This is a genomic window from Pseudomonas sp. AP42 (assembly GCF_001728935.1).
In the GTDB taxonomy this organism is placed as follows: domain Bacteria; phylum Pseudomonadota; class Gammaproteobacteria; order Pseudomonadales; family Pseudomonadaceae; genus Aquipseudomonas; species Aquipseudomonas lactis.
In genome coordinates this window covers 1-50,369 of sequence record NZ_LYSO01000038.1, presented here as the reverse complement: position 1 = coordinate 50,369, position 50,369 = coordinate 1, and the positions used below count along the sequence as shown (strand labels likewise).

At 59.8% G+C, this 50,369-nt stretch carries 56 protein-coding genes and 2 tRNA genes; 38 read left to right on the top strand and 20 right to left on the bottom strand.

Features of this window, described 5'->3' with window-relative positions; genetic code table 11:
• Nucleotides 1-293 precede the first annotated feature (293 nt).
• Both hemH and A7K61_RS15870 read right to left on the bottom strand, forming a co-directional pair.
• The gene (hemH, locus tag A7K61_RS15875) at nucleotides 294-1,319 is read right to left on the bottom strand and encodes a ferrochelatase (RefSeq protein ID WP_069557902.1); all 1,026 of its coding nucleotides are present in this window, start codon (nucleotides 1,317-1,319) and stop codon (nucleotides 294-296) included.
• A 14-nt stretch (nucleotides 1,320-1,333) separates the two neighbouring features.
• Complete coding sequence (locus A7K61_RS15870) at nucleotides 1,334-2,233, bottom strand: TIGR01777 family oxidoreductase (RefSeq protein WP_069557901.1); 900 nt, start codon at nucleotides 2,231-2,233, stop codon at nucleotides 1,334-1,336.
• Nucleotides 2,234-2,445: 212 nt separating this feature from the next.
• Here A7K61_RS15870 and A7K61_RS15865 point away from each other — a divergent pair, with 212 nt between their 5' ends.
• From A7K61_RS15865 to A7K61_RS15810, 12 genes are all read left to right on the top strand, one after another.
• Nucleotides 2,446-3,432, top strand: a complete 987-nt coding sequence (locus A7K61_RS15865; RefSeq protein WP_044271431.1) for an NAD(P)/FAD-dependent oxidoreductase — start codon at nucleotides 2,446-2,448, stop codon at nucleotides 3,430-3,432.
• Nucleotides 3,429-3,644, top strand: a complete 216-nt coding sequence (locus A7K61_RS15860) for a TIGR02450 family Trp-rich protein (RefSeq protein WP_069557900.1) — start codon at nucleotides 3,429-3,431, stop codon at nucleotides 3,642-3,644. Before A7K61_RS15865 ends, A7K61_RS15860 begins: the two co-directional genes overlap by 4 nt.
• A 112-nt stretch (nucleotides 3,645-3,756) precedes the next feature.
• On the top strand, nucleotides 3,757-4,716 hold the full coding sequence (locus tag A7K61_RS15855; protein WP_003188379.1) for a DUF523 and DUF1722 domain-containing protein: 960 nt from the start codon (nucleotides 3,757-3,759) through the stop codon (nucleotides 4,714-4,716).
• A gap of 3 nt (nucleotides 4,717-4,719) precedes the next feature.
• Complete coding sequence (locus tag A7K61_RS15850; protein ID WP_069557899.1) at nucleotides 4,720-5,649, top strand: MerR family transcriptional regulator; 930 nt, start codon at nucleotides 4,720-4,722, stop codon at nucleotides 5,647-5,649.
• A complete protein-coding gene (gene phrB, locus A7K61_RS15845) occupies nucleotides 5,650-7,092 on the top strand; it encodes a deoxyribodipyrimidine photo-lyase (protein ID WP_069557898.1) in 1,443 nt (480 codons plus the stop codon).
• Nucleotides 7,085-7,507: a nuclear transport factor 2 family protein gene (locus A7K61_RS15840; RefSeq protein ID WP_069557897.1), complete on the top strand. Its 423-nt coding sequence runs from the start codon at nucleotides 7,085-7,087 to the stop codon at nucleotides 7,505-7,507. Before phrB ends, A7K61_RS15840 begins: the two co-directional genes overlap by 8 nt.
• Nucleotides 7,504-8,286: an SDR family oxidoreductase gene (locus tag A7K61_RS15835; RefSeq protein WP_032893651.1), complete on the top strand. Its 783-nt coding sequence runs from the start codon at nucleotides 7,504-7,506 to the stop codon at nucleotides 8,284-8,286. The genes A7K61_RS15840 and A7K61_RS15835 overlap by 4 nt, the downstream gene beginning before the upstream one ends.
• The gene (locus tag A7K61_RS15830) at nucleotides 8,283-9,530 is read left to right on the top strand and encodes an NAD(P)/FAD-dependent oxidoreductase (protein ID WP_047712550.1); all 1,248 of its coding nucleotides are present in this window, start codon (nucleotides 8,283-8,285) and stop codon (nucleotides 9,528-9,530) included. The genes A7K61_RS15835 and A7K61_RS15830 overlap by 4 nt, the downstream gene beginning before the upstream one ends.
• Nucleotides 9,527-10,336 carry a DUF1365 domain-containing protein gene (locus tag A7K61_RS15825; protein WP_047712549.1) on the top strand — a complete coding sequence of 270 codons (810 nt, stop codon included), beginning with the start codon at nucleotides 9,527-9,529 and terminating at the stop codon, nucleotides 10,334-10,336. Before A7K61_RS15830 ends, A7K61_RS15825 begins: the two co-directional genes overlap by 4 nt.
• Nucleotides 10,323-11,594, top strand: a complete 1,272-nt coding sequence (locus tag A7K61_RS15820; protein ID WP_020302482.1) for a cyclopropane-fatty-acyl-phospholipid synthase family protein — start codon at nucleotides 10,323-10,325, stop codon at nucleotides 11,592-11,594. The genes A7K61_RS15825 and A7K61_RS15820 overlap by 14 nt, the downstream gene beginning before the upstream one ends.
• On the top strand, nucleotides 11,587-12,078 hold the full coding sequence (locus tag A7K61_RS15815) for a DUF2878 domain-containing protein (protein WP_047712548.1): 492 nt from the start codon (nucleotides 11,587-11,589) through the stop codon (nucleotides 12,076-12,078). Before A7K61_RS15820 ends, A7K61_RS15815 begins: the two co-directional genes overlap by 8 nt.
• Before the next feature lie 54 nt (nucleotides 12,079-12,132).
• On the top strand, nucleotides 12,133-12,435 hold the full coding sequence (locus A7K61_RS15810; RefSeq protein ID WP_003188364.1) for a YkgJ family cysteine cluster protein: 303 nt from the start codon (nucleotides 12,133-12,135) through the stop codon (nucleotides 12,433-12,435).
• Between the two features lie 173 nt (nucleotides 12,436-12,608).
• Here A7K61_RS15810 and A7K61_RS15805 read toward each other — a convergent pair whose 3' ends face one another.
• The 6 genes from A7K61_RS15805 to hemA form a co-directional block, all read right to left on the bottom strand.
• The gene (locus A7K61_RS15805; protein ID WP_014716838.1) at nucleotides 12,609-13,127 is read right to left on the bottom strand and encodes an acyloxyacyl hydrolase; all 519 of its coding nucleotides are present in this window, start codon (nucleotides 13,125-13,127) and stop codon (nucleotides 12,609-12,611) included.
• Between the two features lie 111 nt (nucleotides 13,128-13,238).
• On the bottom strand, nucleotides 13,239-14,033 hold the full coding sequence (murI, locus tag A7K61_RS15800; protein ID WP_044271411.1) for a glutamate racemase: 795 nt from the start codon (nucleotides 14,031-14,033) through the stop codon (nucleotides 13,239-13,241).
• Nucleotides 14,026-14,781, bottom strand: coding sequence for a molybdopterin-synthase adenylyltransferase MoeB (locus A7K61_RS15795; protein ID WP_069557896.1), 756 nt, complete (start codon nucleotides 14,779-14,781; stop codon nucleotides 14,026-14,028). The genes murI and A7K61_RS15795 overlap by 8 nt, the downstream gene beginning before the upstream one ends.
• Nucleotides 14,775-15,605, bottom strand: a complete 831-nt coding sequence (gene prmC / locus A7K61_RS15790) for a peptide chain release factor N(5)-glutamine methyltransferase (protein ID WP_047712546.1) — start codon at nucleotides 15,603-15,605, stop codon at nucleotides 14,775-14,777. The genes A7K61_RS15795 and prmC overlap by 7 nt, the downstream gene beginning before the upstream one ends.
• On the bottom strand, nucleotides 15,606-16,688 hold the full coding sequence (prfA, locus tag A7K61_RS15785; RefSeq protein WP_044271404.1) for a peptide chain release factor 1: 1,083 nt from the start codon (nucleotides 16,686-16,688) through the stop codon (nucleotides 15,606-15,608). It abuts the gene before it with no gap.
• Entirely contained in the window at nucleotides 16,685-17,974 is a 1,290-nt protein-coding gene (gene hemA, locus A7K61_RS15780; protein ID WP_003188356.1) for a glutamyl-tRNA reductase, read from the bottom strand. The genes prfA and hemA overlap by 4 nt, the downstream gene beginning before the upstream one ends.
• A gap of 317 nt (nucleotides 17,975-18,291) precedes the next feature.
• Between hemA and A7K61_RS15775 the strand changes: the two genes are divergently transcribed.
• The 19 genes from A7K61_RS15775 (at nucleotide 18,292) to A7K61_RS15685 (ending at nucleotide 32,709) form a co-directional block, all read left to right on the top strand.
• The gene (locus tag A7K61_RS15775; protein WP_044271401.1) at nucleotides 18,292-20,016 is read left to right on the top strand and encodes a tetratricopeptide repeat protein; all 1,725 of its coding nucleotides are present in this window, start codon (nucleotides 18,292-18,294) and stop codon (nucleotides 20,014-20,016) included.
• Nucleotides 20,017-20,020: 4 nt separating this feature from the next.
• Nucleotides 20,021-20,638 carry a lipoprotein insertase outer membrane protein LolB gene (lolB, locus tag A7K61_RS15770; RefSeq protein ID WP_044271399.1) on the top strand — a complete coding sequence of 206 codons (618 nt, stop codon included), beginning with the start codon at nucleotides 20,021-20,023 and terminating at the stop codon, nucleotides 20,636-20,638.
• Nucleotides 20,639-20,687: 49 nt separating this feature from the next.
• Nucleotides 20,688-21,491 (top strand): 4-(cytidine 5'-diphospho)-2-C-methyl-D-erythritol kinase, encoded by an 804-nt coding sequence (ispE, locus tag A7K61_RS15765; RefSeq protein ID WP_153475606.1) that lies wholly within the window; start codon nucleotides 20,688-20,690, stop codon nucleotides 21,489-21,491.
• Nucleotides 21,492-21,528: 37 nt separating this feature from the next.
• Nucleotides 21,529-21,603: transfer RNA gene (locus A7K61_RS15760), tRNA-Gln, on the top strand.
• 46 nt (nucleotides 21,604-21,649) lie between these two features.
• Nucleotides 21,650-22,591: a ribose-phosphate pyrophosphokinase gene (locus tag A7K61_RS15755; protein ID WP_003171603.1), complete on the top strand. Its 942-nt coding sequence runs from the start codon at nucleotides 21,650-21,652 to the stop codon at nucleotides 22,589-22,591.
• A 137-nt stretch (nucleotides 22,592-22,728) separates the two neighbouring features.
• The gene (locus A7K61_RS15750; RefSeq protein WP_069557895.1) at nucleotides 22,729-23,328 is read left to right on the top strand and encodes a 50S ribosomal protein L25/general stress protein Ctc; all 600 of its coding nucleotides are present in this window, start codon (nucleotides 22,729-22,731) and stop codon (nucleotides 23,326-23,328) included.
• A gap of 167 nt (nucleotides 23,329-23,495) precedes the next feature.
• Nucleotides 23,496-24,080, top strand: coding sequence for an aminoacyl-tRNA hydrolase (pth, locus tag A7K61_RS15745; RefSeq protein ID WP_003188350.1), 585 nt, complete (start codon nucleotides 23,496-23,498; stop codon nucleotides 24,078-24,080).
• Nucleotides 24,081-24,101: 21 nt separating this feature from the next.
• The gene (ychF, locus tag A7K61_RS15740) at nucleotides 24,102-25,202 is read left to right on the top strand and encodes a redox-regulated ATPase YchF (RefSeq protein ID WP_032893664.1); all 1,101 of its coding nucleotides are present in this window, start codon (nucleotides 24,102-24,104) and stop codon (nucleotides 25,200-25,202) included.
• A gap of 319 nt (nucleotides 25,203-25,521) precedes the next feature.
• Nucleotides 25,522-26,445: a sigma 54-interacting transcriptional regulator gene (locus tag A7K61_RS15735; protein ID WP_047712543.1), complete on the top strand. Its 924-nt coding sequence runs from the start codon at nucleotides 25,522-25,524 to the stop codon at nucleotides 26,443-26,445.
• A gap of 217 nt (nucleotides 26,446-26,662) precedes the next feature.
• Nucleotides 26,663-26,866 carry a hypothetical protein gene (locus A7K61_RS15730; protein WP_044271389.1) on the top strand — a complete coding sequence of 68 codons (204 nt, stop codon included), beginning with the start codon at nucleotides 26,663-26,665 and terminating at the stop codon, nucleotides 26,864-26,866.
• 115 nt (nucleotides 26,867-26,981) lie between these two features.
• A complete protein-coding gene (locus A7K61_RS33770; RefSeq protein WP_047712541.1) occupies nucleotides 26,982-27,350 on the top strand; it encodes an EscI/YscI/HrpB family type III secretion system inner rod protein in 369 nt (122 codons plus the stop codon).
• Between the two features lie 5 nt (nucleotides 27,351-27,355).
• Nucleotides 27,356-28,156: a type III secretion system inner membrane ring lipoprotein SctJ gene (sctJ, locus tag A7K61_RS15720; protein WP_044271387.1), complete on the top strand. Its 801-nt coding sequence runs from the start codon at nucleotides 27,356-27,358 to the stop codon at nucleotides 28,154-28,156.
• A 13-nt stretch (nucleotides 28,157-28,169) separates the two neighbouring features.
• Nucleotides 28,170-28,718 carry a hypothetical protein gene (locus tag A7K61_RS15715; protein WP_047712540.1) on the top strand — a complete coding sequence of 183 codons (549 nt, stop codon included), beginning with the start codon at nucleotides 28,170-28,172 and terminating at the stop codon, nucleotides 28,716-28,718.
• A gap of 11 nt (nucleotides 28,719-28,729) precedes the next feature.
• Nucleotides 28,730-29,323, top strand: a complete 594-nt coding sequence (gene sctL, locus A7K61_RS15710; RefSeq protein ID WP_069557894.1) for a type III secretion system stator protein SctL — start codon at nucleotides 28,730-28,732, stop codon at nucleotides 29,321-29,323.
• Between the two features lie 59 nt (nucleotides 29,324-29,382).
• Entirely contained in the window at nucleotides 29,383-29,598 is a 216-nt protein-coding gene (locus tag A7K61_RS15705) for a hypothetical protein (RefSeq protein ID WP_044271382.1), read from the top strand.
• Nucleotides 29,599-29,991 (top strand): type III secretion protein, encoded by a 393-nt coding sequence (locus tag A7K61_RS15700; RefSeq protein WP_069557893.1) that lies wholly within the window; start codon nucleotides 29,599-29,601, stop codon nucleotides 29,989-29,991.
• 14 nt (nucleotides 29,992-30,005) lie between these two features.
• A complete protein-coding gene (gene sctC, locus A7K61_RS15695; protein ID WP_069557892.1) occupies nucleotides 30,006-32,147 on the top strand; it encodes a type III secretion system outer membrane ring subunit SctC in 2,142 nt (713 codons plus the stop codon).
• Nucleotides 32,144-32,347 (top strand): HrpT family type III secretion system protein, encoded by a 204-nt coding sequence (gene hrpT / locus A7K61_RS33765; RefSeq protein WP_044271377.1) that lies wholly within the window; start codon nucleotides 32,144-32,146, stop codon nucleotides 32,345-32,347. The genes sctC and hrpT overlap by 4 nt, the downstream gene beginning before the upstream one ends.
• A gap of 11 nt (nucleotides 32,348-32,358) precedes the next feature.
• The gene (locus A7K61_RS15685; protein WP_044271439.1) at nucleotides 32,359-32,709 is read left to right on the top strand and encodes a hypothetical protein; all 351 of its coding nucleotides are present in this window, start codon (nucleotides 32,359-32,361) and stop codon (nucleotides 32,707-32,709) included.
• Here the strand turns inward: A7K61_RS15685 and sctU are convergent, their stop codons facing one another.
• The 11 genes from sctU to sctW are packed head-to-tail and all read right to left on the bottom strand — an operon-like array spanning nucleotide 32,710 to nucleotide 42,850.
• A complete protein-coding gene (gene sctU / locus A7K61_RS15680; protein WP_047712537.1) occupies nucleotides 32,710-33,807 on the bottom strand; it encodes a type III secretion system export apparatus subunit SctU in 1,098 nt (365 codons plus the stop codon). It abuts the gene before it with no gap.
• Nucleotides 33,804-34,592, bottom strand: coding sequence for a type III secretion system export apparatus subunit SctT (gene sctT, locus A7K61_RS15675; RefSeq protein WP_069557891.1), 789 nt, complete (start codon nucleotides 34,590-34,592; stop codon nucleotides 33,804-33,806). The genes sctU and sctT overlap by 4 nt, the downstream gene beginning before the upstream one ends.
• 10 nt (nucleotides 34,593-34,602) lie before the next feature.
• Complete coding sequence (sctS, locus tag A7K61_RS15670) at nucleotides 34,603-34,866, bottom strand: type III secretion system export apparatus subunit SctS (RefSeq protein WP_014716816.1); 264 nt, start codon at nucleotides 34,864-34,866, stop codon at nucleotides 34,603-34,605.
• A 7-nt stretch (nucleotides 34,867-34,873) separates the two neighbouring features.
• Nucleotides 34,874-35,527: a type III secretion system export apparatus subunit SctR gene (gene sctR, locus A7K61_RS15665; protein WP_044271371.1), complete on the bottom strand. Its 654-nt coding sequence runs from the start codon at nucleotides 35,525-35,527 to the stop codon at nucleotides 34,874-34,876.
• Entirely contained in the window at nucleotides 35,524-36,540 is a 1,017-nt protein-coding gene (locus A7K61_RS15660) for a FliM/FliN family flagellar motor switch protein (RefSeq protein WP_047712536.1), read from the bottom strand. The genes sctR and A7K61_RS15660 overlap by 4 nt, the downstream gene beginning before the upstream one ends.
• Nucleotides 36,537-36,995 carry a type III secretion system HrpP C-terminal domain-containing protein gene (locus A7K61_RS15655; RefSeq protein ID WP_047712535.1) on the bottom strand — a complete coding sequence of 153 codons (459 nt, stop codon included), beginning with the start codon at nucleotides 36,993-36,995 and terminating at the stop codon, nucleotides 36,537-36,539. The genes A7K61_RS15660 and A7K61_RS15655 overlap by 4 nt, the downstream gene beginning before the upstream one ends.
• Complete coding sequence (locus A7K61_RS15650) at nucleotides 36,992-37,420, bottom strand: YscO family type III secretion system apparatus protein (RefSeq protein ID WP_047712534.1); 429 nt, start codon at nucleotides 37,418-37,420, stop codon at nucleotides 36,992-36,994. The genes A7K61_RS15655 and A7K61_RS15650 overlap by 4 nt, the downstream gene beginning before the upstream one ends.
• Nucleotides 37,407-38,765 carry a FliI/YscN family ATPase gene (locus A7K61_RS15645; RefSeq protein WP_044271367.1) on the bottom strand — a complete coding sequence of 453 codons (1,359 nt, stop codon included), beginning with the start codon at nucleotides 38,763-38,765 and terminating at the stop codon, nucleotides 37,407-37,409. Before A7K61_RS15645 ends, A7K61_RS15650 begins: the two co-directional genes overlap by 14 nt.
• Complete coding sequence (locus A7K61_RS15640; RefSeq protein ID WP_069557903.1) at nucleotides 38,762-39,661, bottom strand: FHA domain-containing protein; 900 nt, start codon at nucleotides 39,659-39,661, stop codon at nucleotides 38,762-38,764. Before A7K61_RS15640 ends, A7K61_RS15645 begins: the two co-directional genes overlap by 4 nt.
• A 37-nt stretch (nucleotides 39,662-39,698) precedes the next feature.
• Entirely contained in the window at nucleotides 39,699-41,792 is a 2,094-nt protein-coding gene (sctV, locus tag A7K61_RS15635) for a type III secretion system export apparatus subunit SctV (protein ID WP_069557890.1), read from the bottom strand.
• Entirely contained in the window at nucleotides 41,789-42,850 is a 1,062-nt protein-coding gene (gene sctW / locus A7K61_RS15630) for a type III secretion system gatekeeper subunit SctW (protein ID WP_069557889.1), read from the bottom strand. The genes sctV and sctW overlap by 4 nt, the downstream gene beginning before the upstream one ends.
• Nucleotides 42,851-43,114: 264 nt before the next feature.
• Between sctW and A7K61_RS15625 the strand changes: the two genes are divergently transcribed.
• The 5 genes from A7K61_RS15625 to A7K61_RS15605 all read left to right on the top strand — a co-directional run bounded on the left by A7K61_RS15625 (nucleotide 43,115) and on the right by A7K61_RS15605 (nucleotide 47,497).
• Nucleotides 43,115-43,666, top strand: a complete 552-nt coding sequence (locus tag A7K61_RS15625) for an RNA polymerase sigma factor (RefSeq protein ID WP_047712531.1) — start codon at nucleotides 43,115-43,117, stop codon at nucleotides 43,664-43,666.
• Between the two features lie 237 nt (nucleotides 43,667-43,903).
• A tRNA-Met gene (locus A7K61_RS15620) sits at nucleotides 43,904-43,980 on the top strand.
• 128 nt (nucleotides 43,981-44,108) lie between these two features.
• Nucleotides 44,109-44,888: a PhzF family phenazine biosynthesis protein gene (locus A7K61_RS15615; protein WP_044271358.1), complete on the top strand. Its 780-nt coding sequence runs from the start codon at nucleotides 44,109-44,111 to the stop codon at nucleotides 44,886-44,888.
• Between the two features lie 35 nt (nucleotides 44,889-44,923).
• On the top strand, nucleotides 44,924-46,753 hold the full coding sequence (gene ggt / locus A7K61_RS15610; protein WP_069557888.1) for a gamma-glutamyltransferase: 1,830 nt from the start codon (nucleotides 44,924-44,926) through the stop codon (nucleotides 46,751-46,753).
• A 27-nt stretch (nucleotides 46,754-46,780) separates the two neighbouring features.
• Entirely contained in the window at nucleotides 46,781-47,497 is a 717-nt protein-coding gene (locus A7K61_RS15605) for a polyphenol oxidase family protein (protein WP_047712529.1), read from the top strand.
• Nucleotides 47,498-47,582: 85 nt separating this feature from the next.
• Here the strand turns inward: A7K61_RS15605 and ddlA are convergent, their stop codons facing one another.
• A complete protein-coding gene (ddlA, locus tag A7K61_RS15600; RefSeq protein WP_069557887.1) occupies nucleotides 47,583-48,677 on the bottom strand; it encodes a D-alanine--D-alanine ligase in 1,095 nt (364 codons plus the stop codon).
• Nucleotides 48,678-48,839: 162 nt separating this feature from the next.
• Here ddlA and A7K61_RS15595 point away from each other — a divergent pair, with 162 nt between their 5' ends.
• Both A7K61_RS15595 and A7K61_RS15590 read left to right on the top strand, forming a co-directional pair.
• A complete protein-coding gene (locus A7K61_RS15595) occupies nucleotides 48,840-49,649 on the top strand; it encodes an AraC family transcriptional regulator (RefSeq protein WP_044271350.1) in 810 nt (269 codons plus the stop codon).
• 362 nt (nucleotides 49,650-50,011) lie between these two features.
• Nucleotides 50,012-50,221, top strand: a complete 210-nt coding sequence (locus A7K61_RS15590; RefSeq protein ID WP_069557886.1) for a DUF6124 family protein — start codon at nucleotides 50,012-50,014, stop codon at nucleotides 50,219-50,221.
• Nucleotides 50,222-50,369: the final 148 nt, after the last annotated feature.

The window sequence follows — 50,369 nt, the reverse complement described above, 5'->3', positions numbered from 1 at the left end:
GGATAACAGTGTCGCCTGCCAGGCCGCCTTCGCGAGCAAGCCCGCTCCCACAGTAGGATCGTTGTCGTGTCAGGTAGCTGGGCGTCGGCTGGCAGGCCGCCATCGCAGGCAAGCCAGCTCCCACACTAGGATCGTTGGGGTGTCAGGTAGCTGGGCGTCGGCTGGCAGGCCGCCATCGCAGGCAAGCCAGCTCCCACACTAGGATCGTTGGGGTGTCAGGTAGCTGGGCGTCGGCTGTCAGGCCGCCATCGCAGGCAAGCCAGCTCCCACAACTGGCTCACCGCAGGGCTCGATTACAATGAAACCGGCGCCCGTTCGCACAGTGTATTAAGCGCCGCCGCCCACTGCGGCTCATCATTCAGACAAGGCACCAACACCAACTCCTCGCCCCCCGCTTCACGAAATTGCTCGCGACCGCGATCACCAATTTCCTCCAACGTCTCAATGCAATCGGCGACAAACGCCGGGCACATCACCAGCAGCTTCTTCACGCCTTGCTGGGCCAATGCCTCTAGGCGCGCCTCGGTGTAGGGTTCGATCCACTTGGCCCGCCCCAGGCGGGACTGGAACGCCACCGACCACTTACCCTCCGGCAAACCCAACCGCTCGGCCACGTCCCGCGCCACGCTGAAGCACTGCGCGCGATAACAAGTGGCAAGCACCTCGGGGGATGCATTCTTGCAGCAATCGGCGTCCTTGAAGCAGTGCTGGCCCGTGGGGTCGAGCTTGGTCAGGTGACGCTCAGGCAAACCATGGAAACTGAGCAGCAAGTGATCGTAATCCTGCTCCACATAATCGCGCACACTCGCCGCCAGCGCATCCAGGTACTCAGGCTGATCGTAGAACGGTTGCAGGATCGAAAACTGCACATTCAGTTGCTTGTCGCGCACCACCCGCTTGGCTTCCTCTATCACCGTGGTCACGGTGCTGTCGGCAAACTGCGGGTACAACGGCGCCAGTGTGATTTTTTGAATACCCTGGGCGGCCAGGCGCGTCAGGACCGTTTCCAGGGACGGCTCGCCATAACGCATCGCCAGTTCCACCGGGCCCTGGGTCCACTGCGCGGTCATTTGCTGTTGCAGGCGGCGGCTTAAAACCACCAGCGGCGAACCCTCGTCCCACCAGATCGACGCATAGGCATGGGCCGATTGCTCGGGGCGCTTGATCAGGATCAGCGACACCAGCAAGCGCCGCACCGGCCACGGCAGGTCGATCACATAAGGGTCCATCAGGAACTGATTGAGGTAGCTGCGCACATCGGCCACGGAGGTGGACTTTGGCGAACCCAGGTTGACCAGTAACAACGCGTGATCGGTCATGCAACATCCTATCTTTAGAGGCGGCTGGACAAGTCGTCCAGAGCCGCACGCAACTCAGTGAACTGGAAAGTGAAACCTGCGGCCTGCAGCCGTTCAGGCAAAGCCTTTTGCCCGCCCAGCAACAAGCCGGACAACTCACCCAGGCCAACCTTCAACGCAAATGCCGGCATCGGCATGAACGCCGGGCGGTGCAGCACCCGGCCCAGGGTCTTGGCAAACTCGCGGTTACGCACCGGGTGTGGCGCGCAGGCATTATAAGGACCGTTGGCGTCTTGCTTGTGCAGAAGAAAATCAATCAGGGCGATTTGATCCTTGATATGCACCCAGGGCATCCACTGCCGCCCATTGCCAATCGGCCCGCCCAGCGCCAGTTTGAACGGCAGCAGCAGGCGCGACAAAAAGCCGCCCTCGGCAGACAGCACCAACCCCGTACGCACCAGCACCACGCGGATGCCCAAGGCTTCGGCACGCTGGGCGGTTTCCTCCCAGGCGATACACAACTGGCTGGGGAAATCATCCTGCACCGGGCCGCTGGCTTCGGTCAGTTCGCGCTCGCCGCCATCGCCGTACCAACCCACCGCAGAACCGGAGATCAGCACCGCCGGTTTCTGCTCCAGGCTTTCCATCCAGGCCAGCAAGGTTTCGGTGAGGTGAATGCGACTGCTCCACAACAACGCCTTGCGCTTGTGGGTCCAAGGCCGGTCGGCAATAGGCGCGCCTGCCAGGTTGACCACCGCGTCCACCGCGCCAATCACCTCTTGCAAACGCGCCACCCCAAGCACCTGTGCACCACACACCTGGGCGACCGTTTCCGGTTGCCGGCTCCATACGGTCAGGCGATGCCCTTGTGCGAGCCAGTGCTTGCAGAGTTGGCGACCGATCAAGCCGGTACCGCCGGTCAGCAAAATATGCATGGGACTCTCCTCATGTAACGTTCGCCGCCGCTCACTGGTCTATTTTATAAGCAGGGATCAATTTGATAATGGAGCGTGACGGGGGTTTAAGCCTTAGCTTAACCATAGGTCACGCCACACAATCAGGCACGCCAAAACTTATACCAAAAAACAATATTGTACAGCTATTGGTGTCGGCGTAGTCTGTACCCAACGGTAGAACGAGGCCTCCCATGACTGTTCCCATCGCGATCATTGGTACCGGCATCGCCGGTCTCTCCGCCGCCCGAGCGTTACAAGACGCCGGGCACGCAGTACAACTTTTCGATAAAAGCCGCGGCAGCGGTGGCCGTATGTCCAGCAAGCGCAGCGACGCCGGCGCGCTGGACATGGGCGCGCAATACTTCACCGCCCGCGACCGGCGCTTCGTCAACGAAGTGCAGCGCTGGCAGAGCAACGGCTGGGCCGAGCAGTGGAAGCCGCAGTTGTATAACTTCAAGTCCGGGCAACTGACGCCCTCTCCCGATGAGCAGATCCGCTGGGTGGGCACGCCGCGCATGAGCGCCATCACTCGCGCCCTGCTCGACGACTTGCCAGTGGAGTTCGGTTGCCGCATCACCGAAGTCTTCCAGGGCACGCAGCACTGGAACCTGCTCGACGCGGACGGCGGCAATCACGGCCCTTTCAGCCATGTGATCATTGCCACGCCGGCGCCCCAAGCCACCGCCCTGCTGGCCGCCGCGCCCAAGCTGGCGAGTGCCGCCGCCGGCGTGAAGATGGACCCGACCTGGGCCATCGCCCTGGCATTCGACAAGCCCCTGGATACGCCGATGGAGGGCTGCTTCGTGCAAGACAGCCCCCTCGACTGGCTGGCGCGCAACCGCAGCAAGCCTGGGCGCGACACCACCCTCGACACCTGGGTGCTGCACGCCACCAGCGCCTGGAGCAAGGCCCATCTGGACCTGTCCAAGGAAGCGGTGATCGAACACCTGCACGGCGCCTTTGCCGAATTGCTGCACAGCGCCATGCCCGCGCCGTCGTTCAGCCTGGCGCATCGCTGGCTCTACGCACGCCCCTCCAGCAGCCATGAGTTCGGTGTGCTGGCCGACGCCGACCTGGGCTTGTTCGTCTGCGGCGACTGGTGCCTGTCCGGTCGGGTGGAAGGTGCCTGGTTGAGTGGCCAGGAAGCGGCGCGACGCTTGATCGAGCACCTGCAATGAACCGCATCAACCCCGCCAAACTGCTGCTGTCAAAATGGACGGCAGCCCATCCGCGCCACAAGGAAAAACACTTCTTGGTCACCGAGTTGTTCCGTGACGAAGAGGGCACAGTGCTGGACATCGAACTGCAGGCCGTCCTCACCCGGCGCGCCGAACGCCTGCCCTGGGAGACGTTGAAAAACGCTGAAGACTGGAAAATCGGCTGGAAATAACGCACCCACACAAACCTGTACAAATTATTTGACTTGTACAACATCGCGCCTATGATGAGATTTAGTTGTACAAGATTTTTAGCTTGTACAGGATTCTTGCAGAGGTTTGCTTATGTCCAGCCATGTGAAACCGAAGATCGCCATCAGCGCCTGCCTTCTGGGTGAGAACGTGCGCTTCAATGGCGGGCATAAACAGTCCCTGCTGTGCAGCCAGACCCTCAGTGACTATTTCGATTTTGTCCCACTGTGCCCTGAAGTTGCCATCGGCCTGGGCATTCCTCGGCAAGCGATCCGCCTGGTCGGGGACCCCGACCATCCGCAGGCCGTGGGCAGCGTAAACCCTGCGCTCAATGTCACGCAGCCACTGGACGACTATGGCCAGCAAATGGCCCGGGAACACACCGATCTGTGCGGCTACATCTTCATGCAAAAGTCACCGTCCTGCGGCCTGGAGCGCGTCAAGGTGTACCGCGACAACGGCACGCCTGTTGACGGTGGCGGGCGCGGCATTTACGCCCAGGCGTTTTGTGCTCGCCACCCCAACCTGCCGGTGGAAGAAGACGGTCGCCTGAACGACCCGGTGCTGCGGGAAAACTTCCTCACCCGCGTATTCGTGTACGCCAGTTGGCAGCAACTAATGGCCGACGGGCTTACCCGTCACCGCTTGCTGACGTTTCACTCGCGCTACAAGTACCTGCTGATGGCCCACAGCCCGGCGCATTACAAAAGCCTGGGCCACTTGCTCGGCAGCATGGGCAAAGGCATTGACCTGCCAGCGTTGGCCGACGGCTATTTCAGCGAACTGATGGCGGGCCTGAAAAAATGCGCGACGCGCGGCACCCATACCAATGTGCTGCAACACATCAGTGGCTACCTCAAGCAGGCCATCAGTGCCGATGACAAACAGGAAATGCAGACCGTTATCGGCCAATACCGCCACGGCATCGTGCCGCTGGTGGTGCCGCTGACCCTGCTCAAGCACCACTTTCGCCAACACCCGGACCGCTACATCGCGCAGCAGGCCTATCTGCAACCGCACCCAGAAAACCTCAGCCTGCGTAATGCGATCTAACCCATGAAACCTGCCCTGCTCGACGAACCCGGCGAAGACCTCGCCCACGCCCTGGAAAACGGCTGGCTGCCGATCCGCGAGGTGGCGCGCCAGACCGGCGTGAACGCGGTGACGCTGCGCGCGTGGGAGCGCCGCTATGGCCTCATCGTGCCCCAGCGCACCCCCAAAGGGCATCGGTTGTTCAGCGCCGAACATGTGCAACGCATCCAGGCCATCCTCACCTGGCTCAATCGCGGCGTGCCGGTCAGCCAGGTCAAGGGGCTGATCGACTCCGCCCAAGGCAGCCCGGAGCCGATGGAAAACGAGTGGCAGAGTCTGCGCCAGCACTTGGTGAGTGCTATCAGTGAACTGGCCGAGCGCCGGGTCGATGACGCGTTCAACCAGGCCATGGCGCTGTACCCGCCGCGCACCCTGTGCGAGCAACTGATGCTGCCGCTGCTCAACGAGCTGGAACAACGCTGGCAAGGCCAGTTCGGCGCGCAGATGGAGCGGGTGTTTTTCCTGTCCTGGTTGCGCAGCAAGTTCGGTGCACGGATCTATCACAACAATCGCCAACTCCACGGCGCGCCGCTGTTGCTGGTCAATCATTCCGACCTCCCCCTGGAACCGCACCTGTGGCTCAGCGCCTGGTTGGCCAGCAGTGCCGATTGCCCGGTGGAAGTGTTCGATTGGCCGCTGCCGGTCGGCGAACTGGCCTTGGCGGTGGAACACCTGCAACCGCGTGCGGTGCTGCTGTATTCGAGCAAGGCCCTGCAGGTGCCGGCACTCAGCAAACTGTTGGGCGGCATTAGTTGCCCCACGGTGATTGCCGGACCAACGGTGTGCATCCACCACGCCGAGTTGGGCGTATTAACCCAAGACATCCCTGATTTGTCCGTGGCCGAGGACCTGTTGTCGGCCCATCAATTATTGATCCAGCGTGGAATTGTCTAAATGCATTTGATCTGGCTGCGCACCGACTTGCGCCTGCACGACAACACTGCCCTGGCTGCCGCGAGCCAGCGCGGCCCCGTCGCGGCTGTTTACCTGATCACACCCGAGCAATGGCTGGCCCACGATGACGCACCGTGCAAAGTCGATTTCTGGCTGCGCAACCTGCAACACCTGAGCCAGGCACTGGGCAACCTCAACATCCCGCTGTTAATCCGCCACGCAGCGACCTGGGACCAGGCGCCGACGGTGCTGAGCCAACTGTGCCGCGAGCTGTCGGTGGAGTCGGTACACGTCAACGAGGAATACGGCATTCACGAAAGCCGCCGCGACCGCGCCGTGGCCCAGGCCCTGGAAGCGGACGGCGTGACCTTCCACAGCTACCTGGACCAACTGTTTTTCCAGCCGGGCAGCGTGCTGACCAAGACCGGCACCTACTTCCAGGTGTTCAGCCAGTTCCGCAAGGTCTGCTACAGCCGCCTGCACAGCGCCCTGCCCCGCGTGGTGCCGACGCCAAAGGCCCAGGCCGAACTTGGCGTGAAGAGCGACCCTGTGCCGACGACAGTCGAAGGTTTCCAAACACCCAGCGAAACCTTGCGTGCGCTCTGGCCCGCAGGCGAAGACGAAGCGCGCCGTCGCCTTGATGCTTTCGCCGATCAGCAGATCAGCTATTACAAGGACGAACGCGACTTCCCAGCCAAGCCCGGCACCAGTCAGCTTTCTGCCTATCTGGCCGCCGGTGTGGTTTCGCCGCGCCAGTGCTTGCACGCCGCGCTGCAAACCAACCAAGGCGAGTTCGAAAGCGGCGACATCGGCGCCATCACCTGGATCAACGAGCTGCTGTGGCGCGAGTTCTACAAACACATCTTGGTCGGCTACCCACGGGTTTCCCGCCACCGCGCGTTTCGCCCGGAAACCGAAGCGCTGGCTTGGCGCAAGGCGCCCGAAGACTTGGCCGCCTGGCAACAGGCGCGCACCGGTTTGCCGATCATCGACGCGGCCATGCGCCAACTGCTGGAAACCGGCTGGATGCACAACCGCCTGCGCATGGTGGTGGCGATGTTCCTGACCAAGAACCTGCTGATCGACTGGCGCGAAGGTGAGCGCTTCTTTATGCGCCACCTCATCGATGGCGACCTGGCAGCCAACAACGGCGGTTGGCAGTGGAGTTCGTCCACCGGCACCGACTCGGCGCCGTATTTCCGGATATTCAGCCCACTGAGCCAATCGGAAAAATTCGACGGCGACGGCGTGTTCATCAAACGCTGGCTACCGGAGCTGGCCGCGCTGAATAAAAAACAAGTGCACAACCCCGAAGCGGCTGGCGGCCTGTTCGGGGTGGCGGATTACCCGCGTGCCATCGTCGATTTGAAACAGTCCCGCGAGCGTGCCTTGGCCGCTTTTCGCCGGCTGCCTTCGCGACAGGAGATGGCCGAACATGAGTGACTTCCTGCGCCAGTTCGCCCACACCTTCGCCACGCTGGACAAGCACAACCTGCACCTGCTTGGCAGCCTGTACAGCGAGGACATCGCCTTTGCCGATCCCCTGCATGAAGTCCAGGGCCTGCCCGCATTGCGGCGCTACTTTGCCGACTTGTACAGCAACGTCAGCCAGCTGGATTTTGACTTCCACGGCTTCGATACCGTGGCCGAAGGCGAAGGCTACCTGCGCTGGACTATGCGCTTTCGTCACCCACGCCTGGCCGGCGGCCAGGTGATCGAGGTGCCAGGCTGTTCCCATTTGATGTGGCACGACAAGGTTTACCGCCATCGCGACTATTTCGATGCCGGCGCCCTGTTCTATGAACATGTCCCCCTACTGGGTCGCGTTATTCGTTGGCTGAAAAGGAGAATGGGATGAGCCTTACACCGCCCCGTCGTTACTGGCTGACCGGCGCCAGCAGTGGTATCGGTGCCGCGCTGGCCGTGGAGTTGCTCGACAGCGGCGCCCATGTGGCCCTCAGTTCCCGCACCCAAGGCCCGCTGGATGCCCTCGCCCTTCGTTATCCAGGCCAGGTGCTGGTGGTGGCCGGCGACCTGACCAACAGCCAGACCGTGCGCGAGATCGGTGAGCGTATCAGCGAGGTCTGGGGTTCACTGGACACCGTGATCCTCAACGCCGGCACCTGTGAATACGTCGACGCTCGGCAATTTGACGCCTCGATCATCGAACACGTGGTGCGCACCAACCTGCTGGCCAGCAGTTATTGCATCGAGGCCGCGCTGCCGCTGTTGCGCGCCGGGCGTACCCCGCATCTGGTGGGCGTGGCCAGCGCCGTGACCTACCTGCCCATGCCCCGCGCCGAAGCCTACGGCGCGTCAAAGGCCGGCCTGCGTTACTTGTTCGAATCCCTGCGTATCGGCCTGTCGCCGGAAAACATCGATGTCACCGTGATCAGCCCAGGCTTTGTCGACACGCCGCTGACCGAACGCAATGATTTCCCCATGCCCTTGAGCTGGCCGGCCGACAAAGCGGCGAAACACATTTTCGCCAAGCTGGAAAAACGCCCGCTGGAAATCGCCTTTCCGGCCATGTTCATTGCCACCTTGTGGCCGCTGTCGAAGCTGCCCAACCGCGCGCAACTGATCATCGGCAAACGCATGCTGCGCAGCCCGCCACCGAAGAAGGACGACCTGTGAAGATCGCCATTATCGGCAGCGGGATCGCCGGGCTGACCAGCGCCTACCTGCTCAGCCGTCGCCACGACATTACGCTGTTTGAAGCCAGTGACTGCATTGGCGGGCATACCCACACGGCCAACGTGACGGTCGACGGCAAGAGCTATGCGGTGGACACGGGCTTCATTGTGTTCAACGACTGGACCTACCCGAATTTCATCCGCTTGCTGGCGCAAATCGGGGTCAGGTTCAAACCCACCGAGATGAGCTTTTCGGTGTGCGACCAAAGCACCGGCTTTGAGTACAACGGCAACAACCTCAACAGTCTGTTTGCCCAGCGCCGCAATATTCTGTCGCCGGGGTTCTGGGGCATGCTGCGCGATATCCTGCGCTTCAATCGCCAGGCGCCGCTGGACTTGCAGGAGCAGCGCATCAGCGCCGACATGACCCTGGGCGATTACCTCACCGCTGGCGGCTATGGCCCAAGGTTTATCCGGCATTACATCGTGCCGATGGGCGCGGCTATCTGGTCGATGTCCCTGGCCGATATGCTCAAGTTCCCCCTGCAATTTTTTGTGCGCTTCTTCAAGAACCACGGCTTGCTCTCGGTGAGCAACCGCCCGCAATGGTGCGTGATCGAAGGCGGCTCCAGCCGTTATATCGAGCCGCTGACCCGCAGCTTTCGCGAACAGATACGGCTCAATTGCCCTGTGCATAAGGTGCAACGCAGCGACGAAGGTGTAGTTATCCACAGCCCGGCCGGCAGCGAAACCTTCGACCGCGTGGTGTTCGCCTGCCACAGCGATCAGGCCCTGGCCTTGCTCGACGACCCCAGCCAGGCCGAACAACAGATCCTCGGTGCCCTGCCCTACGCCGACAACGATGTGGTGCTGCACACCGACACGCGCCTGCTGCCCGACCGCAAACTGGCCTGGGCCAGCTGGAACTACCGGTTGGCAGGCAACACGCAACAACAGGCCGCCGTCACCTATGACATGAACATCCTGCAAGGCATCGACAGCGCCACTACCTTCTGCGTCAGCCTCAACCAGACGCCGATGATCAACCCGCTGAAGATCCTGGCGCGCTACACCTACGCCCATCCGCAATACAGCCTGGCCGCAGTGGCGGCGCAGGCACGCTGGGAAGAAGTGAACGGCGTGCGCAATACCTTTTACTGCGGGGCCTACTGGGCCAACGGCTTTCACGAAGATGGCGTGGTCAGTGCCCTGCGCGTGGCCCAGGCTTTTGGGGAAACCCTGTGAACAGCGCCCTGTACAGCGGCTGGATAGCCCATCGCCGGTTTACACCCAAGGCCCACGCCTTTCGCTACCGCATCGGCCTGCTGTACCTGGACCTCAGCGAAGAGGATGAAGTACTCGGGCTCTCGCCGCTGGCTGGCACGGGTCGCCTGGCGCCTTTCGGTTTCCGCCAGCAGGATTACCTGCGTGAATTCACGCGCCACGGCATGAGCTTAAGCGATGCCGTGCGCCACGAAGTCGGCAAGGCTCTGGGGCATACACCCCAGGGCGCTATCTGCCTGCTGACCCAGGCCCGCAGTTGGGGCCTGGCTTTTAACCCGGTGAGTTTCTTCTACTGCTTCGAGGCTGACGGGCAACTGGCCGCGATCCTGTGTGAAGTGACCAACACCCCATGGCGCGAGCGCTATCACTACGTGCTGCCCGCCCAGGCACTGGGCGCCGACGAGCACCAGCATTTCGCCGTGGCCAAGGCCTTCCATGTGTCGCCGTTTTTACCTCGCGACCTGGAATACCGCATGAGTTTCAGCCCACCCGCCGCCAGGCTCGGCGTGCATATGGCCGATTGGCAGGGCACGCAAAAAGTCTTCGACGCCACCTTGAGCCTGGAAAAACAGGCACTGAGCCGCGCCAGCCTGCATCGCTATTTGTGGCGCTTTCCCTGGATGACCGCCAAGACAGGCCTTGCGATCTACTGGCAAGCCTTGCGCTTGCTGCTCAAACGCACACCGATTTTTTCCCATCAGGCCGCCGATGGCGCCTCTCGCACCGCAGTCGGGTATACCAAGGATCGCCACCATGAAATCCCCTAGCTTATCGGTCAAGGCTAACCGCCTGAACGTCAACGGCATGACCGCTGCGCTGCTGCGCAAAGGCGTGTTGCGCCAGCTCAGCCAATTGCGCCACGGCCAGTTGGTGATCATCGAGGATGGCGAGCGGCAAGTCTTCGGCGCACGGGAAGCGCACCTGCTGGGCGAGATCCAGATTCTCGACGCGGCGGTTTGGGGCCTGGTGGCCGCCAATGGCTCGATCGGCGCTGGCGAAGCGTTTATCCACGGTTACTGGACCAGCCCCGACCTCACCGCCGTGGTGCGCGTGATGGTCAGCAACCTGGAGGTGCTCGACGCCATGGAGGGTGGCCTCGCTCGCTTGGCCCGGCCGTTCACCCAGGGCCTGCACTGGCTCAACCGCAACACGCGCAAAGGCTCGCAAAAAAATATCGCCGCCCATTACGACCTGGGCAACGACCTGTTCGAAGAATTTCTCGACCCCACCATGATGTACTCGGCGGCGCAGTTCCTCACGCCTGATGACACCCTTGAGCAAGCCCAACTGAACAAGTTGGCGCGCATCTGCCAGAAACTGGCGCTCAAGCCCAGCGACCATCTGCTGGAAATCGGCACCGGCTGGGGCAGCATGGCGTTGTATGCCGCGCAGCACTACGGTTGCCGGGTCACCACTACGACCTTGTCCAAGGAACAGTTCGCCTACACCGCGCAGCGTATTGAGGCGCTGGGCCTACAAGACCAAGTGACGGTGCTGCTGAGCGATTATCGCGACCTCACCGGTGAGTACGACAAACTGGTGTCGATCGAAATGATTGAAGCGGTGGGCCATCGTTTCCTGCCCACCTATTTCAAACAATGTGCCCAGTTGCTCAAGCCCGACGGTTTGATGCTGCTGCAAGCCATCACCATTCGTGAACAGCGCTTTGAACAGGCCAAGCGTAGCGTCGACTTTATCCAGCGCTACATCTTCCCCGGCGGCGCGCTGCCCTGTGTACAAAACATGCTGCAGATCGTCAGCCGCGACACTGACATGAACCTGCTGCACATGGAAGACTTCGGCCTGCACTACGCCCGTACCCTACGCCTGTGGCATGAGAATTTTCGCCGCGCCCATGGCCGTCTTGCGGAACTGGGTTATGACGAATACTTCCTGCGCCTGTGGGAGTTTTACCTGTGCTACTGCGAAGGCGGCTTTATGGAGCGCACCATCGGCACCGCACAGTTGCTGCTGGCCAAACCGGCGGCGATCAATCCACCGCTGCTCGGACGTTTCAGTGCTTAAATCCCTAGCCAACGCCGTGCTGTTTCAGTGCGGCTGGTTTGCCTGCGTGCTCGGCGGCGACAGCCGTTGGGTGTTGATCGGCATCGCGGCGCTGGGCGCGCACCTGCTGTGGATAAGTTCCTGGGCCAGGGAGGGGCGAGTGATTCTGGCCGTAACGGCGCTGGGCACACTGGTCGATACGGCATTGCGTGGGCTTGGCGTGTTTGAGTTCAATACGCCGGGGCCACTGATTCCGCTGTGGCTGATACTGTTATGGGCCTTGCTGGCCACCACCTTGCGCCATTGCCTGGCCTGGAGCGCACAGCCCTGGTGGCTGGCCAGCCTGCTAGGCGCGGTGGGCGGGCCGTTGTCTTATTACGCCGGCAGCCAATTGGCGGGTGTGAGTTTTGGGTACGCCACCATCCCAACACTGATCGGCCTGGCGCTGTTATGGGCCATGCTCTTTCCGCTGTTGCACAGGATTGCGCAGAGGCTGGAGCATTGACGCCCGTCCGAGCATTCATACGCGTCTAGCGCACTTGCCTTACACTGCGCGCCTATGACCAACATCCCTCACATTCAAATCACCGAACCCGTCACCTGCTCGACGTGCGCGGCCTGTTGCTGCCAGCTGGAAGTCATGCTGATCACCGACACTGGCGTGCCGCAACGTTTTATCGATACCGACGATTGGGGCGGTGAGGTGATGCTGCGCCTGGACGACGGCTGGTGCGCAGCGCTGGACCGCGACACGATGATGTGCACGATCTATGAACTGCGGCCGCTGATATGCCGGGAGTTCGAGATGGGGGCACCGGAATGCCTTGAAGAGCGTGAAGGCATTACCACGGCCTACCGCTGACCCCGAATGGCGTGATGATCACGGGCTTGTGTGGGAGCGGGCTTGTGTGGGAGCGGGCTTGTGTGGGAGCGGGCTTGCTCGCGAAGGCGGTGGGTCAGTCTAGGGATGTGCTAGCTGATACACCGCTTTCGCGAGCAAGCCCGCTCCCACAGGGGGGCCAAGCGTTTTTAAGATTACAACGGCATGGTGTAGTGCAGCGAGTAGCTCTCTACACCATCGTTATTGCTGCTGATGCCGGCGTTGGAATAATGCGTGGCACGAATGCCCACTTCATGCCCGCCGTTGAACCGCAGGCCGAAACCCAGGCGGTCTTCGAACTGGAAGGACTGGCCAATGTTGTTGTCTTCCAGCCGAGTGCGGGAGAACAACGCCACGCCGATACCGGCTTCGATGTAGGGCTTGACCGACTCGCCGGCAAACTCATACACAAATACCGGCGAGAACGACAGGCTGCTGGCGCCCGCACGGTCATCCCCTTCCCAATAGGTATAGGCGCCGCTCCAGTAGCCGGTCAGTCGGCCGACATTGCTCTGCATCCAGCTTTTGTCCCAATCGGAGGTCAGGCCCAGGCGGTAGGTCAGCGTCGAATCGCTGGTGCTGCCCAAGCCGAACTCCAGGCCGGCGGCCTGGGCTGAAACAGAGTGTCCCAACATAGCGGCCGCAATCGCAGCCAAACAGAACAAGCGCTTCATGTGAAACGTCCTTTGCAAACGGAATAATTGGGTTATGTACAGGCTAACGGGCTATAGAAGCCGACGCATAGCCAGAAGTTCAGCTTTTTTCAGTGTTATTTCACGAAATTTTCACGAGCCAAAGCTTCGCACAACTCCAGGATGTTTCCAAAGTGTCGGTAGGATATTTCTTAGGTGATACAGGTCGCCGCTGGTCCAGAACTGTGCAGGTTCAGGTTCGCCAGCGGCCAGCAGGTCGCGCTCACCGAGCAAGCGCTTGAGCTGGCGCGCCACGGCGGCGCCGGTATCAATGAGGATGATGCTGGGGGGCAGCATCTGCGCCAGGAGTGGCTTGAGGAAAGGATAGTGAGTACAACCCAGGATGATGGTGTCGCAACCAGCGCTGAGCAGCGGCTCGATATAGCCTTGCAGCAGGGCGCTCAAGGCGGGGCTATTCAGGTCGCCAGCTTCAATCAACTCCACCAGGCCTGGGCACGGCTGGGTAATCACTCGCACATCGGTGGCGAAGCGATCGAGCAAGGCGGCGAACTTGGCGCTTTGCAGGGTACCGGTGGTGGCAAGCACACCCACCACACCGCTGCGCGTGGCAGCAGCAGCAGGTTTGACCGCAGGTTCCATGCCGACCAACGGCCAGTCGGGGTAGTCCTGGCGCAAATCGGCGACGGCGGCGACGGTTGCCGTGTTACAGGCAATCACGAACGCCTTGGCGCCACGCTCGCGGAAAAACTCAGCGACCGAGCGAGAACGCTCAAGAATGAACGCAGGGGTTTTCTCGCCATAGGGAATGTGCCCACAGTCCGCCACGTACAGCAGCGACTCGTGAGGTAATAATTGCTGAATTTCTTCCAGCACCGTCAGGCCGCCGATGCCGGAATCGAACACACCAATAGGCGCGCCCTTAACCATGTTGTGTCCCGCAGACGCTACAGCCTGGGTCGCGCTTGACGCGCAACTCGCGAACACGCGTGGTCAGCGCATCGATCAACAACAAGCGTCCCACCAACGGCTCACCAAAACCGGCCAGCAGCTTCAAGGCTTCCAGCGCTTGCAGGCTGCCAACCACTCCCACCAACGGCCCGACGACGCCGGCTTCGCTGCAGGTCAGTTCAGTGTCGCTGCCGTGCCCATACAAACAGTGGTAACAGGGGCTGTCGGCGCGACGGGAATCGAATACCGACAATTGCCCCTCAAGGCGAATGGCCGCGCCACTGATCAACGGTTTGCCAGCGGTTACGCAGGTCGCGTTGACCGCCTCGCGGGTAGAGAAGTTGTCGCTGCAATCGAGCACCAGGTCCACTGCGTTGACCGCAGCGGCCAGCGAGTCGGCATCCAGCGCAGCACGATGGGCGACCAGGGTGACTTCAGGGTTGATCGCCTTCAGGCGCCCCATGGCCGAATCGACCTTGGTCTGCCCCACGCTATTAGTGTCATGGATGATCTGGCGTTGCAGGTTGGTCAAATCGACCGTATCGAAATCCGCCAAGTGCAATTCGCCCACCCCAGCAGCGGCCAGGTAAAGCGCCACCGGAGCGCCCAGGCCACCCAGGCCGACGATCAACGCGCGGCTCTGTTTCAGGCGTAATTGGCCGTCGATGTCCACATGCTGCAACAGAATCTGCCGGCTATAGCGCAACAGCTCCTGGTCGGTCAGCACGGGTGGCGCCCCAAGGTGATGCGCTCGTGACCGCCGAGGTCGATGCGGCTGTGTACGCCGTCAAAGCCCTGGTTCAGCAACAAGTCGCGCACGGCCTGGGCCTGGTCGTAACCGTGTTCGAGCAACAGCCAGCCGTCGTCGTTCAGGTGAGCAGGAGACTCTGCAATGATCAGGCGCAAATCGTCCAGGCCATCGTGCCCCGCCACCAGCGCACTGGCCGGTTCGAAACGCACATCACCGGCCACCAGGTGCGGGTCATTGTCGGCAATGTAGGGCGGGTTGCTGATAATCAGGTCGAAGCGATGACCTTGCAGGGCGCTGAACCAATGGCTGCTCAGCACCGTGGCGTTATGGAGGTGCAGGCGTTGGCGATTGCGCTCGGCCAGGGCCACGGCCTCCAGCACGCGGTCGACCGCCGTGACCTGCCAGGCCGGGCGTTCGCTGGCCAAGGCCAAGGCGATGGCGCCGGTGCCGGTGCCCAGGTCCAGGACCTGGGCGGGCGTGGCGGGCAGCAACTCCAGGGCAGCCTCCACCAGCAGCTCGGTTTCCGGGCGCGGGATCAGCGTATGCGGAGCCACTTCAAGGTCGAGTTTCCAGAAGCCTTGCTGGCCGAGGATATACGCCACCGGCTCGCCGCTGCGGCGGCGCTGCAGGTAGCTCGCAAACGTCAGGGCATCTTCGCTGCTGACGATTTTTTCCGGCCAGGTATGCAGGTAGCTGCGCGATTTACCCAGGGCAGCGGCCAGCAGTAACTCCACGTCCAGGCGCGCTGTCGGCGAGTCGGGCAAGTCAGCGGCGCGCAGCAGGCTGGCAATGATGGTCATTTAGTCACCTATCGCCGCCAGTTGATCGGCCTGGTATTCGGCGAGCAGCGGCTCGATCACCGCATCCACGCCACCGGCGAGGATTTCGTCAAGGGAGTACAGGGTGAGGTTGACCCGATGGTCGGTAACTCGGCCCTGGGCAAAGTTGTAGGTGCGGATACGCTCGGAGCGGTCGCCGGAGCCCACCAGCAGCTTGCGTTCGCTGGCAATCGCATTGGCCGCGGCGCTGGTCTGCTGGTCGTTCAACTTGGCCGACAACCAGGACATGGCCCGCGCACGGTTCTTGTGCTGGGAGCGTTCTTCCTGGCACTCCACCACAATGCCCGACGGCAAGTGAGTGATACGGATCGCCGAGTCGGTCTTGTTAACGTGCTGGCCACCCGCACCGGATGAGCGGTAGGTGTCGACGCGCAAGTCCGCCGGGTTGATCTCGATGGCTTCCTGTTCGTCCGGCTCAGGCAACACGGCGACGGTGCACGCCGAGGTGTGGATACGGCCTTGGGATTCGGTGGCCGGCACACGCTGCACGCGGTGCGCACCGGATTCGAACTTCAGCTTGCCGTAGACGTTGTCGCCTTCGACCCGGGCGATGACTTCTTTATAGCCGCCGTGCTCACCCTCGTTCTCAGAGAGGATCTCCACGCGCCAGCCGCGACGCTCGGCATAACGCGAATACATGCGGAACAGGTCGCCGGAAAAAATCGCCGCTTCGTCGCCACCGGTACCGGCGCGGATTTCGAGGAACACGTTGCGCCCGTCGTTAGGGTCCTTGGGCAGCAACATGCGTTGCAAGTCACCCTCAAGCTCGGCGAGTTTTTCCTTGGCTTCGCGGACTTCTTCCACGGCCATTTCGCGCATGTCCGGGTCGTTGTCCTTGAGCAGGGCCTGGGCGCCTTCAAGGTCGGCCTGAACTTTCAGCAGGTTTTTATAGGTGGCCACAATGGGCTCAACTTCGGCGTATTCCTTGGAATAAGCGCGGAACTTGGTTTGATCGGAAATGACCTCGCCATCGCCGAGCAAGGCGGTCAGTTCTTCGAAACGGTCCTGGAGCACATCCAGTTTATTGAGCAGTGACGCTTTCATTGCGGTTTTTTATCCGAAGAGCTGTCTGACGCGCCCTCACCGAGGGCAAAGAGTTCCTGGGCCATGGCCAGCGCATCGAGGCGGCCTTCGGCGGTAAGCTTTTTCAACTGGACGCTAGGGGCGTGCAGCAGTTTGTTGGTCAGGCCACGGGCTAACTGCATCAGCACCTCCTCGGCGCCGCTGCCGTTGGCCAGCATGCGCTGGGCCTTGAGCAACTCTTCATCGCGCAGGCGTTCGCCCTGCTGACGATACGCCTTGAGCACATCCACTGCCGCCAGTTCACGCAGGCGCACCATGAAATCTTCAGCGCCGGTGCTGACCATTTCCTCGGCGGCCTGGGCGGCGCCCTGACGGCTCTTGAGGTTTTCCGCGACGACTTCGTGCAGATCATCGACGCTATAGAGGTAAACGTCGTCCAACTCGCCGACTTCGGGCTCGATATCGCGCGGAACGGCGATATCTACCATGAAGATCGGCTTATGCTTGCGCAGCTTCAACGCGCTCTCGACCGCGCCCTTGCCCAGAATCGGCAATTGGCTGGCGGTGGAACTGATGACGATGTCACTGCGTACCAGCTCAGCGGGAATGTCCGACAGCAGCACCGCATGGGCACCGAACTGCTCGGCCAGAATGCTGGCGCGCTCCAGGGTGCGGTTGGCGACCACAATACGCTTCACGCCAAGGTCGTGCAGGTGACGGGCCACCAAGGTGATGGTTTCCCCGGCGCCGATCAGCAGGGCCTGGCTGCGCTGCAAGTCGCTGAAGATCTGCTTGGCCAGGCTCACGGCGGCAAAGGCCACGGACACCGGGTTTTCGCCGATGGCCGTGTCGGTGCGCACTTGCTTGGCGGAATTGAAGGTGGCCTGGAACAGGCGGCCCAGCAACGGGCCGACGGTGCCGGCCTCACGGGCCACGGCGTAAGCGGACTTCATCTGGCCGAGGATCTGCGGTTCGCCCAATACCAGCGAGTCGAGACCGGCCGCCACGCGCATCATGTGACGAACTGCCGCATCCTCTTCATGCACATAAGCGCTGGCGCGCAGGTCATCGAGGCTCAAATGGTGATAATCGGCCAGCCAGCGCAGCACGACATCCGCTGAAAGATGTTCCTGCTCTATATAGAGCTCGCTGCGATTGCAGGTCGAAAGGATCGCAGCTTCGCGGCTGTCGGTGAGCCGGCAGAGCTGCTGCAGGGCCTCAACCAACTGCTCTGGCGTAAACGCCACGCGCTCGCGCACGTCTACGGAGGCAGTCTTGTGGTTAATACCGAGTGCGAGGAAGGCCATTCAATATCGCTGATGATGTCGGGAAGCCGACAATTGTCCTACTTCGAAAGATCCAGAACAACCACCGTCGTCTATTGTCCCTATACCTTGTGCCTATCAATGCACTTTTGTAGGAGCGAGCTTGCTCGCGAAAAACCTGAGAGCGCCGCTGAGCGCCAGGCGTCCCGCGTTATCGTTGACGATTTTCGCGAGCAAGCTCGCTCCTACAAAAGGAAAGGCAAAAGGCAGCAATAGTCGTATTCCGAGTGCCCCGGTTATGTTTGGCCGAAGGCTTGTGTCATGATGATCCGACCGCAGGTTAGTCGTCCTCTTCCTATATGAATAGATCTTCCGCGTTGCTCCTCGCTTTTGTCTTCCTCAGCGGCTGCCAGGCCATGGCCCCCGTGTCGCCGGACGCTACGTCGCCGGTGGAAGACAGCACTCCCGCCCCTGAAAAGCCCAAGGTTTATTCCTCGTTCAGTGAAGAAACGATCTACAGCCTGCTGACCGCTGAACTGGCCGGCCAGCGCAATCGCTTCGATATTGCGCTGGATAATTACGTGACCCAGGCCATCAATACCCAGGACCCGGGGATTTCCGAGCGAGCGTTTCGCATCGCCGAATACCTGGGCGCCGACCAGGCAGCGCTGGACACCTCGCTGATCTGGGCCAAAAACGCCCCGGATGACCTGGAAGCCCAGCGCGCCGCAGCCGTGCAACTGGCGCGTGCCGGGCGCTATGACGACTCCATGGTCTATATGGAGAAGGTTTTGCAGGGCAAGGGCGACACGCATTTTGACTTTCTTGCGCTATCGGCCGCCGACACCGACCAGGACACGCGCAATGGCCTGATGAAGAGTTTTGATCGCCTGCTGCAAAAGCACCCGAAGAACAGCCAGTTGATTTTCGGCAAGGCCCTGCTGCTGCAACAGGACGATGAAGCCGACGCCGCGCTCAAACTCCTGGAACAGAACCCGCCGGAAGAAGGCGAAATCGCGCCGATCCTGTTGCGTGCACGCCTGCTGCAAAGCCTTAACCGCGGCAAGGAAGCGATTCCGCTGCTGGAAAAAAGCATCAAGAAATACCCCGGCGACAAGCGCCTGCTCCTGACCTATGCACGCATGCTGGTTGAGCAGGACCGGATGGAAGACGCCAAAGTGCAGTTCGCCAACCTGGTCCAGCAATACCCGGACGACGACGAACTGCGTTATTCCCTGGCACTGGTGTGCCTGGAAGCCAAGGCCTGGGACGAGGCCAAGGGCTACCTGCAAGAGCTGATCGAGCGTGACAGCCACGTGGACTCGGCGCACCTGAACCTGGGCCGCATCGCTGAAGAGCGCAACGACCCGCAGGCGGCCCTGCTTGAATACGCCCAGGTCGGCCCCGGCAATGACTACCTGCCAGCGCAGTTGCGCCAGGCCGATATCCTGATGAGCAATGGCCGCACCGACGAAGCGGAAAAACGCCTGGCCGCGGCCCGCGATGCCGAGCCGGACTATGCCATCCAGCTGTACCTGATCCAGGCCGAGACCTTATCGGCCAACAAGCAGGGCGAACGCGCCTGGAAGTTATTGCAACAGGCGTTGCTGCAATACCCCGACGATTTGAACCTGCTGTACACCCGCGCCATGCAGGCGGAAAAACGCAATGACCTGGCACAGCTGGAAAAAGACCTGCGCCTGATCATCAAGCGTGACCCGGACAACGCCATGGCCCTTAACGCTTTGGGCTATACCTTGTCCGACCGCACCACGCGCTACGCCGAAGCCAAGGCGCTGATCGAACAAGCCCACCAGCTCAACCCGGAAGACCCGGCCGTGCTCGACAGCCTGGGCTGGGTGAATTACCGCCTGGGCAACCTCGACGAGGCCGAGCGCTTGCTGCGCCAGGCCCTGGAGCGTTTCCCGGACCAGGAAGTTGCCGCACACCTGGGCGAAGTGCTCTGGGCCAATGGCAAGCAGCGCGAAGCCCGACAAATCTGGGAAAAATTCCTCAAGGAACAACCCGACAGCCCCATCCTGCGCAGCACCATCAAGCGCCTGACCGGATCCGAGACCCTTTAAATTTATGTTCTTGCGCCACGTTATTGTTTTCAGCTTCATCGCCCTGCTCGCCGGTTGCGCGGGTATCGGCAGCCGTGAATCCGTTGAAGGCCAGGGCAACCCGGCCCAATGGAAACAACACAAGGACCAGCTCAGCAGCATTGATGGCTGGCAGATCGAGGGCAAGGTCGGGGTGCGCGCGCCGAAAGACTCCGGCAGCGGCACCCTGTTCTGGCTGCAACGCCAGGACTATTACGACATTCGCCTCTCGGGCCCCCTGGGCCGTGGCGCAGCCCGCCTGACTGGCCGGCCGGGGCAAGTGAGCCTGGAAGTGGCCAACCAGGGCCGCTACGAGGCAACCTCCCCGGAAGAACTGCTAGAGCAGCAGATCGGCTGGAAGTTGCCCGTCTCGCATCTGGTCTGGTGGGTGCGCGGCCTGCCGGCGCCGGACAGCAAGAGCCGTCTGAGCCTCAATGGCGACAGCCGCCTCGCCACCCTGGAGCAGGATGGCTGGCAGGTCGAATATTTGAGCTATGTGGAACAAGGCGGCTACTGGCTTCCAGAACGTATCAAGCTGCATGGCACCGACCTTGACGTCACACTGGTGATCAAGGACTGGCAACCGCGCAAGCTGGGGCAATAACGTGTCCGCACAAAAATTGACCCTGCCCTCCCCGGCCAAGCTCAACCTGATGCTGCACATCCTTGGTCGCCGTGAAGATGGCTATCACGAATTGCAGACGCTGTTTCAATTTCTCGACTACGGCGATGAGCTGACCTTTGCGGTGCGTGACGATGGCGTGATCCAGCTGCACACCGAATTCGACGGCGTGCCCCACGACAGCAATCTGATTGTGCGGGCGGCAAAAAAACTTCAGGAACACTCTGGCTGCACACTCGGCATCGATATCTGGATCGACAAAATCCTGCCCATGGGCGGTGGTATCGGTGGTGGCAGCTCAAATGCCGCCACCACCTTGCTGGGCCTCAATCACCTATGGCAACTGGGCTGGGACCATGACCGCCTTGCTGCGCTGGGCCTTACGCTGGGCGCCGACGTCCCGGTTTTCGTGCGGGGGCACGCCGCATTTGCTGAAGGCGTTGGGGAGAAACTCACCCCTGTAGAGCCCGAAGAACCTTGGTATGTCGTGCTGGTGCCGCAAGTATCTGTAAGTACAGCAGAAATTTTTTCAGATCCGTTGTTGACACGTAACTCTTCTCCCATTAAAGTGCGCCCCGTTCCCAAGGGAAACAGTCGAAATGACTGCTTACCGGTTGTAGCAAGGCGTTATCCAGAGGTACGTAACGCTTTGAATTTGTTAGGTAAATTTACCGAAGCAAAATTAACCGGAACTGGAAGTTGTGTGTTTGGGGGCTTCCCAAGCAAAGCTGAAGCTGATAAAGTCTCGGCCCTTCTTACAGAGACCCTTACAGGGTTTGTAGCAAAGGGAAGCAACGTTTCGATGTTGCATCGCAAGCTGCAAAGTCTGCTCTAAAAGGAACCGAGTGTTAGGCACTCGTTGCAACAGATACAGGGGCGTCGCCAAGCGGTAAGGCAGCAGGTTTTGATCCTGCCATGCGTTGGTTCGAATCCAGCCGCCCCTGCCATTTTCTAATACTCATCCAGGTTACCCTCAGCCTCTAGGTACTGCGCGTGTCCAAGATGATGGTCTTTACGGGGAATGCCAACCCCGATCTGGCTCGACGTGTCGTACGTCAGCTGCATATCCCTCTCGGTGACATCTCTGTCGGTAAATTCTCCGACGGTGAAATTACAGCCGAGATCAATGAAAATGTCCGCGGTAAAGACGTCTTCATTATTCAGCCGACCTGCGCTCCGACCAACGATAACCTGATGGAACTCGTCGTGATGGCTGATGCCTTCCGCCGCTCCTCAGCGACTCGAATCACAGCTGTAATCCCTTACTTTGGTTATGCCCGTCAGGATCGCCGTCCGCGTTCCGCACGTGTGGCTATCAGCGCGAAAGTCGTTGCTGACATGCTGACCGTGGTAGGTATCGACCGTGTGCTCACGGTTGACCTGCACGCTGACCAAATCCAGGGGTTCTTCGATATTCCGGTAGATAACATCTACGGCTCCCCCGTTCTGGTGGATGACATCGAAGACCAGCGCTTTGAAAACCTGATGATCGTGTCCCCGGACATTGGTGGCGTCGTGCGTGCACGGGCTGTTGCCAAATCCCTGGGCGTGGACCTCGGGATCATCGACAAACGCCGTGAGAAAGCCAATCACTCTGAAGTGATGCATATCATCGGTGATGTCGAAGGGCGTACCTGTATTCTGGTTGATGACATGGTCGACACCGCCGGCACCCTGTGCCACGCGGCGAAAGCCTTGAAAGAGCACGGTGCGGCAAAAGTCTTCGCCTACTGCACACACCCTGTGCTGTCGGGCCGAGCGATCGAGAACATCGAGAACTCCGTGCTGGACGAACTGGTGGTGACCAACACCATCCCGTTGTCCGCCGCAGCTCAAGCCTGTGCACGTATCCGCCAACTGGATATTGCACCGGTCGTTGCCGAAGCGGTTCGCCGCATCAGCAATGAAGAATCGATCAGCGCGATGTTCCGTTAAGGGTCAAACCAACGGATCACCTCACTGACGAAAAGCGCCCCGCCCCAGCATTCCGCTGGGGCGGGGCTTTTTTGCCCATATCGAGTTCGGCGCTGGTCGCAAACGCCCCTCGATGATGGCTATTTTGGAGATACAACATGAACGAATTTACTCTGAACGCCCAAGCGCGTACTGACCTGGGGAAAGGTGCGAGCCGCCGCCTGCGTCACGCCGCCAACATCCCAGCCGTTGTCTACGGTGGTAACAAGCCTGCTGAATCCGTGACCATCCTGGCCAAGGAAATCGCCAAGCTGTTCGAAAACGAAGCTGCCTACAGCCACGTTATCGAGCTGAACATCGACGGCGCCAAGCAGAACGTCATCGTTAAAGCGATGCAGCGTCACCCTTCCAAGCAGTTCATCATGCACGCTGACTTCGTTCGCGTTGTAGCTGGCCAGAAACTGACCGCCATCGTGCCTGTGCACTTTGTGGGTGAAGAAGCTCCGGTCAAGAAAGGCGGCGAGATCTCTCACGTCCTGAACGAAATCGAAGTGACCTGCCTGCCGAAAGACCTGCCTGAGTTCATCGAAGTCGACCTGTCGGCTCTGGAAATCGGCGCCATCGTTCACCTGTCCGACCTCAAGGCTCCTAAAGGCGTTGAGTTTGTCGCACTGGCTCACGGTGATGACAAAGCGGTTGCCAACGTTCACGCTCCACGCGTTGCTCCAGAAGAAGCTGAAGAAGGCGCTGCAGAGTAATTCACTCTGTATTGCCGGAGCTTGAGGAAACATCGCGGACCGAAACGTAGCGAGAAAGCGGGCGATAACGCGGCGTTTACTCTTGAGTAAATGATGTAGTGTCGTCCACTTTCGCCGCACACGGGTACGGCGATGTTATCCACAACTCCAAAGGAAGGGCCCCTGTCGTGACTGCCATCAAACTGATCGTTGGCCTGGGAAATCCAGGCGCCGAATACGAACAGACCCGGCATAACGCGGGGGCCCTTTTTGTTGAGCGTATCGCCCACGCCCAAGGCATCAATCTGGTGGCCGATCGCAAATATTTTGGCCTGACCGGGCGCTTCTCGCACCAGGGTCAGGATGTTCGTCTACTGATTCCCACCACCTACATGAACCGCAGCGGCCAGGCTGTCGCGGCGCTTGCGGGCTTCTTCCGGATCAAACCCGAAGAAATCCTGGTGGCCCATGACGAACTGGACCTGCCACCCGGCGTAGCCAAGCTCAAGCTCGGCGGCGGGCATGGTGGGCACAATGGCCTGCGCGACATCATCGCGCAGTTGGGCAATCAGAATAATTTTTACCGTCTGCGGCTCGGCATTGGCCACCCAGGCGTTGCCAGTATGGTTTCAAATTTCGTCCTGGGTCGTGCGCCACGCGCCGAACAGGAAAAACTCGATGCCAGCATCGATTTTGCCCTCGGCGTGCTGCCGGATATCTTCGCCGGTGAATGGAACCGTGCGATGAAAAACCTGCACAGCCAGAAGGCCTGACTCTTACCGAGGGGAAACACCATGGGATTCAATTGCGGCATCGTCGGCCTGCCCAACGTCGGCAAATCCACCCTGTTCAACGCCCTGACCAAGTCCGGTATTGCGGCGGAGAACTTCCCCTTCTGCACCATCGAACCCAACAGCGGCATTGTGCCGATGCCGGACCCGCGTCTTGACGCACTGTCGGCCATCGTCAATCCCAAGCGCATCCTGCCGACCACCATGGAGTTCGTCGACATCGCAGGCCTCGTCGCCGGCGCCTCGAAAGGTGAAGGCCTGGGCAACAAGTTCCTGGCCAACATCCGCGAAACCGATGCCATCGCCCATGTGGTCCGCTGCTTTGAAGACGAGAACGTGATTCACGTCTCCAACAGCGTCGACCCGAAACGCGACATCGAGATCATCGACCTGGAACTGATCTTCGCCGACCTCGACAGCTGCGAGAAGCAACTGCAGAAAGTCGCGCGTAACGCCAAGGGCGGCGACAAGGATGCAGTGGTCCAGAAGGGCCTGCTGGAGCAACTGATCGCGCACTTCACCGAAGGCAAGCCAGCGCGCAGCCTGATGAAGAACATGGGCGCAGACGAGAAGGCCGTGATCAAGGGCTTCCACCTGCTGACCACCAAGCCTGTGATGTACATCGCCAACGTTGCCGAAGACGGCTTCGAGAACAACCCGCTGCTCGACGTGGTCAAGGCCATTGCCGACGAAGAAGGCGCCATCGTTGTTCCGGTGTGCAACAAGATCGAAGCGGAAATCGCCGAGCTCGATGACGGCGAAGAAAAGGACATGTTCCTCGAGGCCCTGGGCCTGGAAGAGCCTGGCCTGAACCGTGTGATCCGCGCCGGCTACGAAATGCTCAACCTGCAGACCTACTTCACCGCCGGTGTCGAAGAAGTCCGCGCCTGGACCGTCAAGGTTGGTGCCACTGCGCCACAGGCCGCCGGCGTGATCCACACTGACTTCGAAAAAGGCTTCATCCGCGCCGAAGTGATCGCCTACAACGACTTCATCCAGTTCAAGGGTGAAGCCGGTGCCAAGGAAGCCGGTAAATGGCGCCTGGAAGGCAAGGACTACATTGTTAAAGACGGCGATGTGATGCACTTCCGCTTTAATGTGTAATCGCCACCTGTAAACTTAGTTCCAGACTAAAAGCCGATGCATTGCATCGGCTTTTTTGTGGCCGCACGCTTAATAAACCACCGCTAACTTACCTCAAAACACTCCGACCTCTCAGAAACTTCCTATTTACCTCCCAACACATTACACCCACAAAACCAAAACCTTTTAAAATCCAAACTTACAATCATTTTCCTACAGTATTCCGGCCTATAACTACCCCTGCACCGGGTGACAACTTTTATAATCTGCGCTCTACTGAGCTGGCGCTTTCACACCGTCTTCCAACAGTGAAGTCATAGCGAACAGGGAGTATCAATCGATGTCGGCCTACGTCCAGAAGGATAATAAAACAGACGTTTCACTCATCGAGGGTCAGGAACTTGAAACCACGCTTAATAACACCGCCGCGCTTAACGTTGATATCCTGCTGTTAGGAGAGACGGGTACCGGCAAAGATACGCTTGCACAACGGATTCATCGCTTATCGGGCCGACGAGGTAATTTTGTTGCCGTGAACTGTGCGGCCATCCCGGAAAGCCTTGCGGAAAGCCAGTTGTTCGGTGTCAACAGCGGTGCCTATACCGGGGCAATACAATCAAGGGCTGGCTTCGTCGAGGCAGCCCACCTGGGCACCCTGTACCTCGATGAAATCGACAGCATGCCCTTGAGCCTGCAAGCCAAGCTGCTGCGTGTGCTGGAGTGCCGTGGGGTGGAGCGCCTTGGCTCGACTCGGTTGATTTCCGTGGACATGCGCGTCATTGCATCGGCCCAGCAATCTCTACAAATCATGGTCGAACAAGGTGCCTTCAGGCGTGATCTCTACTTTCGACTGAATGTCGTGAGCATTGAACTCCCGGCCCTGCGAGATCGGCGCGAACGGATCATCCCGTTGTTTCGGCAAATGATTCAGGAAGAGGCGGACCAGTTCAAATGTACTCCGCCAACGCCGTCTGACGGCCTGTTGCATGAGCTGCTCTGCCACTCCTGGCGGGGTAATGTGCGGGAGCTACGCTCGACGGCGAAACGGTTCGTACTGGGCTTGCCGCCGCTCTCGATGCCTGCATGCAGCAAACAACCTACGCAGATGAGCCTGAAAGCACGTCTTCAACAAATTGAAAAAGCGCTGATTGAGGAGTCAATGTACCGCCACCAACATTGTGTGGACACCGTCGCGGTCGAATTGGGGCTCGCAAAGCGCACGCTGTACTACAGGATGAAACAACTGGGCATATCACTGACGTGATGACACAGGGCGCGCCTAAACACTCAGTAAAACTTAAGCATCCAGCCTCCGAAAAGCCGACCATAAAAAATCTTGTTACAGACATATTTGGAACGATTGAGCCCCGTGAACCACGTATTCAAAGCCTGGCTCAAGTTACAAAAAGTTCCAGACTTCAGCGGGTAGTGGCTCGCGACAAATGAGTCAACTTTCAAAATATCGAAACGGGAGTCTTATTATGAGTGGTATATCCGGTGTCAACTCGAACGCAACCATATACACCAAAGCCATGGAGGACATCGCCAAAACGGCGGGAGATGGTGGCGGTAGTAGCTCTGCGGCTGCACGCGCAGAAGCAGTCGCCGAGAAAACTTTCGCAGAAACCATGAAGGCAAGGCTGATCGCGGGCTTGTATACCGCGGCTAAAGAAATTCGTTCGTAACAGGACCACCTCCCCGGCTCATTAGCCGGGGAGGGTGTCATATGAACTCAAGTAGTCAATGCAGCATCTGCCATTTTCAAGAACCTGCTTCAAACACTCTCACCGCAGGCCCTATATGCAGATAGAAAAATTTGAATTTTCAACGCTGAATACCCCCCGCAATGGCACGGATGTCATACCGCACACTTCAGCACCTAGTGCGGATGCGAGTTTTTTCACGTCAATGCTCGATGGCCCGACAGCCATCAGGCCTACCGCCGCCATCCCTGCTGGTTTGACCCTGCTCACGGAACCATCAAAACATATCGCAGATATGAAAGACCGCCTCGCACGTGCGCTGAAATCGTCAAGTAAAGGCATGGATGCTGACGCATTCAGAGAATACCCGCGCGAACTCTCTAATGTGGCACTCACGACCCAACTGTTGGTAAAGAGCGTTGGCAAGACAAGCCAATGCATCGACAAAATTTGTAACCTGCAATAGTGAACATGATTAAATCTCTGTCTGCCGCCCTGCTTCTGTTACTCGTATTCACGTTAAACGGTTGCAGCGACCGCGTTGAACTTCATCGGCAACTTTCTGAGCAAGAAGCCAATGAAGTGGTAGCGGAGTTGGCAGATAAACATATTCGCGCCCAAAAAATCCCAGCCAAAGACGGCGTTGTCGTGGCCGTGCAAGCCGCCGACATTGGACGCGCAGTACGTACTCTGGAGGCCGCAGGCTTACCACGAGTGGCGCGGACCACGCTGGGCGATACCTTTCGCAAGGAGGGGGTCATTTCAACGCCGCTGGAAGAACGGGCACGCTACATCTACGCCTTATCCCAGGAGCTTGAGGCCACGTTATCCAACATTGACGGCGTTATCGTTGCCCGTGTGCATGTGGTACTGCCAGAACGCATCGCACCAGGCGAGCCAGTCCAACCCGCATCCGCGTCAGTATTCATCAAACATGATCCACGCCTGGATCCCGACAAAATCCGTGCGCGCGTTCGAAGGATGGTGTCCAGCAGCATCCCGGGCATGACGACAGCAGTGGACAACCCGCAGAAACTCACGGTGATCTTCGTGCCTGCCGCCGCCTATCAGGAACAACAGCGCCTGGCGTACTTCGGCCCCTTCCTGGTGCCAAACAGCGATCTTGGTTTTTGGCGAAACAGCGTGACCATTTCACTGCTCGGGTTGGTGGCGGCTGTGGCAGCCACGCTGTTCCTGAACAATCGCCGCCGGCGCCACGTACAAGAACCGGCGGTGGCAGGCAAACCGGTCGGCCCAGCCCATGACGCCTGAGCCCAATCCTCCCATGCGCGAAAATCTGGCCTGGGCACAGTGGTGGGCGTTCCCCTGGGACTATGCCCATGAAGACTGGAAGGATGACAAGTACCAAGCCATTAACGCGCTTTATCGTAGCCGCAGGTTGGTGCCGAGCGGGCTTACTGGTGTGGTGACATGCTTGCCCGCGCGCCCCCAGCCTGCCGTACTTCACATGGCCCTCGCTTCGACCGAACAACTGAACATGACGCTTGCGTTGGTTCACGACACGTTCAATCCTCAAGCCCCAGGCCTTTTGAGCGACAACGATCACCTGTGGTGCATACGTCTCTCCAAGGCGCTGCCCCCAGACATGCTCTCCTCTGGCGCAGAGCCATTGCAGTTGCTCCATAGCTGGGTAGAACCCGCTATCTGGCAACGCCTTCGGCTGCGCTTCTCCCGTGCACGCGTACTGGAGGTTGAAAAAAATAGCCTTTCGCTCGATACCACCAACAACCGACTGAACACGCTATGGCAAGCCGTCGTCTGGCGCGTTACGACGCTGGCAAGTGACCACCTGCCCCTTGACGCGAATGAGTAAGGAGACCAGCGATGTTATGCCGATACGCCATTGAGTTACTCAAGGACGCACCAGGGCTGCGGCACCCCCTGATTCCCCGGGAAGAACTTGCCAATTGGGTACAAGCCGAGGAGCTATTGAGCCGCGCCAGTGCCCAGGCCGATGAGCGGATACGGCAGGCGGAAAAGAAATGCGAAGCGCTACTGGAAAATGCCTCGCAGGAGGTCTGGCTACGCGCAGATGCTCAACTCAAACGCTGGGAGCGCGATCGCCAGGCAATGTGCGACAACCTGGAATACTACGCGACAGCAATCACCAACCAAGCTATTCGCTGTCTGCTTGACGAGACAGTACCCCCTCAACGGCTGGCCGCGTTGCTCAAGCAGTTGCTGGCCAACCAAGTCCAGGAAATCGAAGCGACGCTGTTTTGTCACCCACTTGACCTAGAGGCGATAAAACAACATCTCGACCATCACAAGAGCCCGTTCTGGAAACTCCAGGCTGACGAAGCACTCGAGCTCCAGACACTCGTACTGAAAACAGACGAAGGAGACTTTCGTATCAGTTGGCACTCGATGCTCGATATTTTTTTCAACCACAACAAAGAACGCAGGATTGACATCTAACCCCACCCGTCTCAATACATCGGATTTCTCCAACATTCAAAAATCCAAAAGGAACCACCATGGATGTTTATAGCGACCTCTCGCGTCAACTTTTAAAGAACAGCAACACCGCCAGTAAGGCTTACCAACAAACAACCAAGGAAGTTGACAATAGCGAAGACCCCTATTTGTTCTATGAACTGGCCGTCAAGGCTACAACTGCCCAGATGGCGTATCTGGAACACAACCGAACTCACCACATGTTGCTCAAGACTGTATTTGAGAGCGTTCCTTAAATGAAAGTGCTCATCAGTAAATGGTGGAAAAACCGTCAAGAGCCGCTCTCGTTGTTTGAAGGCGATGACGAAATCACTCTGAGATCCCAGGGCGACACCTTATTACTGGGGGCACATCTGAGTTTCCTTACACCAGAGCACCCAGGCTTGGAGCAGTGGATGCGTCTGGGCGCCGCCAGCTTGAACCATTTCCAGGGTGCGCTGGCTCAAAAAGCTGACACGGGCGCGCTGTGGTTGATTCAAAGCCTGCACACCGATCGTGGAGAAGCCCACGTGCTCGGTTGCCTCGAGGCTCTGCTCAACCAACGCGATACATGGCGCGCCATCGCTGCGCGCCTTGCTCGTCCAGGCCAGAACCTCAAACCCACCCCGCTGCGTTCACGCTCGTATTAATCAGAGATCTGTCTATGCCTAACAAGACCCATAAGGGCAACCGCTTGTACCTTGACTCGCCTGGTGTTTCATCCAAAAGAGCCCAGTGGCGGAACGTGCTCCTGTTTTCCTGGCTGCTGGTTTCAACGCACAGCGCGCTGGCCGCCATCCCGTCCGAATGGAAAAACACTGCCTATGCGTATGAAGCCGAGCACAAGCCTGTGCAGGACGTACTCGAAGACTTCGCCCGGACCTTCGGTACACAATTGCAGATCGAGGGCCTGCTGGAGGGCATCGTCAATGGCAAGATACGCGCTAACACCCCGCAGTCATTGCTCGACCGCCTGGGGGTAGAACATCGCTTCCAATGGTACCTGTACAACAACACGCTCTACATCAGTACTCTGGACCAACAGGAGTCTGCGCGCCTGGAGGTCTCCTCCGAAACCATTGCCGACCTCAAGCAGGCCCTCACCGATATTGGCCTGCTCGATAGCCGTTTCGGTTGGGGTGAGTTGCCCGAAGATGGCGTCGTGCTGGTCTCGGGCCCTCGACGCTATATCGAACAGATCAAGCAATTCAGCAGTCAACGCCGCTCGGTGGACGAAAAACAGAGTGTGCTGAGTTTCCCGCTGAAGTTTGCCAATGCAGCGGATCGCCACGTGGATTACCGCGGCCAGAAGATCACCATTGCGGGTGTTTCCAGCATTGTGCGGGGCTTACTGGAGCCACGCTCCAACGCGACAACCCCGGCGTTGGCCCAGCGCCCCGCCTCACAGCCCGCCCCTCTCGTGCCCAATGTTCCTCGCTTGAGCAACCCGTTGCTGGGGCAGACGCTCGGTACCAACAGCACGCCCATGCCAATGGATATTGGCGCCACACTCACCCCGCGCGCGCCGGCGCCGACCAGCCGGATTCGTGTCGAAGCCGACATTCGCAATAACGCGGTGCTGATCTATGACCTACCAGAGCGCCAAGCCATGTACCGCGAGTTGATCGCGCAACTCGATGTGGCGCGAAAATTGGTGGAAATCGATACGATCATTCTGGATATCGAGCGCACGCAGTTGCGTGAGTTCGGCGTGAACTGGGGGTTTCAGAACAGCCGCTTCCGTGGCGGCGCGAGCCTGGCGCCGGGCACATCGCAACAATTGTCGATCGAAAACCGCGACCGTTTTTATGCCGATATACGCGCACTGGAAGCCAAGGGGCTGGCGACCATGGTGTCCAACCCCTCCGTGCTGACCTTGGAAAACCAACCGGCGGTGATCGACTTCAACCGCACTCAGTACCTGACACCCGGTCGTCAGAACGCAACCATCCTGCCGGTCACCGTAGGTACCAGCGTACAGGTCGTGCCGCGCGTCATCACCAGCCGAGGCAGCCATCAGATTCACTTGGTCGTGGATATCGAGGACGGCATGTTCGACGAGTCCAGCCCCAATCGTGACCTCAAAGACCTCGATGTGCGCCGCGGTAACGTCAGCACCCAGGCGGTCATGGCGGAAAAGCGCTCAATGGTGGTGGGCGGATTCCACGTCACGGAAAGCGCCGACAGGCACAACAAAGTGCCGCTGCTGGGCGATATCCCACTGCTGGGCAAGGCGTTGTTCTCTTCAAGCGAACGGCAGAACAATCGACGTGAACGCCTGTTCATCATCACCCCACGCGTCATCGGCGACCAGGCCGATCCGTCCCGCTATTTGCCTCAGGCAGACCAGGCCGAGTTGCAGACGGCTCTTGCACCATTGGCCAGGCGCAACGCTCCTCACCAGCCTGAGATCAAGCGTAGCGACATCATTAGCACGTTGGCGCATCTGGTGACGGGGGAAGTGCCCAAGGCCTTCAAGTTGGCGCCCATGCCCCTCGGGTTGAACACGCTGTGCAGCCCCCGCGACTTGCTGGCGCTGAACACCGAGCGCAGCCAATGGTATGCAGGCCCTGAGTACAACGTCGCGGTCGTCGTGATGCGCAACCAGTTCAACCGTAATGTGCGCGTCGATGAAAAAGAGTGCAGCAACTCGCAAACGCTCGCCGTCACCGTGTGGCCACGCGCCTGGTTGAAACCTGGAGAGGAAGCCGAGGTTTTTATCGCCATGCGTCCGGTGGTGAAGGATGAACACCTCAGCGTGCCCCGCCCCACCTTAATTACTCCTTTTCACAAGGTTCGACCATGAGACATCAATTGTTGTGCGTAACCCTGATCGGCGCGGCGCTGCTCGTGAGCGCTTGTACCCCAACATGCAAAGGCGACTCGTGCTCACGCCCGCAGTCCACCGAGCAGAAGATGGTGATCTGGTGGCCCTCGCACATGCGCGTCCAGCCTGGCCCGTCCGGGGAGCGTGCGGATTACCAGACAATATCGCTGGAGCGCTGAGCATGACAGAAATGCCAGACGATCAACGCCAGGTATTTCTGAGCGAACTGATGAGTGGCACCGCCACTCACCAGTTGCTCGCCCCTGGTATCAAGCTGTGCACGTTGACGGCGGGTAGCCATTCGGGGCTGGCCCTGCATGTCGCTCGCGAAGCGTTGCAAGCCGGGCAATTGCAACGGATATTACAGCGCCGCTTCGAGCAGGCCCTGGTATTCGACGGGTGTTTTGTCTACCTCGATGCCCAGGGAGCCATGGTGATCTGGCATGCGCTGCCAACACCGCCCGGCAATCTGGACAGGGCGCTGAGCCGGATGCTCTCGCTGGCCGGTCTCAGCGTCCTGGACCCAGGATCCAGTCACTGATCAGCGCTGCTCAAGCTCCGGGAGCTCCAGCGTCTCGCGTTTGGCGTCATCATCCAGCTCGCGCAAGGTGCGATAGATCAACGCCACGGCCTGCAGGGTTTCGCGAGGAATGCTGGCTCCCAGCTTTTTGGTGTAAATCGTACGTGCCAACCACACGCACTGAATCACGGGCACTTCGGCGGCCTTCGCGCGCGCGATCAGTTTTCGCGCTTCGTCATCCATGCCTTTGCTGATCAGCAGGGGCAGAGGCGTCTTGCCAGGACGGTAATACAGGGCGACCGCAAAGTGCGTCGGGTTGACCACCAGCATATCAGCCTCTTCCAGCTTGGGCAGTTTGACCTTCGGCTCCTCCTGGGCCAATTGCTGCGCCAACTGACGGCGCTGGCCTTTCACATGGGGGTCGCCTTCCATGTCCTTGTACTCTTTGACGACCTCGACTTGCGTCATCCGCATGCGCTTGGCAAAGAAATACTTCTGCATAGTCATGTCGATAAGCGCCAGTACCAGCAACAGCCCAAGGCAGGCGTGCAGCAAATAGCGAAACAGGGCAATCAGCGCCAGGATGTAACTTTGCAGGTCACTGTTTGCCAGGTTGATCAGCGTCCCCACGGAGGGCCAGACCACCACGTACACAATCATTCCTAAAAGAAACGCCTTGGCGATGCTCATCAACAGATTGATCACCGACTGGGCAGAAAACATTTGCTTGATTTGGCTCAGGGGGTTGAGGCGGTTGAAATCCAGCTTCAGGGTCTCTGGGGCAAACAGCAACCCGAACTGCATCCAGCTGCTGATCAGTTTCGTGGCAATCGCCAGGGTAGCCATCAGCAGGGAGAACGAAAAAAACACGGTCAGTCCGTCCACCAGTACTTCTTCCAGCGATCGTGCAAACGGCTGGCCCACGCGAGACATCGGCAACACCATCATTTGCTGGAAGCGCTGCATGCTGGTCTCGGCGGTAAACAGCGCAATCTCGCTGATGGCCGCCAGCGCCAGCAACTTGCCCACGTCCTGGCTTTGGGCGACCTGGCCTTTCTTACGTTGATCGCGCAGCTTCTTGGCTGACGCGGGATGCTTCTTTTCCCCCGAGTCGCTCATTGCTGCGAGCCCTGGAACAACAGCCCCAATACATGCTTAAGATCGCCCAGCTGGCTCAGGCGCCCGACGATCAGGTCTTGCAGTAATGCAAAGTACAACAACAAAATGCCGATACCCGCCAGGCACTTGAGCGGTGGCGCCAGCGTACTCACCTGTAACTGCTGGCTGTACACGCCCAGCAGCGCGACACCGAACTCCAGCAACAACAGCACTGCGATGAAGGGAGCGGCGTATAGCATCATGTGCGTAAACGTATCTCCCAGCAGGTCGACAAACAGACTCATACCATTCTCTGCCGGGAGCGGGAACCACACAGTAGGCGGCCAAATCAGGTAGCTGTCCCAGATCACCTGGGTCAGCGCGCCCAGCCCCAGCACAGCCATCAGCAAGAAAATCGCCAGTTGCTTGAACAGATGCCCGATCGGCGTCGCGTCTGGCCCCAGGGAGGGGTTGAGCTGGCCACCGGCCAAGGCGCCGCGCTGGTTATCCAGCAGCGCCCCCACCGACTCGAAAAGCCAGAACGGCATGGACAACAACACCCCCAGCAGCACCCCAAGGGCCACCTCTTTCAGCGCCAGGCCGGCGAGCATGAGCCCCGAGAGCTCCTGGCCTTGCAATGCCGCATGGATGGCCGGCGCGGGCATCAATGCCATGACCATCACCAAGGTATGCCGAGGCATGCCGCGTATATGCTGAAAACAGAACGCCGCCACCAGGATGCCACAGGGGTATATACGCGCCATACCGAGCACCAGGCTGGGCAGAAAATCGAGATACAGCAGCACAGGCAGGATCTCAGTTCAGGGCCGAACGGCCGATCATTTCAAAGGTCAGGTTGATCAGCTGGATCAACTCCACGCCAATCCAGCGCCCTGTCAGGATCAACGTGACCCCCACGGCGACCAGCTTGATGCCAAAGGGCAGCGTCTGATCTTGTATCTGCATCAGCGCTTGCACCAGGGACGTCAGCACACCAACCACCACCGCCACAATCAACGGCGGCGCCGACAGCACGACCACCAGCAACATCCCCTGCTTGAACAGCACGATCGGTTCCATAGGCGACTCAGAGATAGGAAAGGAACAGGCTGTCGAGCAATCGCGACCAGCCGGACACCAGCACGAACAACAACAGTTTGAGCGGCAGGGAAATCGTCATGGGCGAGACCATTTGCATCCCCAGCGCCAGCAGCAGGTTGGACACAATCAGGTCAATCACAATGAAGGGAATGTAGATCAAAAAGCCGATCTCGAACCCCGCCTGCAACTGCGACAGTACGAACGCCGGAATCAGCAGAATCAAGTCTTCGCGCTGCACCTCCTGGGCCATTTTCACAGGCCACAGGCGCGAAGTGTTTTCCAGCAGATGAGTCAGTACATCGGGGTCGATGTTGCGCAGCATGAAGGCACGCAAGGGTTGGATGGCCTCATTGCCGGTCTGCAGGAACGTGTGCACGTTGCTCATGTCCAGGGGCGATGCCTTGACGTTCTCGGCGATCTCGTAACCTACCGGTGCCATGATGAACAGCGTTGCCGCCAGTGCGATACCGTTGATGGCCATGCCAGGCGGAACCTGCTGCACCCCGATGGCGTTGCGGGTGATCATCAGCACAATCACGATCTTCAAAAACGCTGTACAGACCACCAACAGCATGGGCATCAATGACAATGCCCCAAGAAAGACTGCCAGAACAAGAGGGTCCAGCCCCTGGATTGTCATCGAGCGAACATCACGCGGGACAGCTGCAGGCCCAGGCGCCCGTCGACTTCCACCAACTGCCCTTGGGCAATAGGTCGATCGCCATAATAGAGGCCAGCCATACCGGGACCGTAACCGGCAATACCCAGCACCGAGCCGGCCGCCAGGTTGCGCAGTTCACCCAGCGTAAGGTTGAGTGTTCCGCAGCGTACGCTCAGTGCCATGCTCAACTCATCGAATGGCTCACTGCCGAAGACATCCACCACCGGCATATCTTCCTCACTCCCAGCGTAATGGGGGGCTGCAAAATTTTCGTCCATGGATGTGTCCTCGATAGAAGTTAAGGTCAGACAAAGCGCCCCGGTGGCATCGTCAATGCAACCATGCAGCCGCTGTTTGCCAACCTGTACATAACCGCTGCCCTGGGCTTGAAAGCAGGTCTGCTCAAGCACCACGACATCACCCGCGCGCAAGCTGCGTGCTTGTGCAACCGATAGCTGCACGCGCCCAAGGGTCACGGCAATTGCCAGTTCAAACGATGCCGGCAGCGGCGCAGCCGTGACACGCCAAGGCCCAGCCTCACACAAAGCCAGGAAGGTTTCGGGGGCCAGCCACACATAACCATCCACCCGAGACGTGCCCAGAGTTGCGCTGAGGCGACAGCCAAAACCCGTGGCTCGGTCCACTTCCTCCAAGAGGCGCACACTGCCCAGCAACGCCTTGACCTGGGGGCTCAGGTGATAATGGAACAGGTCCCAGAACCAGGAGTCCGGGTCATTGCCAAACTGCGCCAACGGCACCGGGCACTCTCCGAGCAGGCTGAGCAACGGTCCCGCCTCAGCGAGCACCAGCGCGCCACACGCCGTCTCCAGACCTAGAGAATCGACCCGGGTAGGAGAACGCCCAGGTTCGAGCCGCAGCTCACCGCGCTGACCTGCGACCTGAAACGCAAGGCGCAGCCCGCGCCCCAATCGACGGCGTGCGGCAACGGTGTCGTGTCGCAGCTTAGGTAATGTCAGTATCGGCACTATCACGCGCAGCCGACGTTAGGCAGGCTGAGGCTCACTGGAAGTCCCAACGCCTGCGTAAATCGGTCCTCACATTGTTGCCGTACACCACCGAGCCAGCGCGCCGTGGCATCGTGTTCCGCTTCCAGTTCAATCGCCCAGGCGCTCTGTTCTCGACGTACACTGGCGTTTATCCGCCCCAGGCGTGGCAAGTACAGTACCGCCTGCAACGGCCACTGCGAACCGGCCAACACCCGAGGCGCCAGCTGTTCGGCCAGCGCCTCGATCATGGCGATGCCGGCCACGGCTTTTTTCCCCGACAAGGAAGCTCCCGTCCCGGCGTCCTCCCCATCATGAGCAAACAGCTGCGCAAACAATCGCCCTTGCTCCCATGGCACCACACCCACAGTGCCTGGCTCACGTTCCTCCCTCGGCTCGCGCAAACGCGGGCGCTCAACGGGCTTATTTGCAACCTGGGTCATATCGGCTCCTGTGCCAGTAAAAGGGATAGCTCCTGAAGCTTTTCCACCTGCCGCAGGCATTCGGTGGCTTGCCTCTGGGCGCTGCCAACGCGGCTTTCTTTCTCGTGTCGTTGGTTGCGCAATGCCTCAAGCTGCCCCTCACCACGCTGGGTGTTTGCAGATAAAGAGCGCTCCTGTGCACTCCAGGATTTAAGGCCTTGCAAGGTCAAGACCTGGCCCTGGTGCTGACTGAGCAACAGCTCACTTTGCCGGGCCTCCTCCTGCCGAGTGTGTTCAAGCGCATCCTGGGCCTGCTGGATATGCGCCAACAGGGCCTGCTGCGCACGCTTGGCCTCGCGCAGGGCACGTTCGGCCCGATCGGCCCGGTGCCTGCGCAGACGACGAAGCGTCTCCACTTCACCGAGCAGCACGTCAGAATGGGACATGGGTGGTCAGCTCCTTGAGTTGCTCCAGCGTGACGGCCATCGGCGAGGGTTCACGCAAATCCTGGCGCAGGAAACCATCCACCGCTTGCCGGCTGTTTACGGCCAGGTCCGTCAGGGCATCGCTGCCAGGCTGGTACTCCCCCAACTTGAGCATCAGCTCGATCTGTTGGTACGCCGACAGTAAACGTCGCAACGCCGTGCCTGCGCGGATATCCTCAGGTTCTGCAACGTTGCTCAATATTCGAGAAAGGCTTGCCAGCACATCCACCGCCGGATAGTGCCCGCGCTCGGCCAATTTGCGCGACAGCACGATATGTCCGTCGAGCAGCGAACGCACTTCATCGGCCACCGGGTCGTTCATGGAGTCCTGCTCGATCAGCACCGTGTAGATCGCAGTGATCACACCGTCACGGGTCAACCCGGCGCGCTCCACCAGGCGCGGCAGCAAGCTGTACACCGAAGGGGGCAGGCCACCGCGCCCCAGGGGTTCGCCAGCCGCCAGGCCGATTTCGCGCTGGGCCCTGGCGAAACGGGTCAGGGAGTCAATCAGCAGCAGCACGCGTTGGCCCTTGCGCCGAAAGCCTTCGGCCAATGCCGTGGCGGTAAACGCGGCGCGGGCGCGCTCCATGCTGGAGCGATCAGACGTGGCACACACCAGTACCGCTTTAGAGCGCAGTTGCTCATCCAGCTCATGGTCGAGAAACTCACGCAGTTCGCGCCCTCGCTCGCCGATCAGGCCGAACACGATGACGTCGCATTCGACGTTACGGGCGATCTCGGCCAACAAGGTCGTCTTGCCACAACCGGCTCCAGCGAACAGACCGACACGCTGGCCTTCGCCTAGCGTCATCAAGCCATCAATGGACCGTACACCGGTGGCCAGCGCGCGGTTGATACGCGGCCGGTCGGTGGGCAAAGGCGCTTCACACAGCACCGCACTGGTGTCCGGCAGTTCAGACTCCACAAACGCGCTGGCACCCTGGCCCGTGATCGGCCGCCCGAAACCGTCCAGTACCTGGCCCAACAGCGCCTCGCTGACCTGCACTCGGTGCGAAACGCCCAGGCGCTCAACACCGGCGCCCACTCGCACGCCTTCGAGGTTGCCCAGGGCACTGAGCACCGCATCTTGCTGATCAAAGCCGATGATTTCGGCGAGCATGAAATCACCCGGGCCTTTTTCTACCTGACACAAGTCGCCGATGCGCGCCTGAGGCAGTCGGCACTGGAGCAGCATGCCATTGACGCGCTGGATGCGACCACGCATCGCCACTGGCGCAAAGCTACTTAGCGCCTGGGCCTGGCGCTGTTGCCAGGCGTCGAGACGCGCTTGCAGTTGCGTACTCACCAAAGCACCTCATAACGCTGCGCGCCGTCAAAAACCACTTTGCTGTTGTCGATCAGCACCAGGCGCAGGCCGTCTACCTGATCCCCCAGAAAAAGCCGGCTGCCCTCTTCCAGCACCACGTGGCCGTTCGGTCCGCCCACTATCTGCACAATTCTGAACGGCAAGGCCTCATCACGCACACGTACACGACTGATCACCGGCACCGCACTGTCGAATTGCTCACCAAAACGGCTGAGCATCCGCGACACCAACTCCACATCCTCTTGGGAAACATCCCCGCTGAGCACGACTTGGCCGTTGATCACCTGCAAGCCGATGCGCGGGATCAACTCACGCTCGCCAAGCATCTTCACCAACTGTTGGCGCACATCAGTTGGTGAGGCCAGTTCCTGTTTTCCAGCCACCACAGGCATCAGCGAAGCCTGGGCCTCATGCTCCCCGGTCGAGACCGTGCCCACTACCGCGATGATGATCGCCATTATCAACACCAGGCTGATCAAGCGCTTTTGCTGCGAGGGCGCAATGGAGGACAACTTCATTGACTGCGCAGGTTCATCCGCCGATGGCACCGCTGCGGCTGCCGGCGCCACAGGCTCGGGCCACGGGTGATCCGCCAGGGTGACGCACAACCTTACGCTGCCCACTAAAAAGGGCACGTTCAACGCCAGATCCGGGATCTGCGCCATGGCCTGTCCAGAAGCCCCGTACAACAGCTCAGCCTCGGCCTGCACCGACCAGTTAGCCTCAGAAAAGCGCAGCAACGCATGATGCTCGGCAACCCCCGGATCGTTCAGCACCAAGTCAGCGTCTGCCTGGGCGCCGATGCTCCATTGTTCACCGAACAACGGCAACGCAGCGCCCTGGCGCTGGCCATCAAGCACCCGTAACTCATACATCATCGAGCCCTCCTCTGTATTGACCATGGCTGGGGGCTCATGCCGCCGCCCCCCGCACCAAGGTTTCCTGGCCCAGGTCTATGCGCCCCAGGACCTTGACCTTGGATGTGCTTCCCAACTCAGCGAAAGACAGCACCGGGACATGGTTGAACTCTTCCAGCAGCAAGGTCCGCAATGGGCTGCGCAAGTCTTGCGCCACCAACATCACACTTTTGCTCTTGGCCCTTAGAACAAAGGCTTGGTTGAGCAGGCTGATAAAGGCCGCGCTGTTGTTCTCGTCCAGCGCAAAGAACACGCCGGTCTGGGTCTGGCGCAGCGCCTCGCGCAGGATGTTTTCGCTCTGCGGAGACAACAGCCAGGCATGCAGGCCATCGGCCTCGCTGTACTGGTGGTAGATCTGTGCCTTGAGGGCAATGCGCGCATAGTCGGCCAGGGCTTCGGGTTCACGCTCGTGTTGCCCGTACTCGATCAGCGACTCGACAATCAGTCGTACCGCCCGCAACGGTACGCCTTCACTGGCCAGGCGTTGCAACACCGCGGAAAAACGTGACAGCGGCATGATGCGCTGCAGTTCCTGCACCAGTTCCGGCTGGTTATGCTCAAGCCAACTCAAGATCGACTTGCTCTCCTGAATCCCCAGGAACTGTGGCCCGCTGAGCATCATCGCCTGCCTCATGCGTTCCAGGATCAGTTGCGTGGCCGTGAAGCGCTCCAATTGCGGGTCATCGAGCAACGGATCATCAGGGGGCAACCAGAGCCAATCCTGTTCATCCCGCTCCGCCAGCCCCGGTATGGCGTGCTCTGGCTCAACTGTCAGCGCCTTGCGCTCAACGGCCACATGATTGACCACTGACGCCCTGACCATGGGCACCTCATGCACACAGAAGCGCATTTCATCGACGGCCAGGGAGTCATCGAGTTCGACTTCGAACGGCGGCAACGTCAGGCCAATATTGGCCACCAGTGAGTTTCGCGACTGGCGAATCCCATGGATCAGATCCGTCACCTCAGGCGTTCCGCGCAGAACGGGGGAAAACTGCAGCAGGTAAGGACGCGAAGGGTCAAAACCGCGCAAGTCCTCTTTACCGTTCTCTTCAGGGCGGACGACTTCAGCGGCCTCGTTGGCGGGTTCTGCCTGTCGCTGACGCTGACGTACCAGGTAGTACCCCACACTCCCGGTGATCATCGCGATAAAAATAAACACCAGGGTAGGCATGCCAGGCACCAAGGCAAACGCAAGCATGCCCACCGAGGCAATCACCCAGCTCTTGGGTTCGCTGGTCATTTGCCGGGCAATTTCGACACCCATGTTACTGACGCCTTTGCGTCCATCCGGCGCTACACGGGTGATGATCATGCCCGCAGTCAGAGAGATCAGCAGCGCTGGAATTTGCGCTATCAGCCCATCGCCGATGGTCAGTACCGAATACAGCGAAATAGAATCGGCAGCGCTCAGGCCGTGCTGGAACATCCCCGTGGAAAAGCCGCCCAACAGGTTGACCACGACGATGATCAAACCAGCGATGGCGTCGCCTTTGACGAACTTCATGGCGCCATCCATGGCCCCGAACAGCTGGCTTTCACGCGACAGCTGATCGCGTTTGTCGCGCGCTTGCACGCCGTCAATCAACCCGGCTCGCAGGTCGCTGTCGATGGACATCTGTTTACCCGGCATCGCATCCAGGCTGAACCTCGCCGCCACCTCGGCGACCCGCTCCGAGCCCTTGGTGATCACCAGGAAGTTGACCAGGGTCAGGATCAGGAAGATCACCATCCCGACCGCCAGGTTTCCTCCAACCACAAAATTACCGAAGGCCTCTACGATGTCACCAGCGTCCCGCTCCAGCAGGATCAAGCGAGTGGTCGCAATCGACAACGCCAGTCGAAACATGGTCGTCAGCAACAAAATCGAGGGGAATGACGAAAACGCCAGGGGGCCCGGCAAGTAGAGCGCCAGCACGATCAAGAGGCACGAAATACAGATATTCAAAGCAATCAGAATATCCACCAGCCAGGTGGGCAGTGGCACGATAAAGATAAAGATAATGCCCATGACCACCACGGCGCCCAGCACTTCGGCACGTTGTGCGGCTTTAAGCAGCAAGCCGTTGATGGTCGACAGTACGGTCACGTCATTACCCCCGACAGACCGGCGCGCTTGGTTCCGCCATGAATTCGATTCAGCTCATCCATCACCACCAAAAAGCTGGCCAAGGTTTCCTGACGGCCTCTATTGTCAGGCCACAGGGCCAGGGGCAATTGCTGGATGAGGGGATAAAGCGCGTTGAGCGCAATGAGTTGCCGGGCGAGCGGCCCTCCCCCCAGATCATCCCCCAGCCGCAGGATTTCGCCGGCGGTTATACCGCTGCCGGCGTAACCCAATAGACGCTGCAGCAGCGTAACCGCCTCATCCTCCATACACAGGCGCTGCTTGCACGCCACGCAACCAGCCAGCACTGCGCTCAATTGCCCGCAGCTTCGCAGTCCCACCAACAAGGTGCGCAACATTGGCGTAGGCATTGAGGACACCAACGCGGCTATATCGTCCGCCAGGGCTTTACGCATCACGGTAAGCCCGTCTTGAAACCGGTCGCCGCCGTATACACCCAACAGGGCTTGCATCATCGTCGCGAGGGATTGGCGCGTGACCACGCTGGCGTAGTAGAGCGCACGTAGGGCCTGGCGCTCCTCGGCGTCCGCGCAGGCCGCTTGCAATGCCACAGCGATATTTAGGCCGGCCTGGATTTGCCCCTTGAAACGAGCCTCCAGCTTGGCAATCGCTGAACGCGCCAAGGCAGCCTCGGATTTACGGATTTCAGTATCGGCCTCGTTGGCCAGGTGCTTGAGCACCACGAACGCACGCGCCGGGTCGCCGCCCGCAATGTCGAGCAGCTTTTCGACACTGGCGCTTTGCAGCAAGTGCATCCTGAGTCGGCGCGAAACCGCAGCCATGCTCGCCTGGGCCGGGTGACCCAATTGGTCATAAAGCTCCGCCAGCTTTTCAGCCGCAGGCACGCGCACGCCCATCTGCCGATGGGCCAGCGGAAGCTTGTTGAGCTCCACCTCCTGATTGAACCGATGGGCCAGTTCGTCGACACCCTTCGCAAGTGCAGGCACGGAGGCAGTGTTGATAACAGGTTGATCCGGACGTTGGACCGTTTGCACATCGTTGCGAGATTCGACTTTCATGGACAGGCCAGTTCAGGAAGAGTGTTTTCCCTGTGTGGCCAGGCCTACCCATACAGTTCCATTGAAATTTGAGGCTGAGGCGAGTTTGAAAATACTTGCACAGACGCCCATTTCCCAAGTGCAAAAGCCTGCGTAAAAGAACCTCAATTCAAAATATTTATTTATTTAAATCAACTATTTATACGATTTTTTCTCTTTGGCACATGCAGTGCAATCGGGTTTCTGTCGACACGTTTCGACTGCGTCTACCTTAAGGAAAAAATCATGAATATCCCTATTGAAGCCTTAGTTCACCTTGGTGGCAGTTCGCCTCAATTCATGCTCCATCTGACAGACGACCAACAGAAAAAACTCCGACGTTTCATTCACAAACGGGTACTCAATCCCGAAGACGCGGATGATCTTTTGCAACTGACTTACTTGGAAGCCTGGCGCAATCGCGAGCGTTTCAGTGGTAACGCCACGCTCAGCACCTGGATGTGCGGCATCGCGCAAAACCTGATCCGCAACCACTTTCGACGCCTGTATGCCAAGCCTGCACATTGCGAATTCGATGAGTCGCTGTGGCACGGACAGGAAGAAAGCCACAGCCTGGACTGGGAATTCGAGGTCAACCGGCGACTGGAAAATACCCTGAGCGCGATCGATCACTTGCCCACAGAAATGCGTAGGACGTTGTATGCCTCGCTGCAAACCGACGGCAGCTACCAGGACACCGCCGACGTACTGGACATTCCTATCGGCACCGTGCGCTCGCGCCTGTCACGGGCACGCGAACAGCTCAAGCGCGTCACCCACACCTCACTGCACCCGTAAGTTGAATTAGCCGGTCAAGCGTTGGGCGACAGGGATATCTGCCCAACACTGTCGGACTTGGCCCGCGAGTAAACCTTCAAAGACACCGAGCTTCTTCTACTCCCCCTCATCCACGGTGCATTCGCCACCGCCCGTCGCCAAAATCAGCGCTTTGGCTTAAACAGTTGAAAGCGTAGAAAAATTTTCAACAAAAACGCTTGACGCATTGCCGTTCCAAGCGAATAATGCGCGCCACTTGGCTACATAGCTCAGTTGGTTAGAGCATAGCATTCATAATGCTGGGGTCCGGGGTTCAAGTCCCTGTGTAGCCACCAAGTACTAAAAACGGCTTACCGAAAGGTAGGCCGTTTTTTTATGCGCGCAAAAAAACTCCCCAACTGTATTTTGACGCCCCCCACCCCCACTGTTAGTGTCCAGCCTCCCCCCAACACGGAGTGCCACGATGCAACTGGACATCTACCAAGTCGACGCTTTCAGCCACCATCCCTTCGGCGGCAACCCGGCAGCAGTGTGCCCACTCACTGAGTGGCTGCCTGATGAGCAACTGCAGCAGATTGCGGCCGAGAACAATCTTTCGGAAACCGCGTTCTTTGTACCCCGTGGCGACTTCTATGAGTTGCGCTGGCTCACGCCGGAAGTTGAGGTGGACCTGTGCGGCCATGCCACGTTGGCAGCCGCGTGGGTATTGATCCACAAGTTGGCGGACGCCCCCCAGGTGTTGCGCTTTGCGACCCGTAGCGGCGAGTTGCGGGTAACGCGCAATGGCGATGAGCTGGCGATGGATTTTCCGGCCAAGAAACCCGAACGCTGCGAGCCGCCCCACGGCATGTTGAGCGCCCTGGGGCTTGAAAACGCCGAGGTGTTTGGCACCGACGACTACATCGTGCTGGTGGAAGATGAAGCCCAGGTAGCGGCCCTCACACCGGATTTCGCACGGCTCAAGGGCCTGCCTAAACGCGGGATTGCGGTGACCGCCAAAAGCACGCGGTTTGATTTTGTCTCGCGCTGGTTCGGCCCGAATGTGGGGGTCAACGAAGACCCGGTTACCGGCTCGGCGCACACCTCGCTGGCACCGTTCTGGGCCGAGCGCCTGGGCAAATCGCAATTGAGCGCCGAGCAAGGCGGCCAGCGTAAGGGCCAGTTGCGCTGTGAGCTCCAGGGTGACCGGGTGATTATTTCCGGCAAGGCCGTGCTGTACATGCAAGGTACGATTTACCTGTAAAACGCAGTGCCCAAGGACAACAGCCCCTTCTCACCATGAACGGAGTTCAGCGCGTGTTTTTGATTTCCCGCCGCAGCCTGACAGTCATCGCCGCCACCCTGGCCCTCGCCGCCTGCCACACGCCGGTCAATGAACAGCCACCGGCCCCGGAGTTGGGCTCGGGCTATCGCACCGACCTGAGCACCCGCCACGCCGAGCGCCATATGGCTGCCGCCGCCAACCCATTGGCCGCCGAAGCCGGGCGTGAAATGCTGCGCCAAGGCGGTTCGGCCATTGATGCGGCGATTGCCATGCAAGCGGTATTGACTCTGGTGGAACCGCAGTCGTCCGGCATCGGCGGCGGTGCGTTCATCATGCTGTGGGATGGGCACAACGTGCAGGCTTACGACGGCCGCGAAACTGCACCGGCCGGGGCGACGGAGAGTCTGTTCCTAAAGGCCGACGGTACGCCGATGGCGTTTACGGATGCGCAAATTGGCGGGCGCTCGGTGGGCACGCCGGGCGTACTGCGCGCCTTGGAGATGGCGCACAAAAAGAGCGGCCACCTGCCGTGGGCCAAGCTGTTCGAGCCGGCGATCCGCCTGTCGGAGCAAGGCTTTGCCATTTCCCCGCGCTTGCACAGCTTGATCGCCGCTGACCGCTTTATCGCGCAATCGCCCGACATGGCGGCGTACTTCCTGAATGCCGATGGCTCGCCAAAAGCCACCGGCACGCTGCTGAAAAACCCGGCACTGGCCGCCGTGTTCAAGCGCATCGCCAAGGAAGGGCCGGACGCGCTGTACCAAGGCCCGATTGCCGAGGAGATCGCACGCAAGGTACAGGGCCATCGCAATGCCGGCAGCCTGTCCCAGGCCGACCTCAAAGGCTACACCGCCAAGCAGCGCGCACCACTGTGCACCGACTACAAACAATGGAAGGTCTGCGGCATGCCACCGCCGTCCTCGGGCGGGATAGCCGTGGCGCAGATCCTTGGGACACTGCAGGCCCTGGAAACCCGCGACCCGCGCCTGGCCATCGCCAAGATGACTCCGGTCAAGAGTGCTTCGCCGGCCGGGTTTGAACCGACACCCGAGGCCGTGCACCTGCTCGCCGAAGCCGGGCGCCTGGCCTTTGCCGACCGCGCGCTGTACGTGGCCGATGCAGACTTCACCCCCGTCCCGGTTGCCGGTCTTGTCGCGCCAGGTTACCTGGCACAACGCGCCTCGCTGATCCGCGAGCGCAGCATGGGCATCGCCAAGCCCGGCCACCCCGCCGGTATTCAGATGGCGTACGCACCAGACCGCTCGCCGCTACGCATCTCTACCTCACAGGTGGTGGCGGTGGACGACCAGGGCGGCGCCGTGTCGATGACCACCACGGTGGAAGCGGCATTCGGCTCCCATGTGATGGTCCAGGGCTTTTTGCTCAACAACCAGATGACCGACTTCTCGTTCATCCCCGCAGAAAACGGCCAGCCTGTGGCCAACCGTGTACAACCGGGCAAACGCCCACGCTCGGCCATGGCGCCGACCTTGGTGTTCGATCGCCACACGGGCGAACTGCTGGCTACCGTCGGCTCCCCCGGCGGCTCGCAAATCATCGAATACGTGAGTAAATCCCTGGTCGCCATGCTCGACTGGAAGCTCGACCCGCAGGCGGCCATCAGCCTGCCCAACTTTGGCAGTCGCAATGGTGCTACCGAGTTGGAAGTTGGACTGTTCAGCCCGGCGCTGAAACAGACGCTCAAGGACAAAGGCCACGCCCTGAGCGAGATCGAGATGACCAGCGGCGTGCAGGCCATCGTTCGCACACGGGATGCCCAGGGCAAAGTGACGCTCAGTGGCGGTGCTGACCCTCGGCGTGAAGGTGAGGCGTTGGGCGACTAGGGTGTTTTGATCAAAGGAGAATGCACGGTGCACAAAGCCCATAACCTCAATGCCCTCCCCGGCGTGGATCACGGTTTTTGCTCGATTGACGATCCGCTGCGCCCCGATGGCGTGTTTATTTGCAAACAGGTGCACAGCGCGTCAGTGATCGAGTGGCAGCCGGGTCAGCCGGCCAACACGAATGAGGCTGACGGGGTGTTCACCCGCAGCCGACAGCCGATTGCGGTCATCACGGCCGATTGTTTGCCCATTCTGATCGCGGGCGGTGAGTCGGTAGCAGCCATTCATGGCGGCTGGAAGGGCTTGCAGCGTGGGATCATCGGCAATGCCGTGCAGCGCTTCATAGATGACGGCATTACTGTGGACCAATTGCGGGTGGCGATCGGGCCGTCGATCAAACCGTGCTGCTATGAGGTGAGCGCAGCGTTTATTGCCGAGCTCCAGGTCGATCAAGGCCACCTGTGGCAGCACGGCCAGGCACCCTGGAGCGTTGAGCAACCGGCGCCTCTACAGCCCCCGCGCATTCCACCGCCCCACGCCAGGCAAACGGGAAGTGCCTGGTTTGATTTGAGCGGGTATGGGCTGCTGTTGCTGCACGCGGCGGGGGTCAAGCGCGAGCAGATCGAGGTGAGTGACGTGTGCACTTATTGCACGTCGCCGACGTTTGCCAGCTATCGCAGGAGGACGCATCACTTGGAGGAGCCGAAGACGTTGATCTATTCGTGGATTGCTCGTACAAACTAACGATCAAACCTTACTCTTGTGGCGAGGGAGCTCGCTCCCTTGCCACAGCTGCTCACAAGCCGTTGAGTCGAGCGCCCCCAAACAATCAGCGATTGCTCTTCAACCCCTTGCGACTCGCATGTCGCTCCAAAGCCAACTCAATCAACCGGCCCACCAACTCGCTGTAGCTCATGCCCGCCGCCTGCCACAGCTTGGGGTACATGCTGATGCGGGTAAAACCGGGCAGTGAGTTGATCTCGTTGATCAAAACTTCGCCGTCTTGGGTCAGGAACACATCCACCCGCGCCAGCCCGGCGCAACCCAACACCTCAAACGCTTCGATGGCCAGTCGGCGAATGCGCTCGCTGGCTTCATGACTGATAGCCGCCGGCACCACGACCTGGGCGGCCTGGGCGTCGATGTATTTGCTGTCGTAGGAGTAGAAGCCGCCGCTCACCACGATCTCGCCACAACCGCTGGCGATGGGCTGGTCATTACCCAGCACAGCGCATTCGATTTCACGGCCCTGCACGGCGGATTCCACCAGCACTTTTTCATCAAAGCCCAGCGCCAGTTCAACGGCAGCGTGGTACTCGGCTTCGTTGCCGACTTTACTCACGCCCACAGAGGAACCCTGGTTAGCGGGTTTGACGAACATCGGCAAACCGAGCTTGTTCACCGCCGTTTCAAAGGAGGTGCGCGCCGCGTTGCGACGTGTAAGGGTGATGAAGGGTGTGACGGCAATACCCGCGTCACGCAGCAGGCGCTTGCTGATGTCTTTGTCCATGCACACGGCCGAGCCGAGCACGTCGGAGCCGACGAAGGGCAAGTCGGCCATACGCAGCAAGCCTTGCAGGCAGCCGTCTTCGCCGAGGGTGCCGTGGACAATCGGGAAGATCACATCGATGTGTTCCAGCAAGCCCTGGCCGGAGGTTTCCACCACTTGCTGGCTGGCCTTGCCGGGCACCACCGCCAATTCACGGTTGGACTGGTTGAGGGCGATGAGCGCCGGGTTTTCCTGGTGGAGCAGGAAATTGGAGGTGTCATTGAGGTGCCAGTGACCGGCCTTGTCGATACCGATCAGCACGGGCTCAAAGCGCGAGCGGTCGAGGGCGTCGACGATGTTGCGCGCCGATTGCAGCGAGACTTCATGCTCAGCCGAACGGCCCCCAAAAATAATCCCTACCCGCACCTTGCTCATGACCCGACCTCACTATTGAAAGTAAGGCTTCTTACCACGGGCGGTCAGCGATTCGCTACCCGATGTGCCTCGCCCAACACCTGCACAATCGTACAAGACCCCGGCAGACAACCGGTGCAGACTCAGTTAACGTGTTTCCACCTCCTTTTGTGACAAGTCACCATGGGCAACCCCACCCACTCCCTCGACTGGCTGCACCGCGCGCCCCACGCCAGCGGCCTGGACCGTATCGAGGCGTACTTTGCCGGCTTCGCTTTCGACCCCCACCGCCATGACACCTACGCCATTGGGCGCACATTGTTCGGCGTGCAGAGCTTTCATTATCGCGGCGGCACGACCCACAGCCTGCCCGGCACCACCATGGTGATACACCCGGATGAAACCCATGACGGCCGCGCCGGCAGCGACGAAGGTTTCAAGTACCGGATGATTTATGTGGAGCCGGCGCTGATCCAGCAGATCCTCGGTGGCCAGCCGTTGCCGTTTATCCCTGGCGGCTTGTCCACCGACCCACGGCTGCACCGCGCCAGCGAAGTCTTGTTGCAAAGCCTGGATTGCCCGATAGACCCGATGCAAGAGCAAGACGCCCTGTTCGACCTGGCCCAGGCGCTGAGCGCTGCGTCCGGGGCCATCATCCACCGTAAATCCTTTGACTACATCGCAGCCGAACGCGCCCGTGAGTTCATCCACAGCGCCCTGGGCCGCAGCATCACCCTGGATGAAATAGCCGACCACGCCGGCCGCGACCGCTGGGCGTTATCGCGGGATTTTCGCGTGTTGTTCGGCACCAGCCCCTACCGCTACCTGACCATGCGCCGGCTGGACCTGGTGCGCCACTTATTGGCCCAGGGCCAATCGTTGGTGGATGCGGCCATGACCGCAGGCTTCACCGACCAGAGCCACATGACCCGCCAATTTCGCAGCACCTACGGCATGCCGCCATCACGTTGGGTGAAGATGCTCGGACGCTGAGTGCTGGGTTGGACTGTGGTCGTGTTACTGGCATTTGGTCATGGTTTGTAAAGGGCCAGCAAGCCGTGTTCCTTTAAATTGCAGGACGTTTCCGAGACAATCCCCGCCGCCTTGTGCCTGTTGGAATCGATGGCTAGTCTTCGGTCCGTCACTGGATTTCAGTGATCGGGTTTAGCAGCCCGAACTCAATAGGCACAGGTTCACCTATACGTTTATGGTGGCTGTGCGCGGGGCACTTTCGGGTGCGCCGGTTTTCCTATTGACCGGTCTGCTAACCCGCGTACAGCTGCCACCTTGCGTTTAGCAGCGTGAGTGGTCGCTCCCTTGCACAATAGGAGTTACACCAACTTCCCGATCCACCCATGGATTGCCTCGTCGTCAATGAAGAGCTCAGCTTCGAAGACGCTCAACTCTACATTTCCCATCTGCTCAACAGCGCATCGGCCACGGTGTGGGACTGTTGCGATCACCTGCAACCCCACGACCGCGCCCGAATCCATGCCGCATGGCACTTGCTGGAGATGGCCAAAACCGTGGTAAACCGCACCATCGAGTGCATGCCGCGCACCTGAAAACACTACAAAACCCATGTGTGTGTGCTGGCTTGCCTGCGATGGCCATAGATATCGACACAACGCTGTCGCAATCAACGGTAACCACGATGCGAAGCGAGCCGCTCTTGCTCTTGATCTGCTTGGGATCTTGATCTCAAGCGCCCCG

Coding starts and splice junctions, on each gene's coding strand:
- hemA (WP_003188356.1), bottom strand. CDS start 17,974: ATGGCCTTCCTCGCACTCGGTATTAACCACAAGACTGCCTCCGTAGAC.
- A7K61_RS15870 (WP_069557901.1), bottom strand. CDS start 2,233: ATGCATATTTTGCTGACCGGCGGTACCGGCTTGATCGGTCGCCAACTC.
- A7K61_RS15590 (WP_069557886.1), top strand. CDS start 50,012: ATGGATTGCCTCGTCGTCAATGAAGAGCTCAGCTTCGAAGACGCTCAA.
- A7K61_RS15735 (WP_047712543.1), top strand. CDS start 25,522: ATGTCGGCCTACGTCCAGAAGGATAATAAAACAGACGTTTCACTCATC.
- A7K61_RS15615 (WP_044271358.1), top strand. CDS start 44,109: ATGCAACTGGACATCTACCAAGTCGACGCTTTCAGCCACCATCCCTTC.
- sctS (WP_014716816.1), bottom strand. CDS start 34,866: ATGGAACCGATCGTGCTGTTCAAGCAGGGGATGTTGCTGGTGGTCGTG.
- A7K61_RS15730 (WP_044271389.1), top strand. CDS start 26,663: ATGAGTGGTATATCCGGTGTCAACTCGAACGCAACCATATACACCAAA.
- sctL (WP_069557894.1), top strand. CDS start 28,730: ATGTTATGCCGATACGCCATTGAGTTACTCAAGGACGCACCAGGGCTG.
- A7K61_RS15595 (WP_044271350.1), top strand. CDS start 48,840: ATGGGCAACCCCACCCACTCCCTCGACTGGCTGCACCGCGCGCCCCAC.
- A7K61_RS15700 (WP_069557893.1), top strand. CDS start 29,599: ATGAAAGTGCTCATCAGTAAATGGTGGAAAAACCGTCAAGAGCCGCTC.
- A7K61_RS15810 (WP_003188364.1), top strand. CDS start 12,133: ATGACCAACATCCCTCACATTCAAATCACCGAACCCGTCACCTGCTCG.
- phrB (WP_069557898.1), top strand. CDS start 5,650: ATGCATTTGATCTGGCTGCGCACCGACTTGCGCCTGCACGACAACACT.
- sctR (WP_044271371.1), bottom strand. CDS start 35,527: ATGACAATCCAGGGGCTGGACCCTCTTGTTCTGGCAGTCTTTCTTGGG.
- sctW (WP_069557889.1), bottom strand. CDS start 42,850: ATGAAAGTCGAATCTCGCAACGATGTGCAAACGGTCCAACGTCCGGAT.
- A7K61_RS33770 (WP_047712541.1), top strand. CDS start 26,982: ATGCAGATAGAAAAATTTGAATTTTCAACGCTGAATACCCCCCGCAAT.
- A7K61_RS15775 (WP_044271401.1), top strand. CDS start 18,292: ATGAATAGATCTTCCGCGTTGCTCCTCGCTTTTGTCTTCCTCAGCGGC.
- ychF (WP_032893664.1), top strand. CDS start 24,102: ATGGGATTCAATTGCGGCATCGTCGGCCTGCCCAACGTCGGCAAATCC.
- ddlA (WP_069557887.1), bottom strand. CDS start 48,677: ATGAGCAAGGTGCGGGTAGGGATTATTTTTGGGGGCCGTTCGGCTGAG.
- A7K61_RS15855 (WP_003188379.1), top strand. CDS start 3,757: ATGTCCAGCCATGTGAAACCGAAGATCGCCATCAGCGCCTGCCTTCTG.
- A7K61_RS15685 (WP_044271439.1), top strand. CDS start 32,359: ATGCCAGACGATCAACGCCAGGTATTTCTGAGCGAACTGATGAGTGGC.
- A7K61_RS15840 (WP_069557897.1), top strand. CDS start 7,085: ATGAGTGACTTCCTGCGCCAGTTCGCCCACACCTTCGCCACGCTGGAC.
- ggt (WP_069557888.1), top strand. CDS start 44,924: ATGAACGGAGTTCAGCGCGTGTTTTTGATTTCCCGCCGCAGCCTGACA.
- hrpT (WP_044271377.1), top strand. CDS start 32,144: ATGAGACATCAATTGTTGTGCGTAACCCTGATCGGCGCGGCGCTGCTC.
- hemH (WP_069557902.1), bottom strand. CDS start 1,319: ATGACCGATCACGCGTTGTTACTGGTCAACCTGGGTTCGCCAAAGTCC.
- A7K61_RS15860 (WP_069557900.1), top strand. CDS start 3,429: ATGAACCGCATCAACCCCGCCAAACTGCTGCTGTCAAAATGGACGGCA.
- sctC (WP_069557892.1), top strand. CDS start 30,006: ATGCCTAACAAGACCCATAAGGGCAACCGCTTGTACCTTGACTCGCCT.
- A7K61_RS15655 (WP_047712535.1), bottom strand. CDS start 36,995: ATGACCCAGGTTGCAAATAAGCCCGTTGAGCGCCCGCGTTTGCGCGAG.
- A7K61_RS15715 (WP_047712540.1), top strand. CDS start 28,170: ATGCGCGAAAATCTGGCCTGGGCACAGTGGTGGGCGTTCCCCTGGGAC.
- A7K61_RS15805 (WP_014716838.1), bottom strand. CDS start 13,127: ATGAAGCGCTTGTTCTGTTTGGCTGCGATTGCGGCCGCTATGTTGGGA.
- A7K61_RS15750 (WP_069557895.1), top strand. CDS start 22,729: ATGAACGAATTTACTCTGAACGCCCAAGCGCGTACTGACCTGGGGAAA.
- A7K61_RS15705 (WP_044271382.1), top strand. CDS start 29,383: ATGGATGTTTATAGCGACCTCTCGCGTCAACTTTTAAAGAACAGCAAC.
- ispE (WP_153475606.1), top strand. CDS start 20,688: ATGCTGCACATCCTTGGTCGCCGTGAAGATGGCTATCACGAATTGCAG.
- prfA (WP_044271404.1), bottom strand. CDS start 16,688: ATGAAAGCGTCACTGCTCAATAAACTGGATGTGCTCCAGGACCGTTTC.
- lolB (WP_044271399.1), top strand. CDS start 20,021: ATGTTCTTGCGCCACGTTATTGTTTTCAGCTTCATCGCCCTGCTCGCC.
- sctU (WP_047712537.1), bottom strand. CDS start 33,807: ATGAGCGACTCGGGGGAAAAGAAGCATCCCGCGTCAGCCAAGAAGCTG.
- sctJ (WP_044271387.1), top strand. CDS start 27,356: ATGATTAAATCTCTGTCTGCCGCCCTGCTTCTGTTACTCGTATTCACG.
- prmC (WP_047712546.1), bottom strand. CDS start 15,605: ATGACCATCATTGCCAGCCTGCTGCGCGCCGCTGACTTGCCCGACTCG.
- A7K61_RS15850 (WP_069557899.1), top strand. CDS start 4,720: ATGAAACCTGCCCTGCTCGACGAACCCGGCGAAGACCTCGCCCACGCC.
- A7K61_RS15820 (WP_020302482.1), top strand. CDS start 10,323: ATGAAATCCCCTAGCTTATCGGTCAAGGCTAACCGCCTGAACGTCAAC.
- A7K61_RS15640 (WP_069557903.1), bottom strand. CDS start 39,661: ATGTATGAGTTACGGGTGCTTGATGGCCAGCGCCAGGGCGCTGCGTTG.
- A7K61_RS15835 (WP_032893651.1), top strand. CDS start 7,504: ATGAGCCTTACACCGCCCCGTCGTTACTGGCTGACCGGCGCCAGCAGT.
- A7K61_RS15865 (WP_044271431.1), top strand. CDS start 2,446: ATGACTGTTCCCATCGCGATCATTGGTACCGGCATCGCCGGTCTCTCC.
- A7K61_RS15650 (WP_047712534.1), bottom strand. CDS start 37,420: ATGTCCCATTCTGACGTGCTGCTCGGTGAAGTGGAGACGCTTCGTCGT.
- A7K61_RS15625 (WP_047712531.1), top strand. CDS start 43,115: ATGAATATCCCTATTGAAGCCTTAGTTCACCTTGGTGGCAGTTCGCCT.
- murI (WP_044271411.1), bottom strand. CDS start 14,033: ATGGTTAAGGGCGCGCCTATTGGTGTGTTCGATTCCGGCATCGGCGGC.